At 68.1% G+C, this 56,016-nt stretch carries 56 protein-coding genes and 1 pseudogene (1 of these 57 only partly in view); 17 read left to right on the top strand and 40 right to left on the bottom strand.

Annotation, left to right across the window (positions count from 1 at the left end; genetic code table 11):
* Positions 1-116: 116 nt before the first annotated feature.
* A complete protein-coding gene (locus ACWD5Q_RS25285; protein WP_451429318.1) occupies positions 117-809 on the bottom strand; it encodes a response regulator in 693 nt (230 codons plus the stop codon).
* 160 nt (positions 810-969) lie between these two features.
* Here ACWD5Q_RS25285 and ACWD5Q_RS25290 point away from each other — a divergent pair, with 160 nt between their 5' ends.
* From ACWD5Q_RS25290 to ACWD5Q_RS25300, 3 genes are all read left to right on the top strand, one after another.
* Positions 970-1,785 (top strand): ABC transporter ATP-binding protein, encoded by an 816-nt coding sequence (locus ACWD5Q_RS25290; protein ID WP_451429319.1) that lies wholly within the window; start codon positions 970-972, stop codon positions 1,783-1,785.
* Positions 1,775-2,638, top strand: coding sequence for an ABC transporter permease (locus tag ACWD5Q_RS25295; protein ID WP_451429320.1), 864 nt, complete (start codon positions 1,775-1,777; stop codon positions 2,636-2,638). Before ACWD5Q_RS25290 ends, ACWD5Q_RS25295 begins: the two co-directional genes overlap by 11 nt.
* Positions 2,639-2,802: 164 nt before the next feature.
* The gene (locus ACWD5Q_RS25300; protein WP_451429321.1) at positions 2,803-3,867 is read left to right on the top strand and encodes an ABC transporter substrate-binding protein; all 1,065 of its coding nucleotides are present in this window, start codon (positions 2,803-2,805) and stop codon (positions 3,865-3,867) included.
* 17 nt (positions 3,868-3,884) lie between these two features.
* Here the strand turns inward: ACWD5Q_RS25300 and ACWD5Q_RS25305 are convergent, their stop codons facing one another.
* The 3 genes from ACWD5Q_RS25305 to ACWD5Q_RS25315 form a co-directional block, all read right to left on the bottom strand.
* Positions 3,885-4,574 carry a response regulator gene (locus ACWD5Q_RS25305; RefSeq protein ID WP_451429322.1) on the bottom strand — a complete coding sequence of 230 codons (690 nt, stop codon included), beginning with the start codon at positions 4,572-4,574 and terminating at the stop codon, positions 3,885-3,887.
* Positions 4,571-6,304, bottom strand: coding sequence for an ATP-binding protein (locus ACWD5Q_RS25310; protein WP_451429323.1), 1,734 nt, complete (start codon positions 6,302-6,304; stop codon positions 4,571-4,573). The genes ACWD5Q_RS25305 and ACWD5Q_RS25310 overlap by 4 nt, the downstream gene beginning before the upstream one ends.
* Positions 6,305-6,388: 84 nt before the next feature.
* A complete protein-coding gene (locus ACWD5Q_RS25315) occupies positions 6,389-7,339 on the bottom strand; it encodes a sucrase ferredoxin (RefSeq protein WP_451429324.1) in 951 nt (316 codons plus the stop codon).
* A gap of 384 nt (positions 7,340-7,723) precedes the next feature.
* Here ACWD5Q_RS25315 and ACWD5Q_RS25320 point away from each other — a divergent pair, with 384 nt between their 5' ends.
* Positions 7,724-8,854 (top strand): CobW family GTP-binding protein, encoded by a 1,131-nt coding sequence (locus ACWD5Q_RS25320; protein ID WP_451429325.1) that lies wholly within the window; start codon positions 7,724-7,726, stop codon positions 8,852-8,854.
* 1 nt (position 8,855) lies between these two features.
* Here ACWD5Q_RS25320 and ACWD5Q_RS25325 read toward each other — a convergent pair whose 3' ends face one another.
* Positions 8,856-11,312 (bottom strand): DNA gyrase/topoisomerase IV subunit A, encoded by a 2,457-nt coding sequence (locus ACWD5Q_RS25325; RefSeq protein WP_451429326.1) that lies wholly within the window; start codon positions 11,310-11,312, stop codon positions 8,856-8,858.
* Positions 11,313-11,607: 295 nt separating this feature from the next.
* On the opposite strand from ACWD5Q_RS25325, the gene ACWD5Q_RS25330 reads away from it, so the two are divergent.
* The 4 genes and pseudogenes from ACWD5Q_RS25330 (at position 11,608) to ACWD5Q_RS25345 (ending at position 16,491) form a co-directional block, all read left to right on the top strand.
* Complete coding sequence (locus ACWD5Q_RS25330; RefSeq protein WP_451429327.1) at positions 11,608-12,987, top strand: M16 family metallopeptidase; 1,380 nt, start codon at positions 11,608-11,610, stop codon at positions 12,985-12,987.
* On the top strand, positions 12,984-14,372 hold the full coding sequence (locus tag ACWD5Q_RS25335; RefSeq protein WP_451429328.1) for a M16 family metallopeptidase: 1,389 nt from the start codon (positions 12,984-12,986) through the stop codon (positions 14,370-14,372). The genes ACWD5Q_RS25330 and ACWD5Q_RS25335 overlap by 4 nt, the downstream gene beginning before the upstream one ends.
* 465 nt (positions 14,373-14,837) lie before the next feature.
* A complete protein-coding gene (locus ACWD5Q_RS25340; RefSeq protein WP_451429329.1) occupies positions 14,838-15,590 on the top strand; it encodes a M23 family metallopeptidase in 753 nt (250 codons plus the stop codon).
* A gap of 206 nt (positions 15,591-15,796) precedes the next feature.
* Positions 15,797-16,491, top strand: a pseudogene (locus ACWD5Q_RS25345) (GntR family transcriptional regulator).
* A gap of 247 nt (positions 16,492-16,738) precedes the next feature.
* Here the strand turns inward: ACWD5Q_RS25345 and ACWD5Q_RS25350 are convergent.
* On the bottom strand, positions 16,739-17,020 hold the full coding sequence (locus ACWD5Q_RS25350) for an HPr family phosphocarrier protein (protein WP_451429330.1): 282 nt from the start codon (positions 17,018-17,020) through the stop codon (positions 16,739-16,741).
* Positions 17,021-17,194: 174 nt separating this feature from the next.
* Here ACWD5Q_RS25350 and ACWD5Q_RS25355 point away from each other — a divergent pair, with 174 nt between their 5' ends.
* From ACWD5Q_RS25355 to ACWD5Q_RS25375, 5 genes are all read left to right on the top strand, one after another.
* Entirely contained in the window at positions 17,195-19,999 is a 2,805-nt protein-coding gene (locus ACWD5Q_RS25355) for a bifunctional acetate--CoA ligase family protein/GNAT family N-acetyltransferase (RefSeq protein WP_451429331.1), read from the top strand.
* Between the two features lie 42 nt (positions 20,000-20,041).
* The gene (locus ACWD5Q_RS25360; RefSeq protein ID WP_451429379.1) at positions 20,042-20,638 is read left to right on the top strand and encodes a DUF5998 family protein; all 597 of its coding nucleotides are present in this window, start codon (positions 20,042-20,044) and stop codon (positions 20,636-20,638) included.
* Positions 20,638-21,828, top strand: a complete 1,191-nt coding sequence (locus ACWD5Q_RS25365; RefSeq protein ID WP_451429332.1) for an alkaline phosphatase family protein — start codon at positions 20,638-20,640, stop codon at positions 21,826-21,828. The genes ACWD5Q_RS25360 and ACWD5Q_RS25365 overlap by 1 nt, the downstream gene beginning before the upstream one ends.
* An 81-nt stretch (positions 21,829-21,909) precedes the next feature.
* Positions 21,910-22,560, top strand: a complete 651-nt coding sequence (locus ACWD5Q_RS25370; protein WP_451429333.1) for a thymidine kinase — start codon at positions 21,910-21,912, stop codon at positions 22,558-22,560.
* A 413-nt stretch (positions 22,561-22,973) separates the two neighbouring features.
* Positions 22,974-24,176, top strand: coding sequence for a hypothetical protein (locus ACWD5Q_RS25375; RefSeq protein ID WP_451429334.1), 1,203 nt, complete (start codon positions 22,974-22,976; stop codon positions 24,174-24,176).
* A 252-nt stretch (positions 24,177-24,428) separates the two neighbouring features.
* On the opposite strand, the gene ACWD5Q_RS25380 is transcribed toward ACWD5Q_RS25375, so the two are convergent.
* Complete coding sequence (locus ACWD5Q_RS25380; protein ID WP_451429335.1) at positions 24,429-25,310, bottom strand: Eco29kI family restriction endonuclease; 882 nt, start codon at positions 25,308-25,310, stop codon at positions 24,429-24,431.
* A 121-nt stretch (positions 25,311-25,431) separates the two neighbouring features.
* Here ACWD5Q_RS25380 and ACWD5Q_RS25385 point away from each other — a divergent pair, with 121 nt between their 5' ends.
* On the top strand, positions 25,432-26,748 hold the full coding sequence (locus ACWD5Q_RS25385; protein WP_451429336.1) for a DNA cytosine methyltransferase: 1,317 nt from the start codon (positions 25,432-25,434) through the stop codon (positions 26,746-26,748).
* A 77-nt stretch (positions 26,749-26,825) separates the two neighbouring features.
* Entirely contained in the window at positions 26,826-27,554 is a 729-nt protein-coding gene (locus tag ACWD5Q_RS25390) for a very short patch repair endonuclease (protein WP_451429337.1), read from the top strand.
* Here the strand turns inward: ACWD5Q_RS25390 and ACWD5Q_RS25395 are convergent.
* The 7 genes from ACWD5Q_RS25395 to ACWD5Q_RS25425 form a co-directional block, all read right to left on the bottom strand.
* Positions 27,544-28,359, bottom strand: coding sequence for a hypothetical protein (locus ACWD5Q_RS25395; RefSeq protein WP_451429338.1), 816 nt, complete (start codon positions 28,357-28,359; stop codon positions 27,544-27,546). The two genes, ACWD5Q_RS25390 and ACWD5Q_RS25395, sit on opposite strands and share 11 nt — an antisense overlap.
* A 152-nt stretch (positions 28,360-28,511) precedes the next feature.
* Positions 28,512-29,534 (bottom strand): glycosyltransferase, encoded by a 1,023-nt coding sequence (locus tag ACWD5Q_RS25400; RefSeq protein WP_451429339.1) that lies wholly within the window; start codon positions 29,532-29,534, stop codon positions 28,512-28,514.
* The gene (gene serS, locus ACWD5Q_RS25405; protein ID WP_451429340.1) at positions 29,534-30,826 is read right to left on the bottom strand and encodes a serine--tRNA ligase; all 1,293 of its coding nucleotides are present in this window, start codon (positions 30,824-30,826) and stop codon (positions 29,534-29,536) included. The genes ACWD5Q_RS25400 and serS overlap by 1 nt, the downstream gene beginning before the upstream one ends.
* A 73-nt stretch (positions 30,827-30,899) precedes the next feature.
* Entirely contained in the window at positions 30,900-31,529 is a 630-nt protein-coding gene (locus tag ACWD5Q_RS25410) for a histidine phosphatase family protein (RefSeq protein ID WP_451429341.1), read from the bottom strand.
* Entirely contained in the window at positions 31,526-32,350 is an 825-nt protein-coding gene (locus ACWD5Q_RS25415; protein WP_451429342.1) for an aminoglycoside phosphotransferase family protein, read from the bottom strand. The genes ACWD5Q_RS25410 and ACWD5Q_RS25415 overlap by 4 nt, the downstream gene beginning before the upstream one ends.
* Before the next feature lie 101 nt (positions 32,351-32,451).
* Positions 32,452-33,702, bottom strand: a complete 1,251-nt coding sequence (locus tag ACWD5Q_RS25420; protein WP_451429343.1) for a methionine adenosyltransferase — start codon at positions 33,700-33,702, stop codon at positions 32,452-32,454.
* A gap of 71 nt (positions 33,703-33,773) precedes the next feature.
* Positions 33,774-34,670, bottom strand: a complete 897-nt coding sequence (locus tag ACWD5Q_RS25425; protein WP_451429344.1) for an aminoglycoside phosphotransferase family protein — start codon at positions 34,668-34,670, stop codon at positions 33,774-33,776.
* 122 nt (positions 34,671-34,792) lie between these two features.
* On the opposite strand from ACWD5Q_RS25425, the gene ACWD5Q_RS25430 reads away from it, so the two are divergent.
* Positions 34,793-36,139, top strand: a complete 1,347-nt coding sequence (locus ACWD5Q_RS25430) for a transcriptional regulator (RefSeq protein WP_451429345.1) — start codon at positions 34,793-34,795, stop codon at positions 36,137-36,139.
* A gap of 63 nt (positions 36,140-36,202) precedes the next feature.
* On the opposite strand, the gene ACWD5Q_RS25435 is transcribed toward ACWD5Q_RS25430, so the two are convergent.
* The 15 genes from ACWD5Q_RS25435 to ACWD5Q_RS25505 all read right to left on the bottom strand — a co-directional run bounded on the left by ACWD5Q_RS25435 (position 36,203) and on the right by ACWD5Q_RS25505 (position 44,064).
* The gene (locus ACWD5Q_RS25435; RefSeq protein ID WP_451429346.1) at positions 36,203-36,586 is read right to left on the bottom strand and encodes a hypothetical protein; all 384 of its coding nucleotides are present in this window, start codon (positions 36,584-36,586) and stop codon (positions 36,203-36,205) included.
* The gene (locus ACWD5Q_RS25440; RefSeq protein WP_451429347.1) at positions 36,583-36,930 is read right to left on the bottom strand and encodes a hypothetical protein; all 348 of its coding nucleotides are present in this window, start codon (positions 36,928-36,930) and stop codon (positions 36,583-36,585) included. The genes ACWD5Q_RS25435 and ACWD5Q_RS25440 overlap by 4 nt, the downstream gene beginning before the upstream one ends.
* A complete protein-coding gene (locus ACWD5Q_RS25445) occupies positions 36,927-38,117 on the bottom strand; it encodes a hypothetical protein (protein WP_451429348.1) in 1,191 nt (396 codons plus the stop codon). Before ACWD5Q_RS25445 ends, ACWD5Q_RS25440 begins: the two co-directional genes overlap by 4 nt.
* The gene (locus ACWD5Q_RS25450; RefSeq protein ID WP_451429349.1) at positions 38,114-38,332 is read right to left on the bottom strand and encodes a hypothetical protein; all 219 of its coding nucleotides are present in this window, start codon (positions 38,330-38,332) and stop codon (positions 38,114-38,116) included. The genes ACWD5Q_RS25445 and ACWD5Q_RS25450 overlap by 4 nt, the downstream gene beginning before the upstream one ends.
* Entirely contained in the window at positions 38,329-38,682 is a 354-nt protein-coding gene (locus tag ACWD5Q_RS25455; RefSeq protein ID WP_451429350.1) for a hypothetical protein, read from the bottom strand. The genes ACWD5Q_RS25450 and ACWD5Q_RS25455 overlap by 4 nt, the downstream gene beginning before the upstream one ends.
* Positions 38,679-39,293 (bottom strand): topoisomerase, encoded by a 615-nt coding sequence (locus tag ACWD5Q_RS25460; protein ID WP_451429351.1) that lies wholly within the window; start codon positions 39,291-39,293, stop codon positions 38,679-38,681. The genes ACWD5Q_RS25455 and ACWD5Q_RS25460 overlap by 4 nt, the downstream gene beginning before the upstream one ends.
* On the bottom strand, positions 39,175-39,570 hold the full coding sequence (locus ACWD5Q_RS25465) for a CHC2 zinc finger domain-containing protein (RefSeq protein WP_451429352.1): 396 nt from the start codon (positions 39,568-39,570) through the stop codon (positions 39,175-39,177). The genes ACWD5Q_RS25460 and ACWD5Q_RS25465 overlap by 119 nt, the downstream gene beginning before the upstream one ends.
* 11 nt (positions 39,571-39,581) lie before the next feature.
* Positions 39,582-39,728, bottom strand: coding sequence for a hypothetical protein (locus ACWD5Q_RS25470; protein WP_451429353.1), 147 nt, complete (start codon positions 39,726-39,728; stop codon positions 39,582-39,584).
* Complete coding sequence (locus ACWD5Q_RS25475) at positions 39,725-39,961, bottom strand: hypothetical protein (protein WP_451429354.1); 237 nt, start codon at positions 39,959-39,961, stop codon at positions 39,725-39,727. The genes ACWD5Q_RS25470 and ACWD5Q_RS25475 overlap by 4 nt, the downstream gene beginning before the upstream one ends.
* A gap of 161 nt (positions 39,962-40,122) precedes the next feature.
* The gene (locus ACWD5Q_RS25480; RefSeq protein WP_451429380.1) at positions 40,123-41,007 is read right to left on the bottom strand and encodes an AAA family ATPase; all 885 of its coding nucleotides are present in this window, start codon (positions 41,005-41,007) and stop codon (positions 40,123-40,125) included.
* 51 nt (positions 41,008-41,058) lie between these two features.
* A complete protein-coding gene (locus ACWD5Q_RS25485) occupies positions 41,059-41,496 on the bottom strand; it encodes a hypothetical protein (protein ID WP_451429355.1) in 438 nt (145 codons plus the stop codon).
* A gap of 118 nt (positions 41,497-41,614) precedes the next feature.
* Positions 41,615-41,776: a hypothetical protein gene (locus ACWD5Q_RS25490; RefSeq protein WP_451429356.1), complete on the bottom strand. Its 162-nt coding sequence runs from the start codon at positions 41,774-41,776 to the stop codon at positions 41,615-41,617.
* 339 nt (positions 41,777-42,115) lie between these two features.
* On the bottom strand, positions 42,116-43,060 hold the full coding sequence (locus ACWD5Q_RS25495; RefSeq protein ID WP_451429357.1) for a hypothetical protein: 945 nt from the start codon (positions 43,058-43,060) through the stop codon (positions 42,116-42,118).
* Between the two features lie 16 nt (positions 43,061-43,076).
* A complete protein-coding gene (locus ACWD5Q_RS25500) occupies positions 43,077-43,352 on the bottom strand; it encodes a hypothetical protein (protein ID WP_451429358.1) in 276 nt (91 codons plus the stop codon).
* A gap of 268 nt (positions 43,353-43,620) precedes the next feature.
* Positions 43,621-44,064 carry a hypothetical protein gene (locus ACWD5Q_RS25505; RefSeq protein ID WP_451429359.1) on the bottom strand — a complete coding sequence of 148 codons (444 nt, stop codon included), beginning with the start codon at positions 44,062-44,064 and terminating at the stop codon, positions 43,621-43,623.
* 102 nt (positions 44,065-44,166) lie between these two features.
* Here ACWD5Q_RS25505 and ACWD5Q_RS25510 point away from each other — a divergent pair, with 102 nt between their 5' ends.
* Positions 44,167-44,553 (top strand): hypothetical protein, encoded by a 387-nt coding sequence (locus ACWD5Q_RS25510; RefSeq protein WP_451429360.1) that lies wholly within the window; start codon positions 44,167-44,169, stop codon positions 44,551-44,553.
* 52 nt (positions 44,554-44,605) lie between these two features.
* On the opposite strand, the gene ACWD5Q_RS25515 is transcribed toward ACWD5Q_RS25510, so the two are convergent.
* The 11 genes from ACWD5Q_RS25515 to ACWD5Q_RS25565 all read right to left on the bottom strand — a co-directional run.
* Positions 44,606-44,833 carry a DUF7439 family protein gene (locus ACWD5Q_RS25515; RefSeq protein WP_451429361.1) on the bottom strand — a complete coding sequence of 76 codons (228 nt, stop codon included), beginning with the start codon at positions 44,831-44,833 and terminating at the stop codon, positions 44,606-44,608.
* A complete protein-coding gene (locus ACWD5Q_RS25520) occupies positions 44,830-45,621 on the bottom strand; it encodes a peptidoglycan recognition protein family protein (RefSeq protein WP_451429362.1) in 792 nt (263 codons plus the stop codon). The genes ACWD5Q_RS25515 and ACWD5Q_RS25520 overlap by 4 nt, the downstream gene beginning before the upstream one ends.
* 136 nt (positions 45,622-45,757) lie before the next feature.
* Positions 45,758-46,114: a DUF2746 domain-containing protein gene (locus tag ACWD5Q_RS25525; protein ID WP_451429363.1), complete on the bottom strand. Its 357-nt coding sequence runs from the start codon at positions 46,112-46,114 to the stop codon at positions 45,758-45,760.
* The gene (locus ACWD5Q_RS25530; protein WP_451429364.1) at positions 46,111-47,355 is read right to left on the bottom strand and encodes a tail fiber domain-containing protein; all 1,245 of its coding nucleotides are present in this window, start codon (positions 47,353-47,355) and stop codon (positions 46,111-46,113) included. Before ACWD5Q_RS25530 ends, ACWD5Q_RS25525 begins: the two co-directional genes overlap by 4 nt.
* Positions 47,356-47,372: 17 nt before the next feature.
* Complete coding sequence (locus ACWD5Q_RS25535; protein ID WP_451429381.1) at positions 47,373-49,388, bottom strand: siphovirus ReqiPepy6 Gp37-like family protein; 2,016 nt, start codon at positions 49,386-49,388, stop codon at positions 47,373-47,375.
* Position 49,389: 1 nt separating this feature from the next.
* Positions 49,390-50,235, bottom strand: a complete 846-nt coding sequence (locus tag ACWD5Q_RS25540) for a phage tail family protein (protein ID WP_451429365.1) — start codon at positions 50,233-50,235, stop codon at positions 49,390-49,392.
* Positions 50,236-54,330 (bottom strand): phage tail protein, encoded by a 4,095-nt coding sequence (locus tag ACWD5Q_RS25545; RefSeq protein WP_451429366.1) that lies wholly within the window; start codon positions 54,328-54,330, stop codon positions 50,236-50,238.
* 3 nt (positions 54,331-54,333) lie between these two features.
* Positions 54,334-54,600 (bottom strand): hypothetical protein, encoded by a 267-nt coding sequence (locus ACWD5Q_RS25550; RefSeq protein WP_451429367.1) that lies wholly within the window; start codon positions 54,598-54,600, stop codon positions 54,334-54,336.
* A gap of 110 nt (positions 54,601-54,710) precedes the next feature.
* Positions 54,711-55,049 carry a phage tail assembly protein gene (locus ACWD5Q_RS25555; protein ID WP_451429368.1) on the bottom strand — a complete coding sequence of 113 codons (339 nt, stop codon included), beginning with the start codon at positions 55,047-55,049 and terminating at the stop codon, positions 54,711-54,713.
* A gap of 100 nt (positions 55,050-55,149) precedes the next feature.
* Positions 55,150-55,890, bottom strand: a complete 741-nt coding sequence (locus tag ACWD5Q_RS25560; RefSeq protein ID WP_451429369.1) for a phage tail tube protein — start codon at positions 55,888-55,890, stop codon at positions 55,150-55,152.
* 15 nt (positions 55,891-55,905) lie between these two features.
* Positions 55,906-56,016 carry the 3' portion of a hypothetical protein gene (locus ACWD5Q_RS25565; RefSeq protein ID WP_451429370.1) on the bottom strand. The gene runs 297 nt beyond the window's last position, so only the last 111 of its 408 coding nucleotides appear in the window; its start codon lies beyond the right edge, outside the window; it ends in the stop codon at positions 55,906-55,908.

Raw genomic sequence — 56,016 nt, forward strand, 5'->3', positions numbered from 1 at the left:
GAAGATCCTGGCCACCTGGACCGGCGCCTGCTCGATATGCGGCCAACCCGCCCCCACTCCCGAACCCCACCACAGGACCTAACAAAGCCCTACTAAGGCCCTGCCGGGCCATGGCGCTACGGCGCCATCCACGTGTACTGGTGTTCCGGCCGTCCCGTGTCGCCGTACTTCAGGGAGAGCCGCAGTCGCCCGGCCTGTTCCAGGTGGCGCAGATAGCGCTGGGCGGTGGACCGGCTGAGCCCCGTCCTGGTGGCCACCTCGTGGGCCGAGAGCGGCTGGCCGGCCCGGTGCAGCACGTCGCAGATGAGGTCCGTCGTGGGCTCCGACTGGCCACTCGGCAGCCTGGGCGAGGAGGAGACGGGGGCGGTGCGCAGAGCGCCGAAGATACGGTCGACCTGCTCCTGGCCCGCCACACCTCGGCCGCCGACCCGGTCGACGGTGCGGCGCAGGGCGGCGTACGAGTCGAGGCGGGTGCGCAGGGCGGTGAAGGTGAACGGTTTCACCAGGTAGTGCAGGGCGCCCAGACGCATCGCGCCCTGCACGGTCGCCATATCGCCGGCCGCCGTGATCATGATGACGTCCGTACCGTGCCCGCGTTCCCGCATGCGATGGACCAGTTCGAGACCCGTCTGGTCGGGCAGGTAGTGGTCGAGCAGGACCAGGTCGATCGGGGCACGCTCCACGGCGGCCAGCGCCTGGGCGGCGCTGTGCGCGCGGGCGGCCACCCGGAAGCCGGGAACCTTCCCCACGTACTTCGCGTTGATCTCGGCGACGCGGAAGTCGTCGTCCACGACCAGGACGTCAATCATCGGGCCTCTCTCCCTCAAGCCCGGGCGAGCGTTCAGCCCGTGTTTCGGCTCCGCTGTTGTAGCGCGAGCAAAATGAGCACAACAGACTTTTGCAAGCAGAAGACGGGGTTGCGCTCACAAGACTGCTGTTGTGGCACGCACCACACCTACGGTCCGGGCCATGAGCACAGACACCAGCCCCGCCATTGAGCTACGGGGCGCGAGCAAGACCTTCCGGACCCCGTCAGGGGGTCTGCACGTGGCCGTCCGTGGCCTGAACCTGACGGTGGGACGTGGCGAGTTCGTCGCCGTCGTGGGGCCCACCGGGTGCGGCAAGTCGACGACCCTGACCCTGGTCAGCGGCCTGGAGGAGCCCACCGAGGGCGAGGTCCTGGTGGCGGGCGATCCGGTCGCGGGCGTCGGGGACAAGGTCGGTTTCGTCTTCCAGCAGGACGCCACGTTCCCCTGGCGGACGGTGCTGTCCAACGTCATGGCGGGTCCCCGCTTCCGTGGGATGCCCAAGGCGGAGGCCCGGCAGAAGGCGCGCGAGTGGCTGGGCCGGGTCGGGCTCGCCGCGTTCGAGGACCGCTACCCGCACCAGCTCTCCGGCGGCCAGCGCAAGCGTGTCGCCCTCGCCGCGACCTTCGTCAACGACCCCGAGATCCTGCTCATGGACGAGCCGTTCTCGGCGCTCGACGTGCAGACCAGGGCGCTGATGTCGGACGAGTTGCTGGAGCTGTGGGAGGGCACGGGCGCCTCCGTCGTCTTCGTCACCCATGACTTGGAGGAGTCGATCGCGCTGGCCGACAAGGTCGTCGTGATGACCGCCGGACCCGCGACCGTGAAGCAGATCTTCGACATCGACCTGCCGCGGCCGCGCAAGGTGGAGTCGGTGCGCCTGGAGCCGCGGTTCATCGAGATCTACCGCGAGATCTGGGAGTCGCTCGGCGAAGAGGTCCGCATCACCCGCGAGAGGGGTGCCACCCATGTCGCCTGACGTCATCTCCGCGCCGTCCGCGGTCGACACCTCCAAGCCGGACCGCGCCCACTCACGCGCGCGTGCCGCCCGCAGACGCAAGGCCGTCGTGTTGCTGGCGCGTGTCCTGCTGCTGGTCGCCGTGCTGGGACTCTGGGAGGTGCTCTCCCGGGCCAAGGTCATCGATCCGTTCAACTTCTCGATGCCCTCGAAGATCTGGGACCAGATCTCCACCTGGATCACCCACGGCACCGCGCTCGGCTCGCTCGGCGAGCAGATCTGGGTCACCCTCCAGGAGGCGCTGCTCGGCTGGATCATCGGTGTGGTGGCCGGTGTGCTCTTCGGTATCGCGCTGGGGCGGATCGCCTTCCTCGCCGATGTCCTCGGTCCGTACATCAAGGTGCTCAACTCCATTCCCAGGATCGTCCTCGCACCGATCTTCGTGATCTGGTTCGGGCTCGGGCCGTCCTCGAAGGTGGCGTCGGCCGTCGTCCTGGTCTTCTTCCCGGTGTTCTTCAACGCCTTCCAGGGCGCCCGCGAGGTCGACCGCAACCTCGTCGCCAACGCGCGCGTCCTGGGCGCCAGTGACCGGCGCGTGACCCTTCAGGTCGTCATCCCGTCGGCCACCTCGTGGATCTTCACCAGCCTCCACGTCAGCTTCGGCTTCGCCCTCATCGGCGCCATCGTCGGCGAGTACATCGGTGCCACCAAGGGCGTCGGTCTGCTCGTCGCCCAGTCGCAGGGCACCTTCAACGCGGCCGGTGTGTATGCCGCGATGGTCATCCTCGCGGTCGTCGCGCTGGTGGCCGAGGGACTGCTCACCTTCGCCGAGCGCCGCATCTTCCGCTGGAAGCTGTCCGAATCCGAGCGCTGATCGGCCCGGTCCGGCCCTTCTTGCCCGTTCCTAGCCTTCTAGCCCGTTCCAGACCTTCCCGCTCGCTCCATCCCTCTTTCCCGCTCTTCTCGGGAGCCGCGCTCCGTCATCGGGAACGCGTGTTCCTCCTCCCGCACCGCCCTCTCACAAGGACGTGAACCGCCATGCGCAAGTCCGCCAGAATCGCCGCTCTCGCCGCGACCGGCCTGCTCGCCGTCACCTCGCTCACCGCCTGCGCCAACGACGCCGCCACCACCGCCGCCTCCTCCGGTTCCGGCAGCAAGGGGGACGGCAAGGGCGAGAAGGTCAAGATCATGGTGGGTGGGCTGGACAAGGTCATCTACCTGCCCGCCATGCTCACCCAGCGGCTCGGCTACTTCGACGCCGAGGGCCTCGACGTGGAACTGCTGAGCGAGCCGGCCGGCGTGCAGGCCGAGACGGCGCTCGTCTCCGGCCAGGTCCAGGGAGCCGTCGGTTTCTACGACCACACACTCGATCTCCAGACCAAGGGCAAGCACGTGGAGTCCGTGGTGCAGTTCTCGCACGCGCCCGGCGAGGTCGAGATCGTCTCCAACAAGGCCGCCAAGGACATCACCTCGCCCAAGGACTTCAAGGGCAGGAAGCTCGGGATCACGGGCCTCGGTTCTTCGACCGACTTCCTCACCAAGTACCTGGCGGTCACGAACGGTGTGCAGGTCAGCGAGTTCAGCCCGGTCGCCGTCGGGGCCGGTCCGACGTTCGTCTCCGCCCTCCAGAAGGGCTCCATCGACGCGGGTATGACCACGGACCCGACCGTCGCCACGGTCATCCAGAAGAACCTCGGGCAGGTGCTCGTCGACATGCGGACCCCGCAGGGTTCGCAGGAGGCGCTCGGCGGCCCGTACCCGTCGTCGAGCCTCTACATGCAGACGGACTGGGTCAACAGCCACAAGGACACGGTCCAGAAGCTGGCCAACGCGTTCGTGAAGACCCTGAAGTGGATGTCCACGCACTCCGCGAACGAGATCGCCGCGAAGATGCCCGCCGACTACTCCCAGGGCGACCAGACGCTCTACGCGAGCGCCGTCAAGAGCACGCTGCCGATGTTCACCGCGGACGGCGTGATGCCCGCGAACGGGCCCGAGACGGTGGAGAAGGTCCTCAAGGCGTTCAACCCCAACATCAAGAACGCCACCATCGACCTCGACAAGACGTACACCACCGAGTTCGTCAAGAAGGCCGCCGGCTGAGCCCACCAGCCGTGCCCTCAGGTGCGGGCCGCCCAGACGTAGCGATGCTCCGGGCGGCCCGTTTCGCCGTACTTGAGGGTCAACGCGGCCCGCCCCGTGCGTTCCAGGAGTTTCAGATAGCGCTGGGCGGTCTGGCGGCTCAGTCCCGTCCGGTCGGCGATCTCCTGGGCGGACAGCGGCCCCTCGGCGCTCACCAGGGCACGGCGTACGAGGTCCGCCGTGGTGGGGGAGTGGCTCCTGGGGAGTCCCGGCGCCGATGCGGCCGACAGAGCACCGAAGATGCGGTCGACCTCGGGCTGCCCGGCCTCCCCGCCGCCGTCGAGGGTGCGGCGCAGTTCGGCGTAGGCCTCCAGTCTGGCGCGCAGGCCTGCGAACGCGAACGGCTTGACCAGGTACTGGAGGACCCCGTACCGCATCGCCGCCTGTACGGTCCGCACATCACGCGCCGCCGTCACCATGATCACGTCGGTGTCGTGACCACGCCGGCGCATCTCCTGGACGACCGCGATCCCGGTGTCGTCGGGCAGGTAATGGTCCATCAGCACCAGGTCCGGACGGGGCGGGGTCTCCAGCCGGCGCAGTGCCTCGGCCGCGCTGTGCGCCTTCGCGGTCACCCGGAAGCCGGGGACCTTCTCCACGTACGCGGCGTTGACCCGGGCGACGCGGGTGTCGTCGTCCACGACCAGGACGTCGATCGGCCGGCTCATCGCGACTCCTCCGCGCGGCCGTGAACTGGCGCCGTCAGGCCGGTTCCGCCGCCCCCGGATGTTCCCTGCGGGGGAACGAGGCCCCGGCGGTTCCCGGCGGCCGGCGGCACCGGCGGGCCGGACTCTTCGAGTGCCTCCGGCAGGACGACGGTGAACTCCGCGCCCCCGCCCTCCGCCTCGTCCACGTGGGCCGTGCCGCCCTGGCGTTCGGCGAGACGGCGCACCAGCGACAGGCCGATCCCGCGTTTGCCGTAGGCCGGGGGCTGCTTGGTCGACCATCCGTCGGTGAAGACCAACTCCCGCCGCTCGGCCGGGATTCCCGGTCCCGTGTCACGCACCCGGAGGACCGCCGTGCGTCCCTCGGCGCGCAATGCGACGTCCACGCGCGCGTACGGTGTGCCCGCGACGGCATCCAGGGCGTTGTCGACCAGGTTGCCCACGATCGTGACCACACCCCTCGGGTCGATCAACCGGTCCGGCAGCAGCGTGCTGTCCGCGATCCACAGGGCCACGCCGCGCTCCGCGGCGACCGTGGCCTTGCCCACCAGCAGGGCGGCGAGCAGCGGGTCGTGGATCTTCTCGGTGACCTGTTCCGCGGTGGCCCGGTGATCGCCCACCACCTCGCCGACGAACTCCACGGCGTCTTGGTACATCTCCAGTTCGAGCAGTCCCAGGAGCGTGTGCATCCGGTTGGCGTGCTCGTGGTCCTGCGCGCGCAGGGCGTCGATCAGGCCGCGCGTCGAGTCCAGTTCCCGCCCCAGCTGCTCCAGCTCCGTGCGGTCGCGCAAGGTGGCGACGGCGCCTCCGTCGTCGGTGGGCATGCGGTTGGCGACCAGGACCCGGTGCCCGCGCACGGTGAGCAGGTCGGTGCCCGTGACACGGCCGGCGAGCACATCGGTCGTACGGCCCTCGCCGAGCGCTGCGTCGAGGGACCGGCCGACGACCTCGTCGCCGATGCCGAGCAGACGCTGCGCCTCGTCGTTGAGGAGGCGCACCCGGCCCGCGTGGTCCAGGGCGACGACACCCTCCCGAATGCCGTGCAGCATCGCCTCCCGTTCGGCCAGCAGCGCCGAGATGTCGGAGAAGGCGAGGTCGCGGGTCTGCCGCTGCACCCTGCGCGAGATCAGATACGCGGCCAGCGCGCCCATGGCGAGGGCCGCGCCCGCGTACGCGAACAGCCCTGGTATCGCGTGGATGAGCCGGGCCCGCACGCTGTTGTACTCGATGCCCACGGAGACCGCGCCGATGATCCGGCCGTGCGCGTCCCGCAGCGGCACCTTGCCGCGGGCCGAGCGCCCCAGGGTGCCGCTGTCGATCTGCATGACCTCCTTGCCGGCCAGAGCCTTGCGCGGGTCGGTGGAGACCGGCTTGCCGATCTGCGCGGGGTCCCGGTGCGACCAGCGCACGTGCTGCATGTTCATCACCACGACGTACTCGGCCCCGCTGGCCTTGCGGATGCGTTCCGCCTGGGCCTGCACGGGCCCGTCGGCCGACGGCCGTGTCGACTGCAGGTCCTCGGCGATCTGCGGCTGGGCCGCCGTGGCCTGCGCGATCGCCAGGGCCTGGCGCATCGCCTGTTCGTCCAGCATGTGACCGAGCGGGGCCAGGAACAGCCCGGTCGCGAGTACGGCGACGCCCGCGGCGATCGCCACCTGCATGAGCAGGAGCTGCGAGAACATCCGCCGCGGCAGACCGAGGCGCAGCCGTCGTGCAGGGGGAGAGGGGCTCATGCGTACGACGGTACGGGGACGGGCGTGCCGTGCCGCAGGGGGGTGTGACGTGGATCTCCTGGGGTTGCCCGCGGGGCGTGTGTCTCAGCGGTGCGCGGGGTCCGCGACGGCCGCGGCGTCCAGTTCCCGTACCGACACGACGTCCATCCGGGCCGGTGAACCCAGCGCCGAACCGCAGCTTTCCGGGCGCGGCGGCAGGGAGGCGCCCTGCGCCACGAGGACCCGCCACAGCCGGCCGTCGGTGTGGGCGACGGTGACCTCCCAGCGCGGTGCGGCGCCCTCCGTGCGGATGACGGTCAGCGCGTCCGCCGCGTACTCGTGGGCCGATGTGCGCACCGCCAGCTCCGCCGCCTGCGCGGGGCGCTCCCAGGCGGAGCTGCCGCGGCAGCCCTCGACCACGACCCGTCCTTCGCGCACGCCGTGGAGGACCTCCTTGACGTGCGGAGCCTGGGCCCGCCCGTACGCGTATCCGAACGGAAGGACGAGGAGCGTGGGGGAGAAGCGGTGGCCGCCGAGGTGGGTGACCTCCCAGACACCGTCGACCCCCGAGGCCGTCAGCTCCGCCGCGAGGGGGCGGCCGAGCAGGGCGCAGCAGCGGTCCCGCCTGCCGTTGGTGCAGACGAGAGTGAGGGGATCACCTGTGTGGGACCGGCCCTGGAGCGATGCGTCGAAGGTGTGGGGATCGCCCATGCCGAGCGCCGTGAAGTCCAGGTCGAGCAAGCGTTCCGGCTCGGCTGTCGTGGCGGTGTGCAGCCATACCTTTCCCGGAACGGTGTGGGCCGCATACACCTGCCGCAGGGAGGGCGTGCCGCAGTCGGCATGTCGGCCGGGGCGGCGGATGAGCGCGATGCGCACACCGGTGCCGTCCGCGGCCGCCTCGAGGGCGCGGCCGAGTGCCGGATCCAGGTGGCTCGCGGTGAGCGCCTGGGGACCCCAGGGGCCGGGCTGCTCCAGGAGCAGCCATGTCCTCGCGGTCGCTGCGGTCCCCGCGAGGGGCTCGTCGAGGTCCCGGGACGCGGTCGTGCACGTACTCACAGAGGTGAGCCTAACCTGACTTCACCTACGGCGACTTCCCACCGCGCGCCCGGACGCCGCGGGGCGGGCGCCCGCCACTGCTGGGCAGCGCCCTCAGACCCGGGCACCGACGCCGCCACCGTGCACTCCGTCGAGGGCGTGTCATGCGGTGATCCGTGCGCTGGACCGCGCGTGCGTTCGCTCGCTGCCGGTGGCGGCGACGGACGCGGGCGGTACAACCTCGTCTTCCCGGCGGTCCATGCCGGCCGGGCCGTACTCGGCAGCGGAGGCAGGCCCCACGTGGCACCGCCTGCGCCGCCGACCTGCGTTCATCGCGCGGGGACGCCCTCTCGTATCCTGGGGCGGCATTTCGTGCTGGGACGTCGGTGTGAGAAGGGGCGCGAGTTGAGTCGGTCGTCGTCGGGTTCGCGGCAGGTTCCGGTCGTCGTACTCGCCGGATTCCTGGGGTCGGGCAAGACCACCCTGCTCAACCACCTTCTCCACCACAGCGGAGGCAGTCGCATCGGCGCCGTCGTCAACGACTTCGGGGACATCGAGATCGATGCGATGGCGGTCGCCGGGGCGCTCGGGGACTCCACGGTCTCCCTCGGCAACGGATGCCTGTGCTGCGCCGTCGACGCGAGCGAACTCGACGGCTATCTCGACCGGCTCGCCCAGCCGTCCGCCGGTGTCGACGTCATCGTCATCGAGGCCAGCGGGCTCGCCGAACCACAGGAACTCGTCCGCATGCTGCTCGCCAGCGAGCAGCCGCGGGTCGTCTACGGAGGACTCGTGGAGGTCGTCGACGCGGTGGAGTTCGACGCCACCCGCCGGCGGCATCCGGAACTCGACCGGCATCTCGCCCTCGCCGACCTCGTCGTCGTCAACAAGACCGACCGGACCGACGACGGCGAACGGGTCGTCCGGCTCGTGCACTCGCTCACCGACGGGGCCGCGGTCGTACCGGCCTCCTACGGGCGTGTCGATCCCGAGCTGCTCTTCGACTGCCGGCCGTCCGAGGAACGGATCGGGCAGCTGTCCTTCGACGACCTGCACCGGCACGACGGCCATGAGCACGGTCGGCAGGGGGCCGGTCACGAGCACGACGACGATCACCACGTCCATCTGCACGCGGCCTACGACAGCCTGTCCTTCCGCTCGGACACGCCCATGAACCCCAGGCGGCTGCTGGACTTCCTGGACACCAGGCCGCAGGGGCTCTACCGGATCAAGGGGTACGTCGACTTCGGCGCCGCCGATCCGCACAACCGGTACGCCGTGCACGCCGTCGGGAGGTTTCTGCGCTTCTCCCCAGAGGCCTGGCGCGCGGGCGACGAACGGCTCACCCAGCTCGTCCTCATCGGGGCCGGCATCGACAGCGCCGCCCTCCGCAAGGAGCTCCAGGCGTGCACGGACGACGCCCCACAGGCCGACGAGCACAGCATGTGGGGCGTCCTTCGATACGTCCGGGACCGGGAGACCGAGGCCACCGAGCACGTCGGTGATCCCGGTGATCCCGGTGACGTCGAGGGCTGAACTACACCGGTCCCGCCACCGCCGCGACCGTCTTGGCCAGCGACACACCCGAGCCGTCGCGCCGCGGGTCGATCTCGGGCAGCTCGGCCGGCATGCCGTTCTTCTGCGCGGCGCGGGCCGGCGTCGGGCCCGCCCACGCCAGTGCCAGGCAGTCCTCGCCCTTGAGGAACCGCTGGCAGCGGACACCGCCCGTGGCCCGGCCCTTGCGCGGGTACTGGTCGAACGGGGTCAGCTTGGCGGTCGTCTGCACCGAGTCGTCGAGCGTGCCGCGCGAGCCCGCGACGGTGAAGACCACCGCGTCGACCGCCGGGTCCACCGCGGTGAAGGAGATCACCTTCGCGCCGTCCGTGAGCTTGACGCCCGCCATGCCTCCCGCCGGGCGGCCCTGCGGGCGCACCTGGGACGCCGGGTAGCGCAGGAGCTGCGCGTCGTCCGTGATGAAGACCAGGTCCTCCTCGCCGGTGCGCAGTTCGATGGCGCCGACGATCCGGTCGCCCTCCTTCAGGGTGATGACTTCCAGCTCTTCCCTGTTCGCGGGGTAGTCGGGGACGACCCGCTTGACGACGCCCTGCTCCGTGCCGAGCGCGAGGCCCGGGGATGACTCGTCCAGCGTCGTCAGACAGACCACCGTCTCGTCCCCCTCCAGGGAGACGAACTCCGACACCGGCGCACCCCCGGAGAGGCTCGGCCGCGTCGCCGTCTCCGGCAACTGCGGCAGGTCGATCACGCTCAGCCGCAGCAGCCGCCCTGCGGACGTCACCGCGCCCACCTCGCCGCGTGCCGTCGCCGGGATCGCCGAGACGATCACGTCGTGCTTCGCGCGCCTGCCCTCGGTGTCCTCCTCGAACGGGTCGCCGTCCGCCGTCCGGGCCAGCAGGCCCGTCGACGACATCAGCACCCGGCACGGGGCGTCCTCGACCTGCAGCGGCACCGCCGAGGCCGGGGCACCGGAGGACTCCAGGAGGACCGTACGCCGCTCCGTGCCGAACTTCTTGGCCACCGCGGCCAGTTCGGCCGAGACCAGCTTGCGCAGCTCCGCGTCCGACTCCAGGATCCGGGTCAGTTCCGCGATCTCGGCGTTGAGCCGGTCCTTCTCCGCCTCCAGTTCGATGCGGTCGTACTTGGTCAGCCGGCGCAGCGGGGTGTCGAGGATGTACTGCGTCTGGACCTCGCTCAGCGAGAAGCGCTCCATCAGGCGCTCCTTGGCCTGCGCGGAGTTCTCGCTGGAGCGGATCAGGCGGATGACCTCGTCGATGTCCACCAGCGCCGTGAGCAGGCCCTCCACCAGGTGGAGGCGGTCGCGCTTCTTTCCGCGGCGGAACTCCGAGCGGCGGCGGACGACGTCGAAGCGGTGGTCGAGGTAGACCTCCAGCAGCTCCTTGAGGCCCAGGGTGAGCGGCTGGCCGTCGACCAGCGCCACGTTGTTGATGCCGAAGGACTCCTCCATGGGCGTCAGCTTGTAGAGCTGCTCCAGGACCGCCTCCGGCACGAAGCCGTTCTTGATCTCGATGACCAGGCGCAGACCGTGCTCGCGGTCGGTGAGGTCCTTGACGTCGGCGATGCCCTGGAGCTTCTTCGAGCCGACCAGGTCCTTGATCTTGGCGATCACCTTCTCCGGGCCGACCGTGAAGGGCAACTCCGTGACGACGAGACCCTTGCGGCGTGCCGTCACGTCCTCCACCGACACCGTGGCGCGGATCCGGAAGGTGCCGCGGCCCGTCTCGTAGGCGTCCCGGATGCCCGAGAGGCCGACGATCCGCCCGCCGGTCGGCAGATCGGGGCCCGGAACAAGCCTCATCAGCGCGTCCAGGTCCGCGTTCGGGTGGCGGATCAGGTGGCGGGCGGCCGAGATGACCTCACCGAGGTTGTGCGGCGGCATGTTCGTGGCCATGCCGACCGCGATGCCCGAGGCGCCGTTCACCAGGAGGTTGGGGAAGGCGGCGGGCAGGGCCACCGGCTCCTGCTCCTGGCCGTCGTAGTTGGGCGTGAAGTCGACCGTGTCCTCGTCGATCGACTCGGTCATCAGGCCCGTCGCCTCGGCCATACGGCACTCGGTGTACCGCATGGCGGCCGGCGGGTCGTCGTTGCCCAGGGAGCCGAAGTTGCCGTGGCCGTCGACCAGGGGGACGCGCATCGAGAAGGGCTGGGCCATGCGCACCAGGGCGTCGTAGATCGACGCGTCGCCGTGCGGGTGCAGCTTGCCCATGACCTCGCCGACGACGCGGGCGCACTTCACATAGCCGCGCTCGGGGCGCACGCCCATCTCGTTCATCTGGTAGACGATCCGCCGGTGCACCGGCTTGAGGCCGTCGCGGGCGTCCGGCAGGGCCCTGGAGTAGATGACCGAGTACGCGTACTCGAGGAAGGAGCCCTGCATCTCGTCCACGACGTCGATGTCGAGGATCTTCTCCTCGTACGAGTCGTCGGGAGGCGGGGTCTTCGTGCTGCGGCGGGCCATTGCTGCCGGCTCCTTCACAGTCTGTGCTGGGCATGGACGAATCTGACGCCGACCATTGTGGACCGCCGCACCGACAACGCGGACCAGGGCCCGTCTTCCAGGGGCCCGGCCCGGGAACGGGCGCGCCCACGGGCCGTCAACACCGTAGGGTGTCCTCCACCCCCCGTAATCGCGGTCTCGCTCTCGGCGTACGCAGCCCGGGAACTTCTCCACTGGTCCGCACGCTTGCATACAGTGACAGGACCGGCAGGAAACCGCTGGTTTCCGCCACAGCTCCGCGAGCGAAGGGATGTACATGCCCATGGGTCACACGGCCACAGCCGAGGCAGGCTCCGGGGGCCTGACAGCGACCGAGCACCGCCTGGCCAACGGCTTGCGCGTGGTGCTCTCCGAGGACCACCTGACCCCGGTCGCGGCGGTGTGCCTCTGGTACGACGTCGGCTCACGTCACGAGGTCGAGGGCCGCACCGGCCTCGCCCACCTCTTCGAGCACCTGATGTTCCAGGGCTCGGCCCAGGTGAAGGGCAACGGCCACTTCGAGCTGGTGCAGGGCGCGGGCGGCTCGCTGAACGGCACGACGAGTTTCGAGCGCACGAACTACTTCGAGACCATGCCGACCCACCAGTTGGAGCTCGCCCTCTGGCTGGAGGCCGACCGCATGGGCTCACTCCTCGCCGCCCTCGACGAGGAGTCCATGGAGAACCAGCGGGACGTCGTGAAGAACGAGCGCCGCCAGCGCTACGACAACGTTCCGTACGGCACCGCCTTCGAGAAGCTGACCGCGCTCGCCTACCCGGAGGGCCACCCCTACCACCACACGCCCATCGGCTCGATGGCGGACCTGGACGCGGCCACCCTGGAGGACGCGCGCGCCTTCTTCCGCACGTACTACGCGCCCAACAACGCCGTCCTCTCCGTCGTCGGCGACATCGACCCGCAGCAGACCCTCGCCTGGATCGAGAAGTACTTCGGGTCCATCCCGGCCCACGACGGCAAGCCCGAGCCGCGCGACGGCTCGCTGCCCGACACCATCGGCCGGGAACTGCGCGAGGTCGTCGAGGAAGAGGTCCCGGCGCGCGCCCTCATGGCCGCCTACCGGCTGCCGCAGGACGGCACGCGCGCGTGCGACGCGGCGGATCTGGCCCTCACCATCCTCGGCGGCGGCGAGTCCTCCCGGTTCTTCAACCGGCTCGTACGGCGTGACCGCACCGCCGTCGCCGCGGGCTTCGGTCTCCTCCGGCTCGCCGGAGCGCCCTCCCTGGGCTGGCTGGACGTGAAGACCTCCGGTGACGTCGAGGTGCCCGTCATCGAGGCCGCCATCGACGAGGAGCTCGCCCGGTTCGCCGAGCAGGGCCCCACTGCCGAGGAAATGGAGCGCGCCCAGGCCCAGTTGGAGCGCGAGTGGCTGGACCGGCTCGGCACGGTCGCCGGCCGGGCCGACGAACTGTGCCGGTACGCCGTGCTGTTCGGCGACCCGCAGCTCGCCCTGACCGCCGTGCGCCGGGTGCTCGACGTCACCGCCGAGGAAGTGCAGGAGGTCGCCAAGGCCCGCCTGCGCCCCGACAACCGCGCGGTGCTCGTGTACGAGCCGGTCACGGCCGAGGCCGACACCCCGCAGGACGCCGGGACCACCGCCGCCGAAGGCACCAGCAACGACGAGGAGTCGGCGAAGTGACCGAGCTCGCGACCATGGACTTCCACCCGCAGCCCCAGCCCGGCACGGCCCGGCCCTGGGCGTTCCCCGAGCCCGAGCGCGGCGCCCTGGACAACGGCCTGACGGTGCTGCGCTGCCACCGCCCCGGCCAGCAGGTCGTCGCCGTCGAGGTGCTCCTCGACGCACCCCTGGACGCCGAGCCGGCCGGCCTCGACGGCGTCGCCACGATCATGGCGCGGGCCTTCTCCGAGGGCACCGACAAGCACTCCGCCGAGGAGTTCGCGGCCGAACTGGAGCGCTGCGGCGCCACCCTCGACTCGCACGCCGACCACCCCGGTGTGCGTCTGTCCCTCGAAGTGCCCGTCTCCCGCCTCCCGAAGGCGCTCGGGCTGCTCGCCGACGCCCTGAGGTCACCGGCGTTCGACGACAGCGAGGTCGAGCGCCTGGTGCGCAACCGGCTCGACGAGATCCCGCACGAGATGGCCAACCCGGCCCGCCGTGGTGCCAAGGAGCTCTCCAAGGAGCTGTTCCCGGCGTCCTCGCGGATGTCGCGCCCGCGCCAGGGCACCGAGGAGACGGTCGCGGCCATCGACGCCGCGGCCGTCCGGGCCTTCTACGAGCGGTATGTGCGCCCCTCGACGGCCTCCGCCGTCGTGGTCGGCGACCTCACCGGCGTCGACCTCGACGCGCTCCTCGGCGACACGCTCGGGGCCTGGACGGGGGCGCCCGCCAAGCCGCGCCCCGTGCCCCCGGTGACGGCCGACGACACCGGCCGCGTGATCATCGTGGACCGCCCCGGTGCCGTCCAGACGCAGCTCCTCATCGGTCGCATCGGCGCGGACCGCCACGACCGGGTGTGGCCCGCGCAGGTGCTCGGTACGTACTGCCTCGGCGGCACCCTCACCTCACGCCTGGACCGCGTCCTGCGGGAGGAGAAGGGCTACACCTACGGTGTGCGGGCGTTCGGCCAGGTGCTGCGCTCCGCGCCGGACGGCACCGGCGCCGCGATGCTGGCCATCAGCGGCTCCGTCGACACACCGAACACCGGCCCGGCGCTGGACGACCTCTGGAAGGTGCTGCGCACCCTCGCCGCCGAGGGGCTGACGGACGCCGAGCGCGATGTCGCCGTGCAGAACCTGGTGGGTGTGGCGCCGCTCAAGTTCGAGACCGCGGCTGCCGTCGCGAGCACGCTCGCCGACCAGGTCGAGCAGCACCTGCCGGACGACTACCAGGCGACGCTTTATCAGAAGCTCGCCGAGACGGGCACGGTCGAGGCCACGGCCGCCGTCGTGAACGCCTTCCCGGTGGACCGTCTGGTGACCGTCCTGGTGGGCGACGCCGCGCAGATCGAGGAGCCCGTCAAGGCGCTCGGCATCGGTGAAGTGCGCGTCGTACGAGCCGAGTAGGGACTCCTCGTACACGCGTCCGGAGCGGCGACGCTCCGCAGGGCCCTGGTGACGTCTTCCGTCATCGGGGCCCTGCCTTTCGAGCCCTGCCGGGGTTTTGTCCGTATTGCCGCAGAGACTGCCCGTCTGCCCTGTGGGATGCGCTACAAACCCCCTGTTCGGTTTGCCGACGGAAAGTGAGCCCTTCTAGCGTCGGGCGGGCTGTCCGTCAGGCACTGCGCCGCGTCCGCGGCACCGGACAGCCATCGCCGAGTCCCCGTACGGCGCGAGCCAGGGGAGCCGGGGGCCCACCCCCTGTCGCCCGCCTCCGCGGCCGGAGGGGCCCCTGCAGTCCCTGGGGTGAATCGGGCGTCAGCCCGTAGGAGACCTTCCTGCTCCGAACCCTCCCCCAGAGCCTGAACGGCCTGGGGGGGACCCCCACCGCCAACCCGGTAGGCGAGAGGGAAGGAAAGGACCAGCCACTTCATGGCGTTCACCTGCGCCACCGGGAAGCACCGCCGTCCGAGCCGTACGCGGCGCACGGCCACGAACGCGGTGGGCGTCGCTGCGCTCACCACCACCGGCGCCATCGGCGCCCTGGCCGCCCCGGCCTTCGCCGCCGGGCGCCCCGTCGAGGAGACCGGGCTCATCCGGGCCGTCGCCCTCGGCGACTCGATCGCGGAGAAGATCGACGCTCAGGCCGCCGCCCAGGAGCAGGCCGCCGAGCAGAAGAAGGCAGCGGAGGCCGTGCGCCGGCAGGCCGCGGAGAAGGCGCGCAAGGAGCGCGAGGCCAAGGAGCGCGCCGCCCGCGAGGCCGAGCGCGAGCGCCTGAACGCGTTCGTGGCGCCGGTCTTCCACTCGTACGTCTCCACCGGCTACAAGTCCGGCGGCTCCCTGTGGTCCTCCGGCGCCCACACCGGTATCGACTTCCACGCCGTCACGGGCACGCCCGTGCACGCGGTCGGCTCGGGCACGGTCGTGGAGACCGGCTGGGGCGGCGCGTACGGCAACCAGATCGTCATCAAGATGCACGACGGCACCTACACGCAGTACGGCCACCTGTCGTCCATCGGTGTCTACGTGGGCCAGAGCGTCACCCCCGGCCGGCAGATCGGCCTCGCCGGGGCCACGGGCAACACGACCGGGCCGCACCTCCACTTCGAGGCGCGCACGAGTCAGGAGTACGGCTCGGACAGCGACCCCGTCGCCTATCTGAGGTCACACGGCGTGAACGTCTGACCGCGGCCGCCGTGCGGCGCGCCCGGATGCGACGACCCCTTGAACCCAAGCCCCTGTGCCGGGGCCGTCATCGTTTCGAACCGCTGCTGTCCAAAAAATATCCATGGAATGCGGCCTGCCGTCGGAAATTCCGGCCCACTGCAATAGAGTCGGCTGGACAGGCGTCAACCGACGACGTTTCACGGGGATTAAGGTGGTGGTCGGTCATGCGTATTCCGGCGCATTCGGTATGCACGGCGATCCGTGATGACATCGTCGCGGGTGTCCATGAGCGCGGCGGCCGGCTCACCGAGGAACTCCTCGCCCGCCGCTACGGCGTCTCCCGCGTCCCCGTCCGCGAGGCGCTGCGCACATTGGAGGCCGAGGGCTTCGTCATCACCCGCAGACATGCGGGCGCGTGTGTCGCGGAACCCACCGAGCAGGAGGGCGCCGACCTCCTGGAGATGCGGATACTGCTGGAGCCGCTGGGAGCCGCGCGCGCCGCGCAACGCCGTACCGAGGCCCATCTCAAGGTGCTGCGAGGCCTGGTCAGACTGGGCCAGGAGCGCGCCAGGAGGGGCCCCAGCGAGGATCTGCGCGCTCTGGGCGGCTGGTTCCACGAGACCCTGGCGCAGGCCTGCGGGAGCCCCGCGCTCACCTCGGCGCTCGGTCAGCTGCGGCACAAGATCGCCTGGATGTACGCGGTCGAGCTGCCGGTCAACCCCGTGGACTCCTGGGCCGAGCACGGCGGCATCGTGGACGCCGTCGCGCGCGGTGACAGTGAGCGGGCGCGCGCCCTCACGGCCCTGCACACCGAGCGTGCGACCGCCGCGCACCGGCTGCGCTTTCCGGCACGGGCGACCGCGCGGACCGTGTGAGGACTTCGCAACATCCCGTAAACGTGTCCGGGTCCCGGAATTAACACAGGCGCCGTATACAAAGAGAGGTATCCGAGGAAGTCCATTCCGACTTCTCTCGTTCTCGCCTGCCCCGTAAATCCGGAGTAGGTGATTTCCGTGCGCCGCGCGTAATTCTCGCGCCCGCGTCGCATTTCTCGCGCGCCGGGCGGAGCCGCCGCCGTCCGCACATGAAGGCACGCGGCGCGAGACGGCGAAAGCCGCGTCCGCCCCGAGGGCGACGCGGCTTTCGTGGCCGTGGTGTCCGAAGGGTCAGACGGTCTCGGGAAGCTCCTCGAGCCCCTCGGCGACCAGCTTGGCCAGGCGGTCCAGCGCGGCGTCCGCGCCCTCCGCGTCGGAGGCCAGGACGACCTCCTCGCCGCCCTGGGCGCCCAGACCGAGAACCGCCAGCATGGACGCGGCGTTCACGGGGTTGCTGCCGACCTTGGCGATGGTCACGGGGATCCCGGAGGCCGTGGTTGCCCGGACGAAGATGGAGGCGGGGCGGGCGTGGAGACCCTCGGCCCAGCCGACGTTGACGCGGCGCTCAGCCATGTGTTGCTGCCCTTCAGGTGTTCAGGGTTGTCTAGACCAGTCTGCCCTATGATGAAGCGTTCCCGCGCCGGGCGGAAGCCCCCTCCCCGCACGGTCCGCATGCTGGACGGACCTCGCTCGGTTCCCCCAGCCTGCCTCGCACCGTTGTCGGACGCGAGCCGTACTCTGGGGCCCATGCAGACCGCGTCGGACCGGCCCGAGTACCCCGCCCACTGGGAGGCCGACGTGGTGCTGCGCGACGGCGGCACCGCGCGCATCAGGCCCATCACCGTCGACGACGCCGAGCGCCTCGTCAGCTTCTACGAGCAGGTCTCGGCCGAGTCGAAGTACTACCGCTTCTTCGCGCCGTACCCTCGTCTGTCCGCCAGGGACGTCCACCGCTTCACGCACCACGACTTCGTGGACCGGGTGGGACTCGCGGCCACGGTCGGCGGCGAGTTCATCGCCACCGTACGCTACGACCGCATCGACGCCGACGGCATGGCCGCCTCCGCGCCCGCCGACGAGGCGGAGGTCGCCTTCCTCGTGCAGGACGCGCACCAGGGACGCGGGGTCGCCTCGGCCCTCCTCGAACACATCGCGGCGGTCGCCAGGGAGCGCGGCGTCCGCCGGTTCGCCGCCGAGGTGCTGCCCGCCAACACCAAGATGATCAAGGTGTTCACGGACGCCGGGTACCAGCAGAAGCGCAGCTTCGAGGACGGCGTCGTGCGCCTGGAGCTGGACCTGGAGCCCACCGACCGGTCGCTGGCCGTGCAGCGGGCGCGGGAGCAGCGGGCCGAGGCACGGTCGGTGCAGCGACTGCTCGCCCCCGGCTCGGTCGCCGTGATCGGCGCGGGCCGCACCCCCGGGGGAGTGGGCCGCAGCGTCCTTGGCAACCTCAGGGACGGCGGGTACACCGGCCGTCTGTACGCGGTGAACAAGGCCTTCGAGGAGGACCGGAAGGAATTCGACGGGGTGTCCGCCCACCGCTTTGTCCGCGACATCCCCGAACCGGTGGACCTCGCGGTCGTCGCCGTCCCCGTGGAGCACGTTCCCGAGGTCGTCGCCGAGTGCGGCGAGCACGGGGTGCAGGGGCTCGTGGTGATCTCCGCGGGATACGCCGAGATCGGGCCGGACGGACGGGAGCGGCAGCGGGAGCTGGTGCGCCAGGCGCGGTCGTACGGGATGCGGATCATCGGGCCCAACGCCTTCGGGATCATCAACACCTCACCGGACGTCCGGCTCAACGCCTCCCTCGCGCCCGAGATGCCGCGCACCGGGCGCATAGGGCTGTTCGCCCAGTCCGGCGCCATCGGCATCGCGCTGCTCTCGAGGCTGCACCGGCGCGGCGGGGGCGTCACCGGGGTCACCGGCGTGTCGACCTTCGTCTCCTCCGGGAACCGGGCGGACGTCTCGGGCAACGACGTCCTCCAGTACTGGTACGAGGACCCGGACACCGACGTCGCCCTGATGTACCTGGAGACCATCGGCAACCCGCGCAAGTTCAACCGGCTCGCACGGCGCACGGCGACGGCCAAGCCGCTGGTCGTGGTGCAGGGCGCGCGGCACGGCGGCGCCCCCCAGGGCCACGCCGTACGGGCCACGCGACTGCCGCACGCCACGGTCTCCGCGCTGCTGCGGCAGGCCGGGGTGATCCGGGTGGACACGATCACGGAACTGGTGGACGCGGGGCTGCTGCTGGCCCGCCAGCCGCTGCCCGCCGGGCCGCGGGTGGCGATCCTCGGCAACTCCGAGTCGCTCGGCCTGCTGACCTACGACGCCTGCCTGACGGAAGGGCTGCGCCCGTTGCCGCCGCTCGACCTGACGACGGCGGCGTCGGCCGGGGACTTCCACCGGGCGCTGAGCACGGCGCTCGCCGACGACGCCTGCGACGCCGTCGTCGTGACGGCCATACCCGCGGTGGGGGCGACCCCCGCCGGGGACGCCGCGCTGGCCGGGGCCCTCCGCTCGGCCGCCGCGGCGGCCCCCGCGAAGCCGGTGCTGGTGGTCCACGTCGAGCTGGGCGGGCTCGCCGAGGCCCTGTCCGCCGCGGCCAGCACCTCGCCCCAGGGCCGGCGCACCGACCCCCCGCGCCCGGCGGAACAGCCGCCCACCCCGGTTCAGGCCCCGGCGGATGCCGGCCTGATCCCCGCCTACCCCGCCGCCGAACGCGCCGTCCGGGCGCTGGCGGAAGCGGTCAGATACGCCCAGTGGCGGAGCGACAGCGCCGAGCCCGGCAAGGTGCCCGAGTACGACGACATCGACGAGAAGGGCGCCGCGGCGCTGATCGGGGGGCTGCTCGCACGGGGCCAGGGCCTCACGCTCGGCCCGGACGAGACCTGCGATCTGCTGGCGCGGTACGGCATCCACGTCCGCAGGACCCTGCCCGCGCCCACCCCCGACGCCGCCGCCCGGGCCGCCCTGGCGATCGGCTACCCGGTCGCCCTCAAGGCCACCGCGCCGCACCTGCGGCACCGCGCCGACCTGGGCGGGGTACGCCTCGACCTGGCCGACGAGGAGCAACTGCGGCGCGCCTACGCGGAATTGACCGAGCTGTTCGGGAAGCCGGAGGAGCTGCGGCCGGTCGTCCAGGGCATGGCGCCACGCGGCGTGGACACGCTCGTACGCGCCGTGATCGACCCGGCGGTCGGCCCCGTACTGTCGTTCGGGCTCGCCGGGGCCGCCTCACAGCTGCTCGACGACAGGGCGCACCGCTTGATTCCGGTCACCGACCGCGATGCCGCCTCCCTGGTCCGGTCGATCCGGACGGCGCCTCTCCTGTTCGGCTGGCGCGGCTCCGCACCCGTCGACACTCCCGCCCTCGAGGAGCTGATGCTGCGCGTGTCACGCCTGGTCGACGACCATCCGGAGGTCGCCGCGGTCACCCTGGAGCCCGCCGTCGTCTCACCCCGCGGCCTCAGCGTGCTCGGCGCCTCCGTGCGGCTCGCGCCGCCGCCGGCCCGCGACGACCTCGGCCCGAGGACGCTCCCGCAGTACTGAGGGGCCACAAGCGGTGCCTCGCAGTCAGTGCGCCCCCGTAGGATGGACGTCATGGCCAAGACCAGTACGACGACCCAGGGTCTGCGCGCGGCGATCGAGCGCAGTGGCTACTACCCGGCTCTCGTGGCCGAAGCGGTGGAAGCCGCGGTGGGCGGCGATCCCATCCGGTCGTACCTGGTCCACCAGGAGACCACGTTCGACGCGAACGAGGTGCGTCGTCACGTCACCGTGCTGGTCCTCACCGGCACCCGTTTCATCGTCAGCCACACCGACGAACAGGCCGCGGACGACACCTCCCCGACGCCGTACGCCACGACATCGACGGAGTCGGTGAAGCTCGGCCGGATCTCGTCGGTCGTCGTCAGCCGCGTGGTCGCCAACCCGGAGGCCTACGCGCCGGGCACCCTGCCCCGCGAGGTCGTCCTGACCATCGGCTGGGGTGCCGTCTCCCGCATCGACCTGGAGCCCGCCGCCTGCGGCGACCCCAACTGCGAGGCGGACCACGGCTACACGGGCAGCTCGACGGCGGACGACCTCAGCCTCCGCGTCAGCGAGGCCGGGGACGGTCCGGAGACGGTGCGCCAGGCGCTCGCCTTCGCGCAGTCCCTCTCCGAGGCGACCGCGGATCCGAACCACTGATGGCGCTGCCCACCTGGGAGGACCACCCGGAGCCGCTCGCCGCCGGGTCCGCGCCCCTGCCCCAGTACGGATCCGGCTCCCTCGCCGACCTCCTGCCCACCCTGGCCGCGGGCATGGGCGTGCCGGGTCAGCCTCCGATGATCACGGAACTGACCGCCGCCGACCGTAACTGCGTGTTCCTGATCGACGGTCTCGGCTGGGAGCAGCTGAGGGCGCACCCCGACGAGGCCCCCTTCCTCACCTCGCTGCTGGCGTCCTCCCGCGGCGGCACCGGCCGCCCCCTCACCGCGGGCTACCCGGCGACCACCGCGACCTCGCTCGCCTCGGTCGGCACCGGTCTGCCGCCGGGGGCGCACGGCCTGCCCGGATACACGGTCCGCAACCCGGAGACCGGCGGGCTGATGAACCAGCTCCGCTGGCAGCCCTGGACCGACCCGCAGGTCTGGCAGCCGTACCCGACCGTCTTCCAGCTCGCGGACGCGGCCGGTGTGCACACCGCCCAGGTGTCCTCCCCGGCCTTCGAGCACACCCCGCTCACCAAGGTCGCGCTCAGCGGCGGCACTTTCCACGGCCGGCTGACCGGTGAGGACCGCATGGACCTGGCGGCCGAGCAACTGGCCGCCGGCGACCGCTCCTTGGTCTACACGTACTACGCCGAGCTGGACGGGGCCGGCCATCGCTACGGGGTCGACTCGGACACGTGGCGCGGCCAGCTCATGTACGTCGACCGGCTCGTCCAGCGCCTGGCGGAGCAGCTGCCGCCGCGCACCGCGCTGTACGTCACCGCCGACCACGGCATGATCGACATCCCGTTCGACGAGCGGCACCGCATCGACTTCGACGAGGACTGGGAGCTGCGCGCTGGAGTCGCCCTGCTGGGCGGCGAGGGCCGCGCCCGGCACGTCTACGCCCTGCCCGGCGCCCAGAACGACGTGCTGACCTGTTGGCGCGAGGTGCTCGGCGAGCAGTTCTGGGTGGCCTCACGGGACGAGGCGATCACGGCCGGCTGGTTCGGCCCGCACGTCGACGAACGGGTGTACGCCCGCATCGGTGACGTGGTCGCGGCGGCCCACGACGACGTGCTCATCATCGCGTCGCAGCGGGAGCCGAAGGAGTCGTCGATGGTCGGCAACCACGGCTCGATGACGGCCGTGGAACAGTTGGTGCCCCTACTCGAAGTCCGCACCTGAGCAGGGGGCGCACGCCCACGCCCCCTGCCGGGCCTGACGCCCTCCCTCTCTCCGCCCCGCCCTGAAAGGCCGCACTTTCCCATGCCCGAGCTGGTGTTCTTCTCCGGAACGATGGACTGCGGGAAGTCGACTTTGGCGCTCCAGATCGGGCACAACCGCTCAGCCCGGGGCCTTCGGGGCGTGATCTTCACGCGGGATGACCGGGCGGGCGAGGGGAAGCTGTCCTCGCGACTGGGCCTGGTCACAGAAGCCGTCGAGGCCACCGAGGGTATGGATGTGTACGGATATGTGGTCGATCAGTTGTCCAAGGGCGGTAAGGTCGATTATGTGATCGTCGACGAGGCGCAGTTCCTCGCACCGGCGCAAATTGATCAGTTGGCGCGGGTCGTGGACGATCTCGGGCTCGATGTCTTTGCCTTCGGCATCACCACCGACTTCCGCACCAAGCTCTTTCCTGGCTCGCAGCGGCTGATCGAGCTGGCCGACCGGATCGAGGCCCTCCAGGTGGAGGCGCTGTGCTGGTGCGGCGCGCGGGCAACGCACAACGCCCGTACGGTGGCTGGGGAGATGGTGGTCGAGGGTGCTCAGGTGGTTGTGGGTGATGTCAACCGCCCGGTGGAGGAGATCGGTTACGAGGTTCTGTGCCGCCGCCATCATCTCCGCAGGATGACCAGCGCTTCGGCCCGTGCGGGCGCGTTGTCCCCCGATGTCCTGCCGGTCACATCGGATTGACGACGTGGTTCCTCCGTGCCGACGACGTGGTGGAGTTCCGCTTCAATGTGTAGCGGCTGACGTATCACCACGTCGCTGATCTGGCAAACATGCAGGTCAGATGGGGTCCGGCTCTTCTGGGTCGGGCCCCTAAGTTTTTCCCGTGCTGGATCGGTGCTGGATGAACTGACACCTCGTCACCTGTCGTCATCCCTCGTCATCCGCACCGTGCTGGATTGGTGCTGGGTCTCCAAAGGGCTTCCCGTGCTGGGCTGACGACTCGTCGGCAGGGCGGCTGGCGTCCACCTTCGGGTGGGTTCCTCCTGCAACCAGAGGATGACTTCGGAATGAGTGCAAATCCTCCCGTCACTCGAACATTCATTCTATGTTCTACTTAGCCGGAATCCACCATTCCGCGACAGGGGGGTCCTGCCATGCCCGTTCGCCGTCCGCTCGTTTCTCGTATCCTCGCGCTGCCCGGCAAGGGAGAACAACAGAGGGGAGCGGCCCTGCTTGGGTACGGGATGCTGGCGAGCGCGGTCGCCTTCTCGGGCACGCTGGCCATGGAGGAAGCGAGCGTGGGCGAGTCCGATCGGCGGGCGGCACGCTCGATGCCCGACGCGGCTCCTCACGAGGTCGAAGCGGCGAGCGATGACGTTCTGGCCGAGACCCCCGACGAAAGCCGCGTGCCCACATTCTTCGATGGGCACGGGGGCGTGGCCGGCGTCGAGCTGACCGAAGAGCAGCGCAAGGCCATCATCAAGGAAGCCGTCCACCGAGGAATGACCAAGGAGCAGGCCCACGATCTGGCGTACGGCGAGGACGAGCCTGAAGAAGCGGTTCGGACCAAGCCGCAACCTGTGGCCCCTCCGAAGGCGGCGGACGGGAAGGAGACGCAGGTTCTTGCCAGCGGCCCCCTGTACCGCCAAGTCGCCCCGGGGGAGAAGGAAGAGGTCAAGAAGGCGCAGAGGAAGCGTAAGCCGGCCGCGCCGCGTACCCCAGGGAGCGAGCGGAAGGGGGGAAAGCCCTCAACGACTTCCGAAAAGGGGACTGGGAAGCGCAAGCTCACCGACGAGCTCGACGCGATGATTCCCGACCCGATTGACAAGCTGATGGGTGACCTCCTCCCGTTCCGGCTCTGGATGGCCAACATCGCCGAGCTTGGAACCGCGCCGACGTGGCATGTCGATCACGATCCGGAAGAGGCGACGGTGACGGTCACCGCGGAGTCGCAGATGACCGACAACATGACAGTTACCGTGGAGGTCACGGCACCCCTAAAGCAGACCTCCGAGGCTCCGCCCGGGACGGTCGCAGTGACAGTCACGGACCCTCAGACCGACAGGGTGACTGTTGCCACCGAGACCGAGATCGTCGAGGGCCACGACGACATCCCGCGGGTCGCGATAGGCGAGGTCGTCGAAGCCGTCATCTCGGCGAGCTCAGGCGACGGCACGCCGTTGAGCGGTGACTCCGCGGACATCCCCGAGTCCGTTGTCATTGACGTGCAGGACACCGCTGGCGAAGTGCTCGAAGGGCTGCCCGACGGGGGAGAGACCCAGCCGACCGCGACAGGGCGCCAGTCGCAGCAAGTGAGAGCCGAGGTGGTCGGACAGGCTGGGCACTCCCTCTTGTGAGAGGGTGATCGACATGTTGCGCGAACCGACTGAACTTGTGATCGCCGACGACGGGAGTGTCTTCCTGCCTCTCGGACTTCTCGCTGAGGCCGGCCTGTCTCCAGGCAGCAAGATCATCGCCTACAGTCGAGGTGACGGGCGCATAGTTCTGCGACGCGAAGAAGACGCGGCCCGGGAACTCTTGGAGCTGGGAGAGCTCACGTAGCCGGTGAGGAGGGCGGTCGCCCCCGGGGCGCGTAGTCGGATGAGCCGCTAGGCGTCGTCGCCGTTCTCCGGGTCGTCGCCGTTCTCCGACTCTTCTTTGATCTTTCCTGCGGCCTTCAACTTCGGCTCAGAGTCGTGGACTTCCGTTCCGCGGTAGTAACGCCAGGCGCTCGCGTAGTCGGTCTGGGCGTCGTGATACATGATCACGTAGCCCATGAGCGCGGCGACCTGCCAGCCTTCCGGAAGGTGCGCGGCCACGAGCCGAAACGCCTGGTCGGCCGTCAATGGCCCGTCCGGCACCGAGAGGGTCACATCTCGGTAGATGTCCGACTCCTCGTAGCGGAAGTTGTACCGCAGTCCGTTCTTGATCTGAGCGAGGAACGACTCAAGAGTCTGGTCGCCAGAGGTGAGATCCGCTATTTCCCGGTTCAGGTCGATTCGGAACAGCACATCGAAGTGGTTCTTCTTGAGGATGGTGCGGTCGCGATTCCGTCCGGGGTCCTTGTTGCCGAACCCGTTCGTGTTCCAGGGGATGGCTCCATCTTTCCTGTACTCCTTGATCAGCAGCTTTTCGGGTGCGACGGCCGTGAAGTCTTCGGCGACGAAGAGGCACTTGAACGTCATCTCGTCGAGCGAGATGCCGGTCCGCCCTGAGATCTTCTTGAGGTGGTTCCCGAGGCGCTGGGATAGGGGCTTCTCCGCCTTGCCGACATACACCAATTTGGGCTCATCGTCATCTTTGGTCTGCCGGTAGAGCTGGTAGACCCCGGAGCGACTGACGAGGTTCTCGACTGCGGCTTGCTGGTCCAGCTTGTCGAGGTTGGGCTGCGTGAGAGGGGCGGGCGTCAGCTTGGCCAGTTCCACGGCGAGTTGGTGTCTCAGCGCCTCGGTGATGCTGAGGCGGAACTGGTTGCTGAACGATGACGACATGCCTTGTTCAACCTCCCGTTGGGCGTGATCACCGTCACCCTATCCGGTGATTCTGGTGGCCGAGGGGCATAAGTTCGCGAGTGAGGTCCAGTGATCAACAACTCCGCGGTATGCTTTGCTCATGTCTGAGCTGCGAGAAGAACGCCAAGAGGCGGGGACGTGTGTCGAGTTGTTCGCCGGTGGCGGGGGGCTCGCGATGGCTGTGCACGCTGCGGGCTTCCGTCCGCTCCTGGTGAATGAGCTGGCCCCGCGTGCGTGCCAGTCCCTGAGAGACAACCCGCCGGACCCCACGGATCCCGAGAAGGCGTGGCCGCTCGTCCCTGGGGACGTGAGCGACATCAGCTTCACCGACCACGTCACCGAAGAGGTCGACGTTCTCGCCGGCGGACCGCCCTGCCAGCCCTTCAGTCTGGGCGGAGTCCATAAGGGCACGGAGGACAAGCGGAACATGTTCCCGGAAATGTTCCGCGCCATTCAGGAAATGAGGCCGAAGGCGGTCATCTGCGAGAATGTTCGCGGTCTTCTCCGCCCGTCTTTTAAACCCTATTTTAACTACATCCTGAATGAATTGACTCTCCCCTTTGAGCGGCGCGACAAGAACGCCACATGGGAGGAGCACAACGACGCCCTTGAGAAGGCGATCGCCAACGAATCGGTTGATCCTTCGGAGCGATACGTCGTCAAGGCGATGGAGGTCAACGCCGCTGACTACGGTGTACCCCAGATTCGGAATCGGGTGATCATCGTCGCGTTCCGCGCCGACCTCGGCGTCAATTGGGGTGAGTTCATGCCCAAGGAGACGCACTCCTATGAATCGCTGATCCACTCCATGCGCGAGGGCGGACCGTACTGGACGGAGCGACACAAGGACGTCCCCGCCGACGTCCGCAAGCGCGTCATCGCAAACCTTCCGGAACTCGACTACGAGAACAAGAAGGTCAAGGAGAAGCTGCAACTGGAGCCGTGGCGCACCCTGCGTGACGCCATCGCGGGAATCGACGAGAACGAGGGCAAGCCGCTTCCGTACGTTACGGAGGAAGCCGTCAAGAAGAAGCTCGTAGTGAGGGACATCCCCGATCACGTCGGATGGCCTGGAGCCCGCATGTATAGCGGACACACCCCCAACGTGTTGGACCGGCCCGCGAAGACCGTGAAGGCGGGTGTGCACGGCGTGCCGGGCGGTGAATCCGTCATGCAGCTCGACGACCCCAACTTCGTCAACGAGGGTGGCGGAACCGGATACCGGTACATGACCGTGCGTGAAACCGCTCGGGTCATGACGTTCCCGGACCGTTGGATCCTCGACGGGCCACGTGGAGAAAAGATGCGGCAGTTGGGGAACGCCGTACCCGTCAAGCTCGGGACGGTCTTCTCGAAGGCCGTCGCTGACGCTCTCAGGTCGGTTGGGGCACTGGAGGACCCGGAGAAGCGGAAGTGACCGAAGCCGTAGACGGTCGGCAGAGGCGTTGGAATGATCGAATGCCTCCCGATCGCGCGTGGAAGCCGAGAGCGGGTATGAGCCGGGAGGCCCGTGCGGCTGAGCAGGACCGGGCCGCCGGCGGCCGTCTCACGCGCGCCGTCGACCTCGGCGAGGGCCGATACGCGCGCGCGTCTATCGCGCTACGCCTGTACCGCAGCACCCGCCGTATCCGCGCCTACCTGCGATGGTCGCAGCGGGGCGAGACACAGGAACGGTACGTCGGCGAAGTGGACGGCGCGACTCGCGCCGCGAACCTGGCGCAGGCGTGGGAGATGGCCCACGCCGCCGGCTACGTGACCACCGAGACCGTTCCTCCTGACTCGTGGGCGTCCTCCCCCGCCTCCCGAGCGGTCATGTCCGCCAACAAAGGACGGGACACAAAGCCCGAGAAGCTCCTGCGGTCCGCACTCCATAGACGTGGACTGCGATACCGCGTGGGAGTGAGGCCGCTCCCCGACCTGCGACGGACCGCCGACGTGGTGTTCACCAAGGCACGCGTCGCGGTGTTCGTCGACGGGTGCTACTGGCACGGCTGCCCCGATCACCACCGCCCCGCCAAGAAGGGCGCGGCGTTCTGGCAGGAGAAGATCGCCGGTAATCAGGCTCGCGATGCCGAGACCAACGAGGCACTGCGCACTGCGGGATGGCTGGTCATCCGGGTGTGGGAGCACGAAGATCCGGAGCAAGCCGCGCGAGAGGTGATTCGGGCAGTAAGGTCGAGGGAAGCCACATCGCCGAACGACCGTGGCTCTATCAGCGAGTGAGCTCCCGCTCGATGCTGGCAGCAACCGCGGGCCATGGAACATGAAGTGGCGCGACCGTCGTCCAGTACCGGTGTGATGCTCGAACCGCAGTGCTCACCCCCAAGCGCACCGCTTCAGGGGCTAGGGTGCCAAGGACCCGGCGGGTCACCCCACCCGCACCGCGTGCGGCAGGCGTGATCCTGTTGCCGAGCAGGAGCGTCGCCGTTCGAAGCGCGTCAAGGGTGGAAGCAGGGGCTGCCCCGGCGAGAGGCCCGAAGATCAGCTCGTGCCAGCTTCGCCGCGTCCGGGCCCAGGCCAAACGTTCGAGGCTGGTGCCGAGGTCGACTGCCATGCCCTGCGGATTGTCCGCGTTCCAGAGCAGAACGATGTCGCCGAGTGTGAGGTCCAAGTGGCGAAACCGTAGCGTGATTCCCCTGACTTGGCGGCGTTGCCACACCACGACTCTGCCATACACGCTTATGTGCCGGGCGTGGAAGCCGAGTTGGGAGAGTATGGATAGCCAGGCATCGAGCATTGCCCCGTATTCGTCGATGTTCTTGAGGGGCTGGACGCAAGAGACGTTGACGAAGGAGGTCAGAAACCCGTCGCACAGTTCTCCGGACTCGGTGCGCTGGCCGGTGAATCGCACTACCGGTTGAGGAATGAATCCCCGACGGTAGGTTACTGAGCGTCCTTCCTTGAGGAGCGGGTCGAGAGCTTGGACAGCCGAAATGGTCAGTTCGGTCTCCCGTCCCCATCGAAGGGGCAGGCAGGCATCGCGCGGAACGCCTTGTGTGGCGAAGCCCTCTTCAAGCGCTCCGAGCAACTCCGCCCACGAAGGGGGGTGGCGGGGCGGGCAGTACGGAGAGCCGCGATGAGGGTGCTGGATCTCTAAGGCATCCCCGTTGAGGGTGAACTCCCAATGAGTTCCCAACGCTTGCCGCAGCAGCCCGGCTATCCGCTGGTTCGGAGCCCCGCTCAGCACGGGCGAGCCGCCATACCCTCGAAGTGTCGTGCGGGGTCGAAGCGTTGTTGGCCGATCGCCTGCGTCTGGCGGTGGTTGAGGGCCTCGGCTTGCTCGACTGCCTCAGCGAGTTTGACCGCTGCCGTCTCATCGTCCACTTCGGGATCGACGACGGCTATCGCCCCGGTCTGGTCGCACAGAGCGGCCTCAGCGCACGTTCCCTTGCGCCAGGCCAGCGCCGCCATAGGGGTTCCGGCCCGCAGGGACTCGCCGAACACTGCGGCTCCGGCCTCCACATAGGCGCGCGCGTACGTGTAGACGAACACCGAAGCGTCACGGAGAGCGGCGATCTTGGCGGGACCACCAAGTTCGCCCACCAGCTCGACGTGATCAGCGGTGAAGAGCCGCTCGTGCCGGCGTACGTAGTCCTCGTCGAAAACGGGCCCCACGACGCGAATACGGCGGCCCAGTATCTGTGCCGCTCTCAGAGCGAGATGCGGGGCCTTCTCCTCATCTATTCGACCGAGCCACACAAGGTCACGTCCGCCGACCGAAGGCGGTTCCTCCTCGTTGAGCCCGAGGTGAACGGCGAGCTCCGGGATCGGCTGGTGAGCCGCGTACCGCTCGATCATCTCGGGCGAGTAGCAGTACAGCCGCGAACGCTTACCATCGAACGCCGTCTCAGTGTGCTGGAAGATCGGCGAGTGTTGGAACGTCGCCACGTCGCAGTCGAGCTCGTTCCACGTACGCGTCCAAGCGGCGAGTGAAGGGTACTCGTGGCCGACCACGAGGAGGTCGTATCCCGCGCCGCGGAGGTCACGCTCCGCTTGAGATCCTCGCGTGACGTCCTCAAGGCGGACGGGCTTGCGGACCCATTCGGTTTCCAAGTCCGTGAGCCAACCCGGCCCGAGGAGATGCACGTCGGCGCCTGCGGCACGGGCGCCTACCGCGACCGCCCAAAGCCATCGTTCGATCCCGCCGTATCCAGCCGGGGGAAAAGCGTAGCTACCTGGAAAGTCGCAGACGCCGACGAGCACTATGCCTCCGGGGTTCCGTCCGCCGAGATCCGGCGGAAGCCGAGGTATGGGACGAGTGATTCAGGCAGGACGATCGAGCCGTCCTGCTGCTGGCCTTGTTCGAGCACCGCAGCCAGGGTGCGACCGATCGGCAGGCCCGAGCCGTTGAGCGTGGCAACCAGCTTCGGCTTGCCGTCCGCGCCGCGGGTGCGGATGTTCGCGCGGCGCGCTTGGAAGGTGCCGAAGTTGGAGATCGACGAGATCTCGCGGTAGGTGTTCTGGCTGGGCAGCCACACCTCCAGGTCGTAGGTGAGCTGGGCGGAGAAGCCCGTGTCGCCAGCGGCAAGGCGGATCACGCGGTACGCGAGGCCCAGCTCCTTCAGACACGCCTCGGCGTGGCCGATCATCTTCTCCAACTCGGCGTCGGCGTCCTCGGGGTCGCAGATCCGCACCATCTCCACCTTCGTGAACTGGTGCTGGCGGATCAGGCCCCGGGTGTCGCGTCCGTACGAGCCGGCCTCCGAGCGGAAGCACGGCGTCTGAGCGGTGAGAGCGAGCGGCAGCTCCGACGGCGGGATGATCTCGTCGGCGTAGAGATTGGTGAGCGGAACCTCGGCGGTCGGGATCAGGAACAGTTCGCGATCCGCGACGCCCGTCTTGAACAGGTCCTCCTCGAACTTCGGCAGCTGACCGGTACCGGTCATCGTCTTCCGGGTGACCAGGAACGGAACCGAGTGCTCGACGTAGCCGTGCCGGCGTGTGTGAAGGTCGAGGAAGAGCGTGACGAGCGCCCGCTCAAGGGCTGCCCCTGCTCCACGAGAGACGGCGAAGCGAGGGCCCGAGAGCTTCGTCGCCCGAGCGAAATCGAGGACACCCGTGGCCTCGCCAAGGTCGACGTGGTCCTTCGGCTCGAAGGAGAAGGTCGGCGGAGTCCCTACTCGACGGACCTCGACCGCGAACTCCTCGGAGTCGCCATCTGGGGCCCTGTCGTCGGGGATGTTCGGAATGCTGAGGAGGAGGCTGCGGAGATCGTCCTGCACCTTCTCCTGATCGGCCTCGATCTCCCGGATCTCTTCCTTGATCTCGCGGGCCCGCTCCTTCAGCTTGGAGATATCCCCGCCCTGCTTCGCGGTCTCCTGGACCTCCTTGGCCACGCGCTTGGACTCTGCCCGCAGCTCGTCAGCCACACGAATGCTCTGGTTCCGCCGGGCCTGGAGGTCCTCCAGGACGGACAGGTCCAGGGAGTAACCGCGTCGAGCGAGCCGACGTACCGCTTCGGCCCCCATGTCGATCAGGGCGCGAGCATCATGCATGGCTGGGGTCCTTCTTCTCCGGAAAGTGAGCTACCGCTCTGACGGTAGCAACTGCCGACGCGGCGTTGCCCCGCTATATCGCCGCGTCACTCCGCTCGTCTGGATCTTGGCGATCTTCCCCATCAAGGTCAGATAGAAGCTCCGTGATCCAGCCGCCGAGCATGTCGTCCGCGACATTGAGCGGCTGCACGCAGGGAGCCTCTGGGAAGAACAGGGGTACGGCCTCACCCTCGGAACGATCCCGCTGCCAGAGCAGGACAGACAGGAGCAAGCCATGCCCCACGACGAGGCGAGGGCTGGGGAGATCCAGGCAGTCCTTGAGCCCGAGGAGCATCCGGCGGATACCCTCCCGCTGCGATTCGGCGGCCCCCGGGGGACGGCGCCAGGCGCCATGTTGATCAAGCCAATCGCCATAGCCGAGCCACGGGCCACCCTCGAACTCTCCGTAGTCCAGTTCATTCAGCCGAGGCTCGACCACGAGCTCCGCAGCTGGCACTCCCGTGAGTAGGAGAGCGGTCTGCTGAGCTCGCGGGAACCCGCTGGCCGACCACGTCCGCACACTGTGCAGAGGCAAGACGGCCCAGGCGCGCTGACACGATCGCACTCCCTCTTCGCTGAGCTGGACGGGGATGGACGGGTCACCGTTGACGAGGTGCTTCGTGCTGTACTCCGTCTGTCCGTGGCGGAGGATGTGCGTCCTCATATCTCGCCTCCCGCTCCTCGGGCCGACAGAAACGAGAGCACCCCCATCATCTTCGGCGCTCGTGGATCACCGGTGTCCACGTAGTAGAGGAGGCCGTCCAGAGACAGCAATCTGCACCACGGTGCGATCACCGGGACGGGTATGCGAGAGATCCGGGCGGCTGTTGCGAGCCGCTGCTTCGTTTCTCGGCCGAGGTCGTAGTAGACGGTCCAGAAGGCCCAGTCGAAGGCGGCGTCGCCCACCATGGGAACGGGATCGAGCAGACGCGGATGGCCCCTGTCATCGAACGGAACGTTCTCCCGGTACAGGTCACCGTGAAGGACGGTGGACCGCGCAGTGGCCTCTTTGAGGGTGGCGAGCGCGCGAAACTCGTCCTCGACGAGTGGCCGCCAAGGTCCAAGATCGAGACTCAGCACCCGCTTCTCGATCCGCGGCAACACCTCGAAGCGAAGGTAGTCACTGAGAAGCGGGAGGCCGACTGCGCGCGACCTCGCCCGTCCTCGCAGGTGCAGTCCGTGCAGCGCACCAGCCACCATCTGTGTTTCCCGCTGCCGCCACTCGGAGCCTCCGGGGCGCCCACCCACCATTTCGAGGAGTGCCACCGCGTGATCGTCGGCGGTCTCCATGACATCGACCGTCATCCCGCCGGCCCACAGCCGAAGGGCACTAATCTCGTGGCGGTAGCGAGTCGGATCAGCCCAGGCCTTGAGGAGCAGCGGACGCCCGTCGGGATCGGTCGCCGTAGCGATCACGGAGGCGTGTCCAGCGTCGTGGTACCCCTCAAGCGAAAGGCTCCAGCGTTCCGCCACCTGCCCCAGCACGCTGGGTACGGTGTCGAGCCAATCTTGGACCTTCGGTCCGTAGTGTGCGATCAGCCGCTTTCGACATCCCTCGGGCACCCCGCCGAGCGTCCGCGTAGTCATCAGCTCAGCACGATCCCGTCATGAACGAGCTCGTCGGTGAGGGCCGGGAACTCCTCCAGGGCCTCTGTGACGAGTGCCTGCACCTTGTCGATCTCGACTTCCCGCGCGGCGAGACGAACCAGGATCCGCCACGGCTGGTCCAGCCTCTGCCCCGTGGTGCTCACCAGGTGCACTTCCGCGTGCTCACCAGTCGCCTCATGGAGTCGACGTGCCAGCCGCAGGGCGACGATGTTGTAGAGCTTGCCGACGTGGTAGACGGGGTTCTTTCCGCTCGCGCCCTCCAGGTTCATCGGGCGCAGGGGCGTGATGAGACCGTTGACGCGGTTTCCTCGGCCGACTACGCCCTCGTCGCCGGACTCGATCGAGCTGCCTGTGTAGGTCAGGTAGAGCTCGTCCTTCTCGGGCACGTCGCGAGCGTTGAGGCGGAAGTCCGCGTCCGCGTCGGGGAGCCAGATGCCGGCGAGGCGGTGGCATTCGGCGAGTACGGTCTCAGAGTTGCGAACGTACTCCGCACGATCCGCGACGTGACGCGACTTCTGAGGTACGCACAACACGATGTCCGCGTGCTGCCCGTCCCAGTAGCCCATGAGCTTCACGTCGGCGCCGCACCAGGCGTGGGCCTGTGTGAAGTCACTCTCTCCGGAGAAGTGGTCCACGAGGTCACGGACGAACGTCTCGAAGGGGTTCTCCGGGGCCCAACCCGTGCCGAGGGAGGTGTCGTTCGAGAGGCGCACGCGGCGCTCACGGAGGTCGTCGATGGAGCGCGGGTTGAACCAGCGAGTGCGGTCCGGAACGTCGTCGCCTGTGAGTACGGCGCCGGGACTTGAGTTGCTCGTGATATTGAAGGTGATGTCGAGGTGCTTCGAGACCTCCGGCAGCCGTTCGGCGAAGAACGCCTTGACCTCCGCCTCGACGATCTCCGTCACGGGAATCGTCTCGCCACCGCACAGAGGCGCGGCGCGGCCATTGACGAGAACTCGTACTGGTGAGGTCATCTTGCCGCCGCCGTAGCGGACTTCACTCGCGCCGCCGAGGAGAGCGAGCTTGTCGAAGTTGTGGTGCAGTACGGCTCCGAAGTGCTGCACGGTGTACTGGCTGTACGCCCGGGACAGGCGCTCGGCGAGGTGATCGGCGAGGGTGTCCGGGTGGCCGAGGCCCTTCCGCTCGACGATGGTCGTCGCGTCCGGTTGGGGTGCTCCGGACTCGATCACTATGCGGCTGTTGCCGAAGGTGGTGGTGGTTCGGTGCATGGCCTACTCCTCGCAGAGCTGGAAGGGATGTGCGTGGATCTCGTCGAGCCGATTGGCTGGACGGACCAAGATCATCGAGGGACGCCGGCCGTCCGCAAGCGTGAGACATGGCCAGCGAGTTGCTCACAGGCCGCCGCAGGATCGTCTTCCGCGGCGAGCTGGTAGAGGTCACGCGCCGGAATGAGGTGGATGTCTCCGGAGCGTCGTCGATCAAGCCATAGAGCGAGACGCCAAGCCAACGCGACACCCGGGGCGCCAAGTTGGCTGATGATTCCGATGGGCAATCGGCGGGGCGTCGGCGCCGTGTAGATCAAGTCGCGTATGGCGTGGAAGACCGCGTCGGCCTGATCGCTCACGGCGGGGCCTCGTCCGCTGGCCTCCCAGTCGACTATGTGAAGGCGGTCGCCGTCGGACAGGAGGTGCTCAGGCTTGAGGTCACCATGGAGGTACACCGTGGGCAGCTCATCGCAGGGCTCAAGAGCAGCCTCCAGGTCATGCCACCAGGAGAGTTGCCGACAGCGGCTGGAGAGCTGATCGAGAAGGAACCCACGGTTGGAAGTGAGCGTGTCGCCTGGGTGCCACCGCCAACCTGAGCCGGGGCGCATGTCGGCGACCCCGTGATGGAGCTGGCGAGTCTCTGTGATGACGTGCCGGACAAAGCCCTGGACCGCCCGTGTGGTTCGGATTGAACAGGGTTTCCCCGGCACGGCTCCAAACACGGCCCACGGATGGGCCCCGTGCTCGCCTGCCGCCACCACGGAAGGGACTGAAAGGCCCCATCCAGCAGCGATCTTGACCGCATGTAACTCGCGGCGCCGCCTCTCGTACGGGGCGATGGTGCGGTAGACCTTGAGTAGTGAACTCCCGTCGAGGGCCCAGCGCGTGATCGAGTTGGGCTTCACCGCCGCTGGCCCGTACCCCGCGAACCGAGGGACCGAGGTGCCGGTCTCTAATGCGCTACCCGCCATGATGTCGCCTTCCCCGTGATCAACGTGGTCCTAGACAACCTCATGAGCGTGTCGCGCGGTACCGTCGACAGGGGTGTCGAAGGGTGTCGCTTCCGCTACCTCCCGTCACAGAGAGGCTGAGCATGACGAACGACAAACTCGCGAGATGGCTCGACCGATCCGGCATGAGCCGCGGCGAGTTGGCGAGAAGGGTGAAGGCCAAGGCGGCGCTGTGGAACGAGCCGCATGTGGCCACGAGCACGACCCGAGTCCGCTTCTGGCTTGAGGGCCAGATACCGCGCCAGCCGTTACCCGACATCATCGCGGCGGTCTTCTCAGACTGTGTCGGATATCGGGTCACAACGTATGATCTCGGGCTCGGTGACGGCGCGGGTGCCGAGAGCGCACTCGTGTACAACTCTTCCTACGCGGCTACCGTGGAGGTTGTCGCAGACCTCGGGAGAGCTGACGTGGATCGACGAAACTTCCTTGCAGGTGCACCATTCGCCGCCCTCGCTGGCGTTGGACCGTCACGCGACTGGTTGATGAACGTCCTGGACCAGGCGCCGGAGCCCGGTCCCCGTGTCCGTCTGGAAGACGTGACGGCGGTGAAGAACATGTTCGGCGAGTTCCAGAAGATGGACGTACTACAGGGAGGCGGCTCCGGCCGCTTGATCCTCGCCGAGTACATGAACCAGCACGTCTATCCCCTTCTCCGCCGCACGCACAGCGATGACGTGCGACGGGCCCTCTGCGAGGCCGCCGCCGAACAGACCTACCTCCTCGGGTGGATGGCCTACGACAACGGCGAACACGGCCTCGCCCAGCGGTACCTGATCCAGTCCCTTCGCCTCGCCGAGGAGTCCGGCAACCCGGCCTTGGGGTCTCACGTCCTCGCCGGCATGGCGGACCAAGCCACGCTGCTGGGAGACCCGGCCGAAGGGCGCCGCCTCGCTCAGGCGGGGCGACTCGGGTTGTCACGCGTCGACTCGCCGGCCTGCCTGGCGGACCTCTGGTGCCTCGAAGCACGAGCGCTCGCACTGCTCGACGACAAGTCCGCGGCGGCCCGCGCCGTAATCGAGTCGGAGAGGGCATACGCGAAGGCGCGGCGGGGTGAGGAGCCGGAATGGGCGGCCTTCATCGACCCCGCCTACCTGCATGGGGAACACGCCAACACGTTCCGCGACCTCGGAGACGCGAACGCCGCGGACGAGCATGCCCGGAAGTCCATCGACCACGCCAGGAGTCAGAAGCGTGCCCGACGCGGGGCCATGTCGCAGGCGGCCCTCGCGGTATCCCATTTGCAGCGGAACGACCTGGAGGCGGCTCACGCGGCAGGTGTCCGCACCCTCAGCTTGACAAGGCAGGTCAAGTCCTCGCGCGCCGTGGAAGCCGTGCACGACCTTCAGCGCCGCATGCGACCCTACGGCGGACATCGGCTGGTCGCTGACTTCAACGAGCGAGTCAGGGAGCTCACCGCAGCGGCGTAGCCCGGAACGCAGGCGTCCCAGAGCACGCGGCCTGGACGCCTGCGTCCGCGTTGTGAACAAGTCTCACGCGGCGATGTTCAGTTCCTCGTATCCGTCGATGTACTCACGCCCGTTGAGATGGGCCGCGATCTTCCCGATGCCCCTCTCGCACCGGTAGCGCACCGCGCGCCCGGTAACCCCCTGGAGCGCCCCTGATTCGTCGTCCGGCAGGTCGGCTCCGTAGCGCAGGACGAGTGCCTGGCGTTCGCCGAGGGTGAGCGGGGCTGACGCCCAGCCGTGCCGGATGTCCGCGAGGTGGGCGAACAGGTTGCCCGCGATCTTCGGGTCCGTCGTGCCCTTCGGCATGTCGGCGGCTGGGGCCTGTGGGTGACGGATGCCGTACGCCGCCTCCGCATCCCAGACGGCTGGGAGGAGGTGCTCGACGAGCCGTCGGTCATACGCCGTCACAGGCCCGTCCGCTCCGCCGCGTGCCGGGCGGCCTCGTAGGAGACGTGCCCGGAGCGATGCTTGGCCTCGGTGAGCCATCGGTCCCGAAGGCGCTGGGAGAGCCAGCGATGCAGCAATCCGGCCCCGGCTTCATCGAGGAGCTGGCGCACATACGCGGCCCGCTCGGAGGCGATGATGACCGTCTCCTGGTACGCGTCCTCGTACTCCAGGGTCAGGCCGTAGTCGCGGGCGAACCCCCTCGCGACAGCCTGAGCAACGCTCTCGACCTGGGGGTCGGAGAGAATGCTCCAGTCCACCTCGCCGGCCACCTGGGCAGCTTCGTAGTCCAGCAGGAGAAGGGTCATCGGACCACCTCCTTCACCGGCACCTCGCCGTCCTTCGTCACGGCGACCACCAGGCCGGGGGCGCCCGTCGTGCCCTTCGCGTGCCGCCACCAGGTTGACTCGCTCTCCATGGCTGGAGGCTGGATGAACGTGCGCTGGCCGTCCGTATCCACGAACTCGTGATGCAAATGGCCTGCAAGGAGAAGATCCGCCTGGTGCATCGCGCTCGCCTTGTTGAACGCCTGGCCCTTCCACCACTCGAAGTGCTTGCCTGGCCGCCACTGGTGGCCGTGGGCGTGAGCCACTGTCGTGCCCGAGCAGTCGACGACAACGGTCAGCTCGTCCGTGTCCGGCACATAGAAGTCGACGTGCCCGAACCGCTCGGCGTCGAGCGCCAAGGCGTCGCGGACAGAGATGAGGGACTCCGTGTCGTGCGAGTCGTCGTATCGCGTTACTCCCCGGCCCGCGATCCGGACGGCCTCCCCGTGGTTGCCGGGCACGGCTGCCAGCGAAACGCGGGGCGCGAGCGGCGCCATGGTCAGGGCGCCATGCAGCATGACGCGGCGGGTCAGGCGGATCTGTTCGGTGAGCGTGAGCGAGGTACGCCAGGCGTTCGAGCCACCCTGCGACACGAAGCCCTCGACGTGATCGCCGAGCCATCCCATATGGACGTGACCGATGTCGAAGCGCTGCCGATACACGTCCAGGAGCTCGGCCGCGCGGTCGATGCATTCGATCGTGCGCTTCAGTGTGCTCGCCGGGCCGTCCCCGTCAGCCTTCCCGAACTGCATGTCGCCGAGCGCGATCACGAAGGTGTGATCACCCTCCCCGGTCACGGCGTCACTCTGGTTGGGGCGATGGTTGTCGATCGCGGCCAAGAGCTCGTTGATGTCGTGCGCGGCGTGCGTCGCGGTCTTCATGCGAGCGAAGGAGAAGCGGGTGCTGAGTCCGGTCTCGCCCCCGGGCATGGTCCACTCCGAGGAGCGGAACCCCTTGATCTCCCACTCGTCGGGGTCGAGGCCCTGAGAGAGCAGGACGGAAGCCGCAGTGCTCTTGGGGTCCATGCCGGCCGGCCCCCGGACGGTCACCTCGGCGCCATCTCCGCTGACCTCGATCTGGCGGGTGAAGTCGCGGTCGGGGTCGGTCTGGCGGGCCGGTATGGACGGGCCCACGGGCTTCGAGAGGAGCTCGTCGAGAAGGTTGCTCAAGAATCAGTCGCTTCCTGGCGCAGGCGGCGCCGGTACGTGCGGATGGTGGAGGCGGAGACCCGGTGCCCGAAGCGGCCCAGAATCCAGACGAGGTCTTCCGCTGCGGTGTCCTGGAGGAGGTGCTGCTCGAAGGCTTCGCGCTCGCGTTCGTCGAGGGCCTCCCAGATCGACTGAAGGCGTGGGCCCGGATTTCCGGGCAGGGGGCGGGAAGTCACACCGCCTCCCGGTCGAGCTGCCCGATCGCGGCGACCGCGTATGCTGCGACCTTTTCCAGGTGGACCTTCGCAGTCTCCGGGTGACCGGCTTCGGCGAGCGCGTGGAAGAGCTGCTCCAGCAGTTCGGCGTCCCAGCCGGAGAGCTCCGCCTTGTCGCGGGTCATCTTGATGAAGGCCCAGCGGTCGGCCTCCTCAGCGAAATAGCGTCGCGCCTTCGCTGGGTTGTGCCCGCCGCCGATCGGCATCCGCTTGTCGGCCACCGCGCGATGGGTCGCCTTCACGTTCGCCAGGATCGCGGTTACGGGGTCGGCCTTGCGCGCAGGCCGCTTCGTCGTCTTTGCCTCGGTCAAGCCGCGGCCTCCTTCGCGTCGAATAGGGCCTGAGAGCCGCCGGCCATGTAGGTCTCGGTGACATCACCCGTGCGGAGACGGACCGGCTTGGCTGACCGGAGGGAGCGACAGACGGTCGTCGTGAGCTTGCTTCCGGCCTCGTCCGGGTCGCTCCAGACCCAGACGCGCGAGAAGCCCGCGAGCATGCGGCGGTGCCGGGCGAACCACATCTCGACACCGGGGACGGCAACCGAATGCCAGCCGATCTTCCGGTGGATCACGCGATCCAACTCGCCTTCGGTTAGGTGGATCTCGTCGCCCGCCGCGTGGATCGAATCGACCCCGTACATGCGGGGCGGGTCTCCGGCGATGGTGTTGTACTTGCCGTGTCCGTACTCGCGGTGGTTGTGATCCTGGAGGCACCGGAACCGGATCGTCAGCGGCTGCTGGCGGTGGCCGAGGTAGGGGATGGCGAGCATCCCCCGGTAGCGCTCGTGGCCGGGGAGCGGGTCGTCAACGACGCCAAGCCGGAACGTATCCGCCTCGGCCTTTCCGATCCCGCGATCCAGCAGGTACCGCGCGGCGTCCGCCGTAAGCGCTGCCTGATACGCGCTCGTCGCCTCCTCCAACATCTCGCGTTGCGAGGGCGAGAGAGGCCGCAAAGGCTCGCGCTCCGACAAAGTCCGTGCTCTCCTTCTTCATGATCAGCGTGTACGTGTCCCCGCCCTCACCGCACGAGTGGCACTTCCAGAGCTGCCGGTCGGTGTTGTAGGAGAAGGACGGGGTGTTGTCCTCGTGCAGTGGGCAGTGCGCCATCCCCATGGCCCGATGCGAGTTGATGTCGACGCCGTAGTGTTCGAGCACGGCCTCCAGTGCTGGCTTCTCGCGCTCTGGGTCGTCGGTATCCATGCGGCGGAGCCTCACGCGACCCTCCGCCCCCGGAAGCTCTCCGCGTCCTGGTCGTAGCCGAGTTCGGTGAGTCCTTGCGCCACGGAGCCTTCGTTGAGCAGGTCGTTCAGCTCGCGGGCCAGACGCCGGAGTTCCTCGGTCTCCTCGTGGGTGATCACCGATCGGCCTCCAGCTCGAAGTACCGCTCGACGGTGGACAGGACGTACGCCCGCCGCCAACTCGCTCCCCTGCGACGGACGATGACCACCGAGTCGACCTCAGCGGGGTCAAGCCCCCGGTGCTGCGCGAAGTTGGTGCGCTCCCTCTCGGCCTCACCGACGAACGTGCCGGGCTCGAACTTCGCGTTCTTCGCCTCGACGACCAGGAAGGTGCCGTCGCCCCGGCGAATCACGAGGTCTCCCTCGTCGTCTTTGCCGGTAAGGCGGAGGCGCTCAACGTCTAGGCCGGCGCCTCGCAGCTCGTTTCGGAGCTCGGTCTCCCAGTCGGCTCCTCGCCGTTTGTTCCTACGGTTTCGAGCCGCTACATCTGTCAAGATCTCGCATTCCTCTCTGGTTAAGCGGCCTTCTTCAGGGCGTCGAGGGGCGACCACTGCGGGGCCGGGGTCTGGTTGAGCGGCGCAAGGCGCTCCAACTTCGAGAACCGGGTGACTTCGGGGTGGCACCGCAGCGTCGCGTACCGGCGGGCCGTCGGATCGCAAGGGCCCATCCGCTGTTTGATGACCGCGACCCTGTACTCCAGCGAGTTCGGGTCCAGCGCCACGGAAAGGCTCAGCTCCGGCTTCTCCGAGAGGCCGCCCTTCACCTGGTCGCGGGAAGGAGGCGCCCACGGGTCGCTCTTGGCCTCCCAGCTCTTGTCGCTGGCGTGGTGCAGCAGGATGACGGTCGCGCCTGTGGCACGGGCGAGCTCGGTCGCGCTGCTCATCACGGCCATCTGCTCGGTGTAGTCCGACTCCGCGCCCTCGAAGTCCATGAGGTTGTCGAAGACGATGACGGCCGGGTAGTCGTCCCACAGCTCGACCCACGCCTCCAGCTCCTCGTCCACGGCCTTCCAGGTGATCGGGCTTCCGAACGAGAAGGTGATCCGCGAACCGCTGACGGCATTGAGGTACGTCTCTCGGTAGCGACCGCCGGCCGCCATGCCCGCCTCGACCATCTCCGTCGTATCGCCGGTCGCCATCGAGGCGAGCCGCGACGAGGCAGTGAAGGCGCTCATGTCGGCGGAGAAGTAGAGGGTGGGCAAGTTCATCTGCGCCACCCAGAACAGGGCCAGCCCACTCTTCTGAGTGCCGGACCGTCCGGCGATCATTACGACCTCGCCGTGACGTGGGCGGCAGCCGATGTTGTAGAGGGCCTCGAACGCCTCGACACGGGGCAGCTCGCGGCCCGACTCTGCGTGAAGGGCGAGGGACCGACCAGGGGTAAGAATGCGTGCTCCAATCGCTGAGGAGGAGGGGGCGGCACGGTGGCCGCCCCCATCTACCGGCTGGCGTCAGTCGAAGGACGGGGCGTCCGCGACGGCCGACTGAATCGCGGCGTCGCGCTGCTCGGCGTACGCAACGACCTGGTTGCGAATCCCCATGTCGGTGACCTGCTTCCACACCCACGCGGGATGGGCGCCCGGCTTCGAGGGCGGTACCTGGGTGACGGTGACGAGCACCGCGCCGCCAACGACCGTCTCAAGGTCGCGGGCCAGAACGGTCTGTTCGATGCGCTGGCCCTTCGAGACCTCTGGGGCCTGCTGGGAGAGCGCGTCGTTCGTCTGGAAGACCGTCACGTCGCAGAGCGCGGAGTCCTTCGGGCCGTTCGGGGTGGGGCGCTGTCGGTCGAACTGCTTGACCTCCAGGAGGATCGCGACCGCCGTGGCATTGTCCTTCGGCTTGAACCAGCCGCCGTTGGCGGTCGGGATGTCCATGAGGTTCAGGGGCACTACTGATCTCCACTCTGTCGGTGAACGGTGTACGGGGTACGGCGGGCCGGAACACGGGGCGTACGGGAGCCAGCCGCTATGGCGACGGCCACAACCGCGCCGAGAATTCGGCGGGGCATCACGAGCCCCCCAGGACTCGGCCGCGGGCCTTCCAGGCGTCCATCACAGCCGAGTCGGAGAACGCGGCCTGGTTCTCCGCCCACAGTCTCTTCAGCTCGTCGATGGTGCGACATGCCTCGATCTGCTCCAGGAGCGCCTTCGTCCCGGACTGCTCCGCCATGGGTGGCTGTGTGGCTGGCCTCGGAGGGCTGGCCTGCGAGGCGGGTTGTGACGGAACGACGCTTGCGCCGAGGCCGTGAACGATCTGCGATGCACTTCGGGCCATGCGACTGGCCTCGATGATGAGCTCCGCCAGCGTCGCATTAGTCAAAGTATCGCTATCGAACCTGAAGGATGAACCGATGGCTTCGCGGACGGCCCCCTCTGGGCCGCTGAGGCGGATGGTCGGGTCTTCGGTGTCCGCCCCGAACGGGACGCTCACCTCGACGGACGCGCCGTCATTGGCCACTCGGAACCCCTCTCTCGTAAAGCGGGCCGTGCGCCCGCCTGCTTGTCAAGATTACGCAATCAGGTCCGAAAAGGCAACGTTGGGCGCGAACTTCCGCAAGGCGCCTTTGGTGCCCCGCATGGCCCGGACCTCCCCGGCGAGCTTGGCGGCAGCCCAGCCCAACCGCAGGTCGGCCCAGTACAGGGTGCACGCAGCCTGGCCGGCCGGAAGGTGGATCACGATGCCCCAGTCCTGGTTCACGGGCGGCAGGGGACTGTATGCGGACGCCGCCTCCCTGGCGGGCACGTCGCTCTTCTTCCAGCGGGTGAAAACCTTCGCGTCGCTCAGGTCGACGGGGAACCTGGTGGGGTCGTAGAGCTCGCCATGGGCGTACACCGCAAGTTGGGAAGCCATCTTGAGGCCCCCGTACTCCACCGACCCCGTCTTGAGGTCGGCGATGAACTGGCCCTCGATCCGCTCTCCATCCGGGCCGGGGCCGCTGTAGCGGACCATGCGGTCGAAGGTGCCCGCGACGCCCAGTTCGGGGACGACGACGAACGTCTCTACGGCCACCACGTCGAGTGCGACCGTGGAGACCTTGTACGCAGCCATGTCGGCCAAGTCCGCGGGGCTCGCGCTGGCGGGGAGTTCCTCGCCCTGGTCGACGCGCTCCGAGAGTGCGTGAAGGTGCGTGCCCCTCTCCCGTTTGGTGTGCGCTCCGGCGAGCTGGACGGCTCGCTCTGCCAGGGCGTTGAGGGTGCTCTTCCCCTCGTATGACGCTGGGTCAAGATCTCGCGTTCGGTCCAGCAGTGAAGGTTGCGCGGCGGCGCCGACCAGCACCATGCGCTTGCCCCACGCGGTCAGAGCCGACTTGTCCTCGATGGCGTCGATGAATGTGGTGGTGCGGGTCAGGGCGCGCGGTTTGCCGCCGCTCTTGGGTACTACAAGGGGGCGCCCCCGCCCGTCGCGGGGGACGTCGGGGGTATGGACAGGCAGGTCTGTGAGCCGTATGGGCACTCGATGTCGTCCTTCGTCAGATCTTGACTACGGGTATCAGGTAGAGGCGGACCGAGCCGTCCTCCAGGATCTCGGGATCGCGGTCGTCCTCGTCGAACAGCGTCAGCCCTCGCCCTTTCGCAAGGGCCAGCACGCTCCGCATTTCGCTCGCCCGGTAGCCAGGGTGCGCCGTGATGTGGAAGTCGAAGTTGGCGTGGTCAATGTGCAGCGCGACCGAAGGCGTGCAGTTCTGTTCAGGGTTTCCAGCCGTTTCCCCCTCAATATCGGAGACCACCCCGTGGCCGTGCGACATGCACAGGCTCCTCTCCCCAAACGTACGAAGCGGCTTCCAAACGCCTCGAACGCGTAAACCGAACAGTTGTTGAGAGTTTGACCTTTTACGTTGCCTTGGTCAACCTCAAACCGAGCCTAATGGAGGAAGTCCTATCAACTTTCGTAGGAAAGGTGGGGCGTGACTACGTCTGAAGTAGAACAAACCCCAGGGGGTGTCATCCCTGGGGTGGAGGCTGGGGCCGTTTGTGCAGCTCAGGATGGGGTTGTACCCCTAGGGGAGCTGGTTGTCAGAGCTTGCGTGTAGCCTGCTTGGGCTGGCGGATGATGTCGGTATCACTAGCTTCGCGGGGGACGTAGTGGAAGCCTTCTTCGGTGTCGGGGTCGTAATACACGACAGCGTTCTCCTCCTTGAGGAATTCCTTCCAGGAGGCATGTCGCTTGGCATCCACATCACGCAGCTTAAATCCCTCGCGCACGCGAGCCTCAATGCGTAGCATCGCCAAAGGGTAAGCGAACCAGTGCTCTTCCTTTACGGTCCAAGGAATGAGGTCAGTATTCCTTGCCGTGCGCCTCTTCAGTCCTCTTCGGGAGCGGAAGGAGGCCCAGAGGGAAGGCGTCGTCTCGATGTTGTACTTAGTCTTGTACTGCTCGACGATCCAGGAGTAGGTTTTGCCCTCTTCAATCCAACGGATTGCCTCCTGCTCATCCTGGATCTTGCTCTTGGCGGGCATGTTGTCCCTTCGGCGTGTGGCATCCCCCCGGGCGCAACTTCTACTGCGCCCCAATACACCCCTACACTGACACGCGAGACTTTGACTCGTCAAGACAAACGAATGGGTGCGATGGTTGTGCTACTCAGCGTACGTGTTTGCGATGTGTGCAAGAGGGTCGGCATCGAGACCCGTCACTACACCGTCACCGAGGGTGGGCGCACGGTCGAAACAGACCGATGCGGGGACCACGCTGACACGCTGGAAGAGATCCTCGAAGCGGAGTCTCCGCAGGTAGAGGAGGGTTCCTCCGCTACCCCGAGTGCTCCGGCCGACGAGGTGGCCACGTTGACGCGGAAGTTGGCCGAGCCCGAGTCGAAGCCTGCCGCGAAGAAGGCTGCCGCCCCCGCGAAGAAGACCGCAGCGAAGAAGGCAGTTGCCAAGAAGGCGCAATCGCGCCGCCCCAAGGTGACCACCGTCGCCGAGATTGAGCAGTCAAAGCGCAAGTAGCGCAACGACGAGAAAGCCCCGCTGACCGAAGAGGTCAACGGGGCCTTCGTCATTACTCGATCGGGTCGTCCGGCTGCTCCTCGGCCGGAGCGACGACACCAAGTGCCGTAAGGATCTGGACGATCACTGCGATCTCGGGCTTGTCCGCGTAGGACACGGACAGCACGCTGACCACCACGCCGAGCGCGGCCAGGACAGCGCCGACCCGCGAGCGGTAGCGAACAGGGAGCAGGCTCACCAGCGAGACCGGCTTGAAGCCGGGCGTCTGCATCTTGCTCATCGGCGGCCCGCCAGCTTCTGCAGAGCGACGAACCCGGACGGTCCGATGCGAGGATCGCGGATCAGCCCGATCGACTTGTACTTCGGATTGCGGTCGTGGAAACGCGCCACCGCGGCCTGAGTGTTCACCCCGTAGTAGTCGGTGACGGCACCCTTGATCGGCCCGTACCCGGCCTTGATGAGGAGCTGCTGAAGCTCCTTTACCTGCGGGTGCCGAGCCCCGGGGCGCACGCCGGCCGACAGGGCGACGATGCCGGACGACGGCTTCGAGGGCGCGGGCTTCCCGCCCTTGACCAGCGCAATCAGGCGGTCGATGGGGAAGTTTCCCGGATCGCCGTGATCGTTTTCCGGTACGTGCTGATGGCCGCAGATTCCACGGAAGTTGGTCCACTCCGCGAAGTTCATCCGCTGCCCGTTCTTCGACCCGTAGCTCGACGGGTAGGCCAGCCAGGGCTTCGAGGTCGACATGAGCGGGATGGGGTACTGCTGGGTGAGCCAACGCACGAGATCCGCGAGGGGCTTCAGGTCGGCGTCGCTGGCGTTGGGCCAGTACAGGCCGGGCCCGCCCCTCTCGCAGGTGCCCACCAACTCGATCTGGATGACGTTCAGGGTGTTCGTCTGGACGCCGCCGCTCTTGTTGACCAGCGCGCGAGACGACTCGTTCGCGGCGAAGTGCTGCCGGACCTGGCCGCCCTTCACGGTGAAGTTCGGGGCGACCGATCCGCCGGAGTAGTCCGGCCACGAGCCGCCCTCGGTGGTGTGAAGGACGATCACGTTCGGATGCGGCATGGTGTCACCGGGGTGCCGACCCGAGAACCACTGAGAGCTGTCGGCCGACGGGTACTTCGTTGCAGACAGGGGGAGTTCTCCTTCTGGACGTGACGAAGGCCCCTCTCCGGAATGGAGAAGGGGCCTGGGAGGTAGGTCAGTTGGCGGACAGGTGGTTGTCGAGGCGCTCGGCGACGGCCAGGCGCTCGACACGCTCGTGAGCCATCTCGCGGCGCAGGGCATTGATCTCGTCGCCGTGCCGGCCGAGGGCCTCGTCATGGCGGAGCTGGCCCGCGAGGAGCTGCTCCATGCCGTCGAGTACGCGGTCCACGTCGTCGCGCAGGTTGGTGCTGTGCGTGTTGGCGACCTGGTGGCGGGCCTCTTCGGTGTGTTCGCGTACTTCGCTCAGTGCCTGGCCCTGGCGGCGTACGAGCTCCACCAGGACCCCTACCAGGGCGACGGTTACGGTGCCGCACGCTGAGACCAGGGCGACTTGGACGCTCGGCTCGATCACCGGGCGGGCCCCGCGAGCCGCGCTTCCAGGGCCTTGATGCGTGCTTCCTGGTCCTGGACGACGGATAGAAGAGCGACGCCAAGCAGGTCGTAGCGGAGACCGTCGACCTCGCCGCCCAGGTAGTTCACGAGCCACGGAAGGGTCTTCTCGACCTCTTCCGCGATCAGCCCGACCTCGTTCTTCTGTCCGGGCTGCCCGTTCTCCGGCTTCCGGTCGTAGACAACCGGGCGCAAGGCGAGCACGTCATCGGGGGCGATCTCGTGATCCCGGACGTTCTCCTTGAACTTGATCGAGGAGGTGTTCCGGCAAAAGCCGCCGTCGCCGCGAACCCACACGGCGTAGTAGGTGCCGGAGCCGGATACGCCACGGCTGTGCGGCTGCTTGGAGCCGTTCGCCCAGGCGATCGTGTCGCCGGCCTCCAGGTACGAGCCGTGCGAGTGGGAACTCGGAGGGAACGTCGAGGGCTTGCTCGTGATCGACGACCACGAGTGCGAGTGCGTCGCGGGGGCGAACGTCGAGGGCTTCCCGGAGATCGAGCCCCAGTCGTGTGTGTGGCTCGATGGAGGAAACGTGCCTGGTTTCCCTGCGACGTCGGCCCAGTCGTGCGAGTGGGCTGCCGGGGCGAAGGCGGCCGGACGGCCGGAGATGCTCGACCACGTGACCATGGGGGCGAGGTCCGCCCAGGACGAGCCGTCCCAGTATTCCCACGCCTTCGTGTTGCGGTTCAGGCCGAGCTGGGCGACGCGCGGCGTTGTCGGCCGGGTATTCGTCGTCCACGTGCCCACGCGCGATCCGGAGTAGCGCCGCGCTTCGATCACGGCGTCAGCCGCGATGTTCGTCGTACCGGGGGACACCCGAATCAGCGCGAGGGACAGCTCGTAGATATCGGTATCGGTCTGCGTCACGTTGATGGCGTCACCCCCGGCCACCCCCTTCAGGACGGCCAGGTTGATGCTGTTCGCCGTGGGGTCCAGACGCAGGACCACGCGGTCCCGGCGCTCGGCGCTGTCGGCCGCGTCGATGTTCAGCGTCTCGACGGCGGTGGAGAAGAACGCGTGCCCGCGCAGGATCGCGAAGCCCGGCTGCACGAAGACCTTCATCCCGGACCCGTCCGCATAGACCTTGAGGTCCAGGCCGTCAGCTGTGCCGACGACTCCTGAGTCCTGGAATTCGCGGAAGAGGCGGCTGTACTGGGATTCGGTCGTGGCCTGCCCATCGAAGGGGTACGAGTTTTTCGCCACTGGGGCGAGTCCTTTCGTTACGCGAGGGCGGCCCAGAACCGGTTCGGGCCGCCTTCGAAGGAGTTGAAGTTGAGCGTCGTCGGGAAGCTCGACATGGACGAGATGACCCCGAAGCGATGGATGTTGTTCAACCCGAACCGGCCAGGCGGAGCACTCGCGGCGGAGTCGGCGATGAGCATGGCTGGGCCGTCGATGGGGTTCGCGCTGTACTTGAACCACCAGGCCACGTAGTAGATCCCGGGCGTCAGGGAGACGCTCGTGGTGAGTGGCGCGGCGACCGTCGCACCTCCGACGTTATGTACGCCGGGCACCTTCGTGGTGCCGGTCATGTCGCCAACTTGAGCCAGTCGCGTGCCGGCCCCGTTGAAGATCCCGGCGTTCGAGCCCGCGAGGAGCCCTCCGGCGTACCCGAAGAAGTGCCAGACGACTTTGGAGACGGTGGTCGTGGCGTGGATCGGCACCGCCGTGATGCGGAGAGAACCGGACGAGGGGTACTTGTAGTCCGATGCTCCGGTCGCCGGGTCAAAGGCCCACGCCTTCAAGCCAAGGTTGGACGGGAGGAACACTTCCGGAAGCTGAGCGAGAGGGATCTTCCCAGCCGCGTCCAGAGAGGCGACGCCGTTGGCCGCTCCCTTGACGTTGGTCTTGATGTATGCGGTGCCGAGGTCGGGTATCTGGTACGTCTCCAGCTTGGCGTTCGCGTCGAGTGCGGCCACGCCCCCGCCCGCACCGCGATAGTCGGAGGGAATCGCCCCGACATCCGACGCGAGCAGGGTGATCTCCGTGCCGGTTCTGCCGTTGACCTTCTGGATGACGCCGGGTTCACCTGGAGGCCCTTGCGGTCCGGGAGTTCCGCCCGCGCCCGAAGGTGCCTCCGCGGACCGCTCCAAGGCGGATACTCGGCGTTCGGTGCTCTGGGCATGCTGAGCGGAAGCCGCGAGCGGGTCGAAACCGGAAGGGTCGCCAAGGAGCGCTCCGGCCTGGAAGCCGCCGTCGTTGACCTTGATGACCATTCCGGTCACCGGGGCTGTCAGCTCCTGGCCGCCAGCGACGACGCTCACGCGGTCGCCGAGCCCCCAGTCGACTCCGAACTCGGCAGCGGAGTCCTCAACCGGTACGGCTTGCACTGCGGTGGAGGTGAAGCCCTCGTCCGCCAGGACCTCGTTGCCGGCCTGCGTGAGCTCGTCGAGGTTGTTGGTGTTGCGCTGGTCGACGAAGCGCTCGATCCGGCGGCCCCAGTCCGCTTCGGCACCCACTGAATCTTCGTTGTCGACGGGAACGAAGGTCCGGTCCCGCTGCTCACCCTGGCCCGCGACGATGACGCGGGTCGCGCCAGGCGTCGAGACCGAGACACGCTGGCCTGCGAGGGTGCCCGCCAATACGTCGAGCCGTACCTCCCTGGTGCGATCCGCGATCTGATACGTCTCGAAGACGAGCCGGGCGCCACGTTGGACGATGCGGAAGCCCAGGTCCGCCACGACCGCGATGACGGTCAGCAACTCGCCGAGCGTTGGGAACCGGGCCGACTTCGAAATGACCGGCCCACGACCCTGGTCAGTCCCCATGACCAGCCCCGCTCTACGCCGTGCGGCTGGTGCCGCCGGTCCGCAGTTGGCGTTGACGTAGGCGTGCATCAGGCTCTCGGCCGGGCCAGTGCGCTCGTCGTGGCCAGTCGACTGCTTGGTCACGTCGGGGTTGGACGGCTCGGGCCAGGCGAGCATGTCGAGCAGAATCACCGTGTCGGACACGCCGTCGAAGACGATGCTGCCGCGTCGGTCCTCGGGCGTGGCCGCGTACTCGGACGTGGTGACAGGCCCGGACATCAGCACGTCGGTGGGCCCTGTGACGATCAGGCCAGCGCCCGGTACGCGGAGGGCGTTAGCGAGCGGATGCTCCGAGGCGAGTGTCAGCTTCCAGGTGCCGACGTTGTTGAACTGGTCCTGGATCTCCAGCGAGAGGTCTTCCGGCCGAATCAGGCCGAGACGGGTAAGGGACTTGTCGCGGACCTCGATGGTGAGGTCACTGAGCTTCAGGTCAGATCACCATCCATCGGCGCGGCCTCCACGAGCACACGACCTTGGAGGCCGCAGTGGTGTCGAGGAGGCTCACGCTCGCGGTCGACGTGCCAGGGGGCACGGTCCAGAATCGGGGGGCCGGCGCGAGGTCGGCGTACCGGTTGACCCCGGTGCCGTCCTTCACGGTTCCGGCCCGTACGTCCACGATCAGCTTCTCCGTGGCGGAGAGCGTGCCGTGCCACTGGAGCGTCTCGCCGGTCGGTGAGACCACGGTCAGTTCGCGGCCTGGTCCGTACACCTCCCACTTCGGGTAGGCGTCAGCGTCGCCGATGTTGTCGAGCTGCACTTCGCCGATCGCCTGCGAGGCCGCGAGGGGCAGGGAGACAAGCGACGAGAGGAACGGCTGACTGCCGGCATCGCCACCCACGGTTTGGGTGGAGACGGTTCCGGCGGTGAAGTACGGGTCCGGAGCGCGGAAGGAGATGACGGTTTGCAGGTCGTTGCCGTTGCTGAGCTCGATGTCTCCGCCGCCCGTGCGGTACACGGGTGTCGTCCAGCGAACGCCCTCGTCGTCGACCAGGACGAGGGAGCACTCCCCGGCCACCGCCCGCGCGAGACGAGAGATGAGCTGCCGCAGGTGCTTCCTGTCCCGGCCCACGATGTCGAGAGGCATGTCCAAGTCGCGGGAGAGGACCCGCTGACCTCGAAAGCGCGAGCCGTCCCCCGCGCCCTCCAGCCACTGTGCGGACACGGAGGGCAGGCCGAGGCCGGTCAGCCCGGCCGTGGCCTGGAAGCCCGAACCCTGCCCTGCCACTCCGTTCAGATCGAGCGCGTCACGCTCGGTTTGCAGTAGGAGTGCAGTCACTCACCACCCCACCATTCGTGCGCGGCCGGTTGCGGCGAACAGCTCCTCTTCGGAGCTGAGCGACGCCCCTGGGGCCGCGTAGTAGTTGAGAACCTTGGTCACCGTGCCAGAGGAGCCCGCGCCGAGTCCGTGTGACACGGCGGCCGAGACGGAGCGGGCGGCGCTGGCGTAGTCCGCCGAGCCGGGGCGGGCCGTGATGGCGTCGACAGCCTTGGCCACGCGGTCGGACTCGCCTTCGATGCCCTTGGCGAAGCCCTGGCCGACGAAGCCGCCGAGCTTTGCGAATACGCGCGAGGGCGAGTGAACGCCGAGGCTCTTCTTGATCGCCGCCACCATGGCATCAGCGATCTTGAGCATCTGCTTCTCGATGGACTTCTGCTGCGCCTCCAGGCCCTTGACCAGGCCCTCGGCTATGGCGATGCCGTTGGCGTACATCGCGTCCGAGGCGGTCTTGCCCGCCTGCTTGCCGTACTTCGCGAGTTCGTCTTGCAGACGGTTGATCTCGGCGATGCCGTCCTTGCCGGCCGCCGCGATCGACTCGGCCGCAGAGAGCCCTGCCTCCGGCCCGGCACTGGCGATCTGGTCGATGGCCGTCTGATTCAGACCCTTGGCCTTGAGATCGGCCAGAGCACGCGCGAACCGCTTGGCCTGGTCGACTGCCGTTTGCAGGCCGGTGACGATGCCCTGGACCGTGGAGTCCTCGAAGCGGGTCACATTGCCCGTGTCGACGATCTTGTCTGCCACGCGGGACGCGTAGTCCGCGGCCTCCTCGCGGAGCTTGTCGAGCTTGTCACGGGCGGCTTCGAGCTTCTTGGCTCCGCCATCCCACTGGGCTGCGAGCTTCAGGAGCTGGGCGCGGTCTCTGTTGATCCGGTCCTTCAGGCCCTGAGAGGCGTTCGCGGGGATCTGCGCCGTGAGGTCGTTGAGCGCCGCCTTGACGCTGTCGAACTCCGACTCCAGGCCCTTGACCAGGCCCTTGATGATCAGCCGACCGGCGTCATAGAGGAGTACGGCGTCCTTCGGTGCCGGTCCCTTCCAGTCGGTCAGCTTCGAGGTCAGCTCGCCGAGCTTGTTCTTGACCGCGCCGAACATGGATTTGATGCCGTCGATGAGGCCCCGGATCAGCGCCTTGCCTGCGCCGACGAGTGTCGAACCGAGGTTGCTCAGCGCGTCCTTGGCCCTGCCGGGCAGTTGTCGGACGAACCCGATCGTCTCGGTGATGCCCGTGGAGATCGCCCGGCCGAGCGCGGACATTGCCCTACCGGCCACGTCCTTGATCGCCGACCAGCCCGCGGAGAACAGGCTGCCGAGACGGGACATCATCGAGCGGCCCAGGTTGGCGAGGAACGAGCCGAAGGAGCTGAAGCCGCTGGTGATGGCCGACCAGGCGGACTTGCCGAACTCCAGGACGGCCTTCCAGCCCGCCTTGAACGCGGCGCCGATGGCCTTGAGGCCCTTGCTGGCCGCACCGAGGATGCCGACGCTCAAGAAGGTCTTGAACGCGCCGAGGATGGTGTCCCAGATGCCCTTGACGAAGCTCCAGATGCCGGACCAGAACTGAGACCAGCCCTCCTTCAGCGTGCTGAAGTTGCCGGTGAACAGGCCCTCGATCAAGCCCCAGGCGATCTTCAGGACGCCGACGATGGTGTCCCAGACACCCGTCACGATCTCGACGAGGCCCTCGAAGACCAGGGCAACGCCGTTGACCGCGTCGACCAGCGTTTTGGCCAGCAGCTCGACGATGAACTGGATGACCGGCACGAGGACCGGCATCAGGATGTTGACGACCTTGAGCAGGGTGTCGAACACCGGCTGGAGCGCTTCGAGCAGTCGCTGAATTGCGTCAGCCAGCGGCGGAAGAACCGACTGGATGACCTCGCTCAGCATCGGCAACAGCGGCTGGATGACTGCCGTGATGATCTGTAGCGCGACCTGGATGATCGGCTGGAGTGCCGTCAGTACCTGCTGGAGAGCTTCCGACAGGACTGGAAGGATCGGCGCCAGCGCGGATGCCAGGGTCGACACGAGCGGCGCGAGTGCCGCGAAGATCTGTGCGAAGAGCTGCGCGATGATCGGCAGGATCGGCGCGAGCGCGCTCACGAGCTGGGCGATGACCGGTGCCATCGCCGTGACGATCTGCCCGAATGCCTCGGCGATGGTCGGCAGGATGCCGCTCAGCGACTGGAAGGCACCGCTCAGGGCCTGGCCGATCACCGGGACGAGCTGCGTCAGGACTGGCGCGATGGCCTGGATCGCCTGCGTCAGCGCACCACCGAGGAGCTGGATGATCGGCGTGATCGACGGCGCCAGCGCCGTGAACGCATTGGCCAACGGAACGAGCGCGGCTGCGATCAGCGGGCCGAGCATCGCGGCGAACGCGCCGATTACCTGCATCAGCGCGCCGAGCGCCTGGCCCAGCGGGGCCATGGCCGGGGCGAGGGCCTCGACGGCAGTCTGAATGCCGTTGAACATCGCCTTGACGCCCTCGGTCACAGCTGGCTGCGCCAGTGCCGAGGCGACCGCGTCCAGGGCGGTGCCGATGATCTCGCCGACTTGCGGCAGAAGCTCCGTGAGAAGGTTGCCGAGCTCAGCGAAGAGGTTCTTGACCGCCGGGCCCGACTGGGTGGCGATGGCGTTCATCGCCGTGTGGGCTGCGGCGAAGACGTTGGTCAGGCCGGTCTGGAAGCCCTCGCTGTCCACTGTCGTGTGGATCTTTTCGAGGGTGTCGGCCATCATGCCGAGCGAGGAGCCGCCCGCAGCCTCGGCCGCGCGACTGATGCCGGCGAAAATCCCACCGACGTTGAAGAGGACCGACCCCAGATCCTTGAGGGACTGGATTCCTTCGTCGATCCAGCCCTTGAGCTTGCCGTTCCCCTCACTCTTGGTGAGGAAGTCGGAGAAGCGCTCCGAGATGTCGACGAACCACTGAGCCAGCGACGGCAGGTAGCTGGTGCCGACCTTGCCGAGGACGGCGATGATGTTCGCGAAGGCGTTCGTGCCGCTCGTAGCGATGTTGATCGACGACGAGAGGTCGGTGAACATCTGGTTCAGGGCCGGATCGAGCGCGCCCTGAAGGGACTTGGCGAGACCGCTGAAGAATCCGCCGAGCTGGGTGGCTGTCTTGGCGACACCGGCCGTGAACTCCGGGAGGAGCTCGTCGACCATCGTGCGGATGGGCTCCGCGGCCTTCGCCCAGAAGTTCTCGGAGATGGTGTCCTGGAGTGCCGAGAGCTGGGTCTTGACCTCCGGCAGGACCTTGTTGAAGTCCTTGAACGCGGCGATCGTCGTACCGAGGCCGACCGCCATGCCGCCGAGGAGGCCGGGCAGGAGAAGCGAGGTCGCGCCGATCGAGGCGAGGCTCGACGACAGCGCGGCCAGGTTGCTCGCGGCGGAGAGGCCCCACCCGGCCAGGCCCGCGATGGCCAAGGCCAGTGAGCCGATGACCGGCACGCTCTTGTCCAGGTTCTTGAGGGTGTTGCTGAGCCTCTCGAACATCCGGTTCAGCACGCGGGCACCCGACAGCGCTGCCAGCGCGGTCGCCACCTTCGTGACGGCGGTGCTGTCCAGCTTCGGCACGATCGGCACAGTGCGCGGACGCGTGAGCACCTGGAGCCGAGCGGAGATGCGGGCCCCGGCCCCGTTGGGGATGTCGAGCTCGACCTTGATCTTCAGCGGGCTGAGGTCGTCGGCCCAGTCCTTGAGCTTGTGCTTGACCCTGCGGGCGGACTCCTCGTCGAGCTCCAGCTCGACCTTGCCGGCCGCTTTGAGGTCATCGACCTTGAAATCGATCTTCTGACTGTTCGCCCGGTGCTGTAGCTCGCGGGCGGCGTTCCGCACGGCGGTCGCCATGCCGTCGGTGCTGATCGTCGTGTAGAACCTGATCTTGCGGGCGTCGGACTGCTTGTTCCGCTTGTTGATCTTCCGGAGCTCCTCGACGAACTCCTTCGACGCACCGCTCATGTCGATCTTCGTTGCGACCGTCAACTTGAGCTGCTGCTCGACGCGTTCGAGCTGACGCTCCGCCCGCTTGCGGAAGTCGCTCGTGTCAGGGAGAACCTTGACGGCGACGCGGCCAATGATCTGCCCCGTTGCCAAGGGCTACCTCCGCTGAAAGTGCTTGTAGATCGCGGCCACCGAAGCGGCCCGCTTTCCGGCCTTCGGCTTGACCTTGGCCTTGATCTGCGGGCGGGGGAACGGCGGGATCTTCGGGGCCTTGCCCTTGCCCCACTGGCCCGTGGCACGCGTGTTCTGGTTCACCGCGTCGAAGATGTCTGCGGCCATGTGGCGATCGACGCCCCAGCCGAAGTGCTCCCGGCCGCCGGACGCGAGGGCGACGGTCAAGGAGGTGTCAGGCAGCCTCTGCACCAAGGCGAGGACCAACGCGGGCGAGGGCCCGCGACCTGCGATCACGTCGGCGAGATCAACGCCGTAGTAGAAGCGCAGGTCCGCGTACAGGCCCTCGCCGTAGTCGTCGATCAGGCGGCAGAGGCCGAGGCTTCCCCCACCTGGGCACCCTTCCCGTACCGGTCGAAGATCTCGGCCAGGACAGCGAGGTCGCCGCCAACTGCCTTGAGGAGCTTGTCAGCAGCCCTCGGGTGCTCGGCGACGAGACGGATCGCCTCGGACAGAAGCTCTTCCTGGTCGGCGTCCTCGCCGCCCATACGGTCCTGGAGCTGCGAGAGCGCCGTGCGCTTCGCCTTCGGCAGGCGGAGCGGATTGAGGAGGCGAACGGTGTCGTCGCCGAGCTCGATGTCCGTGCTGCCGTACTTGGCCTCGGCAGCGGCGCGGATGTTGTCGAGGGAGAAAGAAGCCATGGGGGTGCGGACCTCCGAAAGTTGGGGCGGACCGAGAAATGGGGAGAGAGCCCGGTGCGAGCGGGGTCCGCGTGCGCTCGCACCGGGGGCTGGGAAGGGGTCAGGCGGCCGGGCCGGTCGCCCAGTTCGAGCCGTCCCAGTGCGCCTTCGAGCTGTCGCCGAGCACGACGTGCTGACCGACAGTCCAAGCGCTCGACGGGGTGGCGATCACCGCGCCGAGGGCGGCGAGGTCAACAGGGGCGACGGCTCCGGCCGGGGTGTACGTGCCAGGCGAACCGGCCGTAGCACCGGTCGCAACCGTTCCGCCGAGCGGAGTCACCGCGTACGTCCAGGAGTTGTTGCCGAGCGTCATCGGCTTCACGCCGAGCGGCAGACCCGCGAGAGACTCGGTATCCGCAATCGCCATGTCGTCGTTGCGGTAAATCTCCGCCTTGGGGGCGTAGAACGCAAAGTGGTTCTCACCGTCGATGAAGATGGCGAGAAATGCCGACTGAGTGGGCACCGGATCGGCAGGCACGCCGACCGAACCATCCGGAAGGATCGGCGCGTTGGCGCCGAAGTAGAGCTTCAGTCCAGTCGTGTCGAACTGCTGAAGCGTGAAGGTCATGGTCTCAGTACGAGCCGAATACTTCGTTCGCAGAGACTTGTTCTGGAGCGTGCCGATAGTGGTGGCCTCGCCACCTTCGGACGTGATGCCGAAAACGTCCTCAAGACTCGTGTGGCCAACGGACTGCCACGGGGAAACGGGCACCAGAAGGTCATCGGGCATGGCGGTACCGACCGGCGCGGTCAGGTAATTGCCACTCCCAACGACAAGGGTTGCATTGTCGTTCAGCGCCAAGGGGCGCACTCCTTACTAGGGAATCTCAGGGAGGGGGTAGGGGCGCGTCCGCGGCTTCCGGATCTGGATGTCGTAGATCGACTCGTAGCGCCACACACCGGTGGGCAGATCCGCGTACTGCACGGG

It is taken from the genome of Streptomyces sp. NPDC002513 (assembly GCF_053595355.1).

Excerpts from the sequence above, each read along its gene's own strand:
- ACWD5Q_RS25420 (WP_451429343.1), bottom strand. The coding sequence starts at position 33,702 with ATGCACCGAACCACCACCACCTTCGGCAACAGCCGCATAGTGATCGAG.
- ACWD5Q_RS25430 (WP_451429345.1), top strand. The coding sequence starts at position 34,793 with ATGACGAACGACAAACTCGCGAGATGGCTCGACCGATCCGGCATGAGC.
- ACWD5Q_RS25490 (WP_451429356.1), bottom strand. The coding sequence starts at position 41,776 with ATGGCGGAGCAGTCCGGGACGAAGGCGCTCCTGGAGCAGATCGAGGCA.
- ACWD5Q_RS25380 (WP_451429335.1), bottom strand. The coding sequence starts at position 25,310 with ATGTCGTCATCGTTCAGCAACCAGTTCCGCCTCAGCATCACCGAGGCG.
- ACWD5Q_RS25310 (WP_451429323.1), bottom strand. The coding sequence starts at position 6,304 with ATGAGCCCCTCTCCCCCTGCACGACGGCTGCGCCTCGGTCTGCCGCGG.
- ACWD5Q_RS25460 (WP_451429351.1), bottom strand. The coding sequence starts at position 39,293 with ATGTTGGAGGAGGCGACGAGCGCGTATCAGGCAGCGCTTACGGCGGAC.
- ACWD5Q_RS25370 (WP_451429333.1), top strand. The coding sequence starts at position 21,910 with ATGCCCGAGCTGGTGTTCTTCTCCGGAACGATGGACTGCGGGAAGTCG.
- ACWD5Q_RS25385 (WP_451429336.1), top strand. The coding sequence starts at position 25,432 with ATGTCTGAGCTGCGAGAAGAACGCCAAGAGGCGGGGACGTGTGTCGAG.
- ACWD5Q_RS25295 (WP_451429320.1), top strand. The coding sequence starts at position 1,775 with ATGTCGCCTGACGTCATCTCCGCGCCGTCCGCGGTCGACACCTCCAAG.
- ACWD5Q_RS25340 (WP_451429329.1), top strand. The coding sequence starts at position 14,838 with ATGGCGTTCACCTGCGCCACCGGGAAGCACCGCCGTCCGAGCCGTACG.
- ACWD5Q_RS25305 (WP_451429322.1), bottom strand. The coding sequence starts at position 4,574 with ATGAGCCGGCCGATCGACGTCCTGGTCGTGGACGACGACACCCGCGTC.
- ACWD5Q_RS25350 (WP_451429330.1), bottom strand. The coding sequence starts at position 17,020 with ATGGCTGAGCGCCGCGTCAACGTCGGCTGGGCCGAGGGTCTCCACGCC.
- ACWD5Q_RS25500 (WP_451429358.1), bottom strand. The coding sequence starts at position 43,352 with ATGTCGCACGGCCACGGGGTGGTCTCCGATATTGAGGGGGAAACGGCT.
- ACWD5Q_RS25285 (WP_451429318.1), bottom strand. The coding sequence starts at position 809 with ATGATTGACGTCCTGGTCGTGGACGACGACTTCCGCGTCGCCGAGATC.
- serS (WP_451429340.1), bottom strand. The coding sequence starts at position 30,826 with ATGCATGATGCTCGCGCCCTGATCGACATGGGGGCCGAAGCGGTACGT.
- ACWD5Q_RS25290 (WP_451429319.1), top strand. The coding sequence starts at position 970 with ATGAGCACAGACACCAGCCCCGCCATTGAGCTACGGGGCGCGAGCAAG.
- ACWD5Q_RS25425 (WP_451429344.1), bottom strand. The coding sequence starts at position 34,670 with ATGGCGGGTAGCGCATTAGAGACCGGCACCTCGGTCCCTCGGTTCGCG.
- ACWD5Q_RS25465 (WP_451429352.1), bottom strand. The coding sequence starts at position 39,570 with ATGGATACCGACGACCCAGAGCGCGAGAAGCCAGCACTGGAGGCCGTG.
- ACWD5Q_RS25520 (WP_451429362.1), bottom strand. The coding sequence starts at position 45,621 with ATGCCGCATCCGAACGTGATCGTCCTTCACACCACCGAGGGCGGCTCG.
- ACWD5Q_RS25300 (WP_451429321.1), top strand. The coding sequence starts at position 2,803 with ATGCGCAAGTCCGCCAGAATCGCCGCTCTCGCCGCGACCGGCCTGCTC.
- ACWD5Q_RS25510 (WP_451429360.1), top strand. The coding sequence starts at position 44,167 with ATGGGTGCGATGGTTGTGCTACTCAGCGTACGTGTTTGCGATGTGTGC.
- ACWD5Q_RS25360 (WP_451429379.1), top strand. The coding sequence starts at position 20,042 with ATGGACGTCATGGCCAAGACCAGTACGACGACCCAGGGTCTGCGCGCG.
- ACWD5Q_RS25390 (WP_451429337.1), top strand. The coding sequence starts at position 26,826 with ATGAGCCGGGAGGCCCGTGCGGCTGAGCAGGACCGGGCCGCCGGCGGC.
- ACWD5Q_RS25440 (WP_451429347.1), bottom strand. The coding sequence starts at position 36,930 with ATGACCCTTCTCCTGCTGGACTACGAAGCTGCCCAGGTGGCCGGCGAG.
- ACWD5Q_RS25515 (WP_451429361.1), bottom strand. The coding sequence starts at position 44,833 with ATGAGCAAGATGCAGACGCCCGGCTTCAAGCCGGTCTCGCTGGTGAGC.
- ACWD5Q_RS25505 (WP_451429359.1), bottom strand. The coding sequence starts at position 44,064 with ATGCCCGCCAAGAGCAAGATCCAGGATGAGCAGGAGGCAATCCGTTGG.
- ACWD5Q_RS25325 (WP_451429326.1), bottom strand. The coding sequence starts at position 11,312 with ATGGCCCGCCGCAGCACGAAGACCCCGCCTCCCGACGACTCGTACGAG.
- ACWD5Q_RS25555 (WP_451429368.1), bottom strand. The coding sequence starts at position 55,049 with ATGGCTTCTTTCTCCCTCGACAACATCCGCGCCGCTGCCGAGGCCAAG.
- ACWD5Q_RS25410 (WP_451429341.1), bottom strand. The coding sequence starts at position 31,529 with ATGAGGACGCACATCCTCCGCCACGGACAGACGGAGTACAGCACGAAG.
- ACWD5Q_RS25375 (WP_451429334.1), top strand. The coding sequence starts at position 22,974 with ATGCCCGTTCGCCGTCCGCTCGTTTCTCGTATCCTCGCGCTGCCCGGC.
- ACWD5Q_RS25355 (WP_451429331.1), top strand. The coding sequence starts at position 17,195 with ATGCAGACCGCGTCGGACCGGCCCGAGTACCCCGCCCACTGGGAGGCC.
- ACWD5Q_RS25365 (WP_451429332.1), top strand. The coding sequence starts at position 20,638 with ATGGCGCTGCCCACCTGGGAGGACCACCCGGAGCCGCTCGCCGCCGGG.
- ACWD5Q_RS25330 (WP_451429327.1), top strand. The coding sequence starts at position 11,608 with ATGCCCATGGGTCACACGGCCACAGCCGAGGCAGGCTCCGGGGGCCTG.